Source organism: Terrabacter sp. 2TAF16 (genome assembly GCF_052115065.1).
In the GTDB taxonomy this organism is placed as follows: domain Bacteria; phylum Actinomycetota; class Actinomycetes; order Actinomycetales; family Dermatophilaceae; genus Terrabacter.
Window position 1 is genome coordinate 1 of the sequence record NZ_JBFRFZ010000017.1, and the last position, 57,134, is coordinate 57,134.

General features: G+C 72.7%; 48 protein-coding genes and 2 pseudogenes (1 of these 50 running past the window's edge). 21 read left to right on the forward strand and 29 right to left on the reverse strand.

Annotated elements, in window-relative coordinates:
• Positions 1-377: pseudogene (locus AB4Z14_RS19730) on the forward strand (hypothetical protein); the annotation flags it as partial.
• A gap of 24 nt (positions 378-401) precedes the next feature.
• Here AB4Z14_RS19730 and AB4Z14_RS19735 read toward each other — a convergent pair.
• On the reverse strand, positions 402-1,175 hold the full coding sequence (locus AB4Z14_RS19735; RefSeq protein WP_442276700.1) for a helix-turn-helix domain-containing protein: 774 nt from the start codon (positions 1,173-1,175) through the stop codon (positions 402-404).
• Between the two features lie 185 nt (positions 1,176-1,360).
• Between AB4Z14_RS19735 and AB4Z14_RS19740 the strand changes: the two genes are divergently transcribed.
• A complete protein-coding gene (locus AB4Z14_RS19740) occupies positions 1,361-2,383 on the forward strand; it encodes a DUF3800 domain-containing protein (protein WP_442276701.1) in 1,023 nt (340 codons plus the stop codon).
• Here AB4Z14_RS19740 and AB4Z14_RS19745 read toward each other — a convergent pair.
• Genes AB4Z14_RS19745 through AB4Z14_RS19755 form a run of 3 tightly spaced genes read right to left on the reverse strand, consistent with a single transcriptional unit; the run spans position 2,380 to position 6,351 of the window.
• On the reverse strand, positions 2,380-3,831 hold the full coding sequence (locus AB4Z14_RS19745; protein ID WP_442276702.1) for a carboxyl transferase domain-containing protein: 1,452 nt from the start codon (positions 3,829-3,831) through the stop codon (positions 2,380-2,382). The genes AB4Z14_RS19740 and AB4Z14_RS19745 overlap by 4 nt on opposite strands.
• Complete coding sequence (locus AB4Z14_RS19750) at positions 3,831-5,006, reverse strand: CaiB/BaiF CoA transferase family protein (RefSeq protein ID WP_056827438.1); 1,176 nt, start codon at positions 5,004-5,006, stop codon at positions 3,831-3,833. Before AB4Z14_RS19750 ends, AB4Z14_RS19745 begins: the two co-directional genes overlap by 1 nt.
• A 4-nt stretch (positions 5,007-5,010) precedes the next feature.
• Positions 5,011-6,351, reverse strand: coding sequence for an SLC13 family permease (locus AB4Z14_RS19755; protein ID WP_056775570.1), 1,341 nt, complete (start codon positions 6,349-6,351; stop codon positions 5,011-5,013).
• Positions 6,352-6,470: 119 nt separating this feature from the next.
• Between AB4Z14_RS19755 and AB4Z14_RS19760 the strand changes: the two genes are divergently transcribed.
• Together AB4Z14_RS19760 and AB4Z14_RS19765 are read left to right on the forward strand one after the other, a co-directional pair.
• Positions 6,471-7,169, forward strand: a complete 699-nt coding sequence (locus AB4Z14_RS19760) for a FadR/GntR family transcriptional regulator (RefSeq protein WP_056775573.1) — start codon at positions 6,471-6,473, stop codon at positions 7,167-7,169.
• The gene (locus AB4Z14_RS19765) at positions 7,166-7,927 is read left to right on the forward strand and encodes a sulfite exporter TauE/SafE family protein (protein WP_442276703.1); all 762 of its coding nucleotides are present in this window, start codon (positions 7,166-7,168) and stop codon (positions 7,925-7,927) included. The genes AB4Z14_RS19760 and AB4Z14_RS19765 overlap by 4 nt, the downstream gene beginning before the upstream one ends.
• 101 nt (positions 7,928-8,028) lie before the next feature.
• Here the strand turns inward: AB4Z14_RS19765 and AB4Z14_RS19770 are convergent, their stop codons facing one another.
• The 5 genes from AB4Z14_RS19770 to AB4Z14_RS19790 form a co-directional block, all read right to left on the reverse strand.
• Positions 8,029-8,544 carry a gamma carbonic anhydrase family protein gene (locus AB4Z14_RS19770; protein ID WP_442276704.1) on the reverse strand — a complete coding sequence of 172 codons (516 nt, stop codon included), beginning with the start codon at positions 8,542-8,544 and terminating at the stop codon, positions 8,029-8,031.
• Between the two features lies 1 nt (position 8,545).
• Positions 8,546-10,102, reverse strand: a complete 1,557-nt coding sequence (locus tag AB4Z14_RS19775; RefSeq protein ID WP_442276705.1) for a peptide MFS transporter — start codon at positions 10,100-10,102, stop codon at positions 8,546-8,548.
• Positions 10,103-10,180: 78 nt separating this feature from the next.
• The gene (gene bluB / locus AB4Z14_RS19780) at positions 10,181-11,851 is read right to left on the reverse strand and encodes a 5,6-dimethylbenzimidazole synthase (protein WP_442276706.1); all 1,671 of its coding nucleotides are present in this window, start codon (positions 11,849-11,851) and stop codon (positions 10,181-10,183) included.
• Positions 11,852-11,873: 22 nt separating this feature from the next.
• The gene (locus tag AB4Z14_RS19785) at positions 11,874-12,713 is read right to left on the reverse strand and encodes an SDR family NAD(P)-dependent oxidoreductase (protein ID WP_442276707.1); all 840 of its coding nucleotides are present in this window, start codon (positions 12,711-12,713) and stop codon (positions 11,874-11,876) included.
• 33 nt (positions 12,714-12,746) lie between these two features.
• Complete coding sequence (locus tag AB4Z14_RS19790; RefSeq protein ID WP_442276708.1) at positions 12,747-13,259, reverse strand: MarR family winged helix-turn-helix transcriptional regulator; 513 nt, start codon at positions 13,257-13,259, stop codon at positions 12,747-12,749.
• A 133-nt stretch (positions 13,260-13,392) separates the two neighbouring features.
• Between AB4Z14_RS19790 and AB4Z14_RS19795 the strand changes: the two genes are divergently transcribed.
• A complete protein-coding gene (locus AB4Z14_RS19795; RefSeq protein WP_442276709.1) occupies positions 13,393-14,682 on the forward strand; it encodes an MFS transporter in 1,290 nt (429 codons plus the stop codon).
• A 27-nt stretch (positions 14,683-14,709) separates the two neighbouring features.
• Here AB4Z14_RS19795 and AB4Z14_RS19800 read toward each other — a convergent pair whose 3' ends face one another.
• From AB4Z14_RS19800 to AB4Z14_RS19820, 5 genes are all read right to left on the reverse strand, one after another.
• A complete protein-coding gene (locus AB4Z14_RS19800; RefSeq protein ID WP_442276710.1) occupies positions 14,710-15,288 on the reverse strand; it encodes a hypothetical protein in 579 nt (192 codons plus the stop codon).
• A 1-nt stretch (position 15,289) separates the two neighbouring features.
• Positions 15,290-16,144: a hypothetical protein gene (locus AB4Z14_RS19805; protein ID WP_442276711.1), complete on the reverse strand. Its 855-nt coding sequence runs from the start codon at positions 16,142-16,144 to the stop codon at positions 15,290-15,292.
• A gap of 52 nt (positions 16,145-16,196) precedes the next feature.
• Positions 16,197-16,940 (reverse strand): DUF2589 domain-containing protein, encoded by a 744-nt coding sequence (locus AB4Z14_RS19810; protein WP_442276712.1) that lies wholly within the window; start codon positions 16,938-16,940, stop codon positions 16,197-16,199.
• A gap of 143 nt (positions 16,941-17,083) precedes the next feature.
• Positions 17,084-17,845 carry a DUF5995 family protein gene (locus tag AB4Z14_RS19815; protein WP_442276713.1) on the reverse strand — a complete coding sequence of 254 codons (762 nt, stop codon included), beginning with the start codon at positions 17,843-17,845 and terminating at the stop codon, positions 17,084-17,086.
• A gap of 17 nt (positions 17,846-17,862) precedes the next feature.
• On the reverse strand, positions 17,863-19,008 hold the full coding sequence (locus AB4Z14_RS19820) for an aminotransferase class I/II-fold pyridoxal phosphate-dependent enzyme (RefSeq protein WP_442276763.1): 1,146 nt from the start codon (positions 19,006-19,008) through the stop codon (positions 17,863-17,865).
• 153 nt (positions 19,009-19,161) lie between these two features.
• On the opposite strand from AB4Z14_RS19820, the gene AB4Z14_RS19825 reads away from it, so the two are divergent.
• Positions 19,162-19,695 (forward strand): phosphoribosyltransferase, encoded by a 534-nt coding sequence (locus tag AB4Z14_RS19825; protein ID WP_442276714.1) that lies wholly within the window; start codon positions 19,162-19,164, stop codon positions 19,693-19,695.
• Positions 19,696-19,744: 49 nt separating this feature from the next.
• Positions 19,745-20,617, forward strand: coding sequence for an LLM class F420-dependent oxidoreductase (locus tag AB4Z14_RS19830; protein WP_442276715.1), 873 nt, complete (start codon positions 19,745-19,747; stop codon positions 20,615-20,617).
• A gap of 15 nt (positions 20,618-20,632) precedes the next feature.
• On the opposite strand, the gene AB4Z14_RS19835 is transcribed toward AB4Z14_RS19830, so the two are convergent.
• The 5 genes from AB4Z14_RS19835 to AB4Z14_RS19855 all read right to left on the reverse strand — a co-directional run bounded on the left by AB4Z14_RS19835 (position 20,633) and on the right by AB4Z14_RS19855 (position 25,227).
• The gene (locus tag AB4Z14_RS19835; RefSeq protein WP_442276716.1) at positions 20,633-21,559 is read right to left on the reverse strand and encodes an ABC transporter permease subunit; all 927 of its coding nucleotides are present in this window, start codon (positions 21,557-21,559) and stop codon (positions 20,633-20,635) included.
• Positions 21,556-24,351, reverse strand: coding sequence for an alpha/beta fold hydrolase (locus tag AB4Z14_RS19840; protein ID WP_442276717.1), 2,796 nt, complete (start codon positions 24,349-24,351; stop codon positions 21,556-21,558). Before AB4Z14_RS19840 ends, AB4Z14_RS19835 begins: the two co-directional genes overlap by 4 nt.
• 62 nt (positions 24,352-24,413) lie before the next feature.
• Positions 24,414-24,662, reverse strand: a complete 249-nt coding sequence (locus tag AB4Z14_RS19845; protein ID WP_442276718.1) for a hypothetical protein — start codon at positions 24,660-24,662, stop codon at positions 24,414-24,416.
• Complete coding sequence (locus AB4Z14_RS19850) at positions 24,659-25,057, reverse strand: ankyrin repeat domain-containing protein (RefSeq protein ID WP_442276719.1); 399 nt, start codon at positions 25,055-25,057, stop codon at positions 24,659-24,661. The genes AB4Z14_RS19845 and AB4Z14_RS19850 overlap by 4 nt, the downstream gene beginning before the upstream one ends.
• The gene (locus AB4Z14_RS19855) at positions 25,054-25,227 is read right to left on the reverse strand and encodes a hypothetical protein (protein WP_442276720.1); all 174 of its coding nucleotides are present in this window, start codon (positions 25,225-25,227) and stop codon (positions 25,054-25,056) included. Before AB4Z14_RS19855 ends, AB4Z14_RS19850 begins: the two co-directional genes overlap by 4 nt.
• Before the next feature lie 127 nt (positions 25,228-25,354).
• Here AB4Z14_RS19855 and tpx point away from each other — a divergent pair, with 127 nt between their 5' ends.
• Complete coding sequence (tpx, locus tag AB4Z14_RS19860; RefSeq protein WP_442276721.1) at positions 25,355-25,849, forward strand: thiol peroxidase; 495 nt, start codon at positions 25,355-25,357, stop codon at positions 25,847-25,849.
• 51 nt (positions 25,850-25,900) lie between these two features.
• Here tpx and AB4Z14_RS19865 read toward each other — a convergent pair.
• Positions 25,901-27,046: pseudogene (locus tag AB4Z14_RS19865) on the reverse strand (MFS transporter); the annotation flags it as partial.
• 89 nt (positions 27,047-27,135) lie between these two features.
• Between AB4Z14_RS19865 and AB4Z14_RS19870 the strand changes: the two are divergent.
• Positions 27,136-27,642, forward strand: coding sequence for a MarR family winged helix-turn-helix transcriptional regulator (locus AB4Z14_RS19870; protein WP_442276722.1), 507 nt, complete (start codon positions 27,136-27,138; stop codon positions 27,640-27,642).
• A 4-nt stretch (positions 27,643-27,646) separates the two neighbouring features.
• On the opposite strand, the gene glpK is transcribed toward AB4Z14_RS19870, so the two are convergent.
• Positions 27,647-29,173, reverse strand: a complete 1,527-nt coding sequence (gene glpK, locus AB4Z14_RS19875; protein WP_056827467.1) for a glycerol kinase GlpK — start codon at positions 29,171-29,173, stop codon at positions 27,647-27,649.
• A gap of 23 nt (positions 29,174-29,196) precedes the next feature.
• On the reverse strand, positions 29,197-29,355 hold the full coding sequence (locus AB4Z14_RS19880; RefSeq protein ID WP_442276723.1) for a hypothetical protein: 159 nt from the start codon (positions 29,353-29,355) through the stop codon (positions 29,197-29,199).
• Between the two features lie 111 nt (positions 29,356-29,466).
• On the opposite strand from AB4Z14_RS19880, the gene AB4Z14_RS19885 reads away from it, so the two are divergent.
• From AB4Z14_RS19885 to AB4Z14_RS19895, 3 genes are read left to right on the forward strand one after another with little or no spacing between them, the layout of a single operon-like run.
• On the forward strand, positions 29,467-31,191 hold the full coding sequence (locus AB4Z14_RS19885; RefSeq protein ID WP_442276724.1) for a glycerol-3-phosphate dehydrogenase/oxidase: 1,725 nt from the start codon (positions 29,467-29,469) through the stop codon (positions 31,189-31,191).
• Between the two features lie 56 nt (positions 31,192-31,247).
• A complete protein-coding gene (locus tag AB4Z14_RS19890) occupies positions 31,248-32,480 on the forward strand; it encodes a hypothetical protein (RefSeq protein ID WP_442276725.1) in 1,233 nt (410 codons plus the stop codon).
• A gap of 27 nt (positions 32,481-32,507) precedes the next feature.
• Positions 32,508-33,428, forward strand: a complete 921-nt coding sequence (locus AB4Z14_RS19895) for a carbohydrate kinase family protein (RefSeq protein WP_442276726.1) — start codon at positions 32,508-32,510, stop codon at positions 33,426-33,428.
• 24 nt (positions 33,429-33,452) lie between these two features.
• Here AB4Z14_RS19895 and AB4Z14_RS19900 read toward each other — a convergent pair whose 3' ends face one another.
• Both AB4Z14_RS19900 and AB4Z14_RS19905 read right to left on the reverse strand, forming a co-directional pair.
• Positions 33,453-33,881 carry a VOC family protein gene (locus tag AB4Z14_RS19900; protein WP_442276727.1) on the reverse strand — a complete coding sequence of 143 codons (429 nt, stop codon included), beginning with the start codon at positions 33,879-33,881 and terminating at the stop codon, positions 33,453-33,455.
• A 69-nt stretch (positions 33,882-33,950) separates the two neighbouring features.
• Complete coding sequence (locus tag AB4Z14_RS19905) at positions 33,951-34,823, reverse strand: DNA-formamidopyrimidine glycosylase family protein (RefSeq protein ID WP_442276728.1); 873 nt, start codon at positions 34,821-34,823, stop codon at positions 33,951-33,953.
• An 82-nt stretch (positions 34,824-34,905) separates the two neighbouring features.
• Here AB4Z14_RS19905 and AB4Z14_RS19910 point away from each other — a divergent pair, with 82 nt between their 5' ends.
• Complete coding sequence (locus AB4Z14_RS19910) at positions 34,906-37,878, forward strand: glycosyltransferase (protein ID WP_442276729.1); 2,973 nt, start codon at positions 34,906-34,908, stop codon at positions 37,876-37,878.
• Here AB4Z14_RS19910 and AB4Z14_RS19915 read toward each other — a convergent pair.
• Both AB4Z14_RS19915 and AB4Z14_RS19920 read right to left on the reverse strand, forming a co-directional pair.
• Entirely contained in the window at positions 37,823-39,037 is a 1,215-nt protein-coding gene (locus AB4Z14_RS19915) for a hypothetical protein (RefSeq protein WP_442276730.1), read from the reverse strand. The two genes, AB4Z14_RS19910 and AB4Z14_RS19915, sit on opposite strands and share 56 nt — an antisense overlap.
• 9 nt (positions 39,038-39,046) lie before the next feature.
• A complete protein-coding gene (locus tag AB4Z14_RS19920) occupies positions 39,047-40,927 on the reverse strand; it encodes a glycosyltransferase family protein (protein ID WP_442276731.1) in 1,881 nt (626 codons plus the stop codon).
• Between the two features lie 79 nt (positions 40,928-41,006).
• Between AB4Z14_RS19920 and AB4Z14_RS19925 the strand changes: the two genes are divergently transcribed.
• The 7 genes from AB4Z14_RS19925 to AB4Z14_RS19955 are packed head-to-tail and all read left to right on the forward strand — an operon-like array spanning position 41,007 to position 49,552.
• Complete coding sequence (locus AB4Z14_RS19925; RefSeq protein WP_442276732.1) at positions 41,007-42,842, forward strand: glycosyltransferase family 4 protein; 1,836 nt, start codon at positions 41,007-41,009, stop codon at positions 42,840-42,842.
• Positions 42,839-43,762, forward strand: a complete 924-nt coding sequence (locus tag AB4Z14_RS19930; protein WP_442276733.1) for an ABC transporter permease — start codon at positions 42,839-42,841, stop codon at positions 43,760-43,762. Before AB4Z14_RS19925 ends, AB4Z14_RS19930 begins: the two co-directional genes overlap by 4 nt.
• 1 nt (position 43,763) lies before the next feature.
• Positions 43,764-44,543, forward strand: a complete 780-nt coding sequence (locus AB4Z14_RS19935) for an ABC transporter ATP-binding protein (RefSeq protein ID WP_442276734.1) — start codon at positions 43,764-43,766, stop codon at positions 44,541-44,543.
• Positions 44,540-45,751, forward strand: coding sequence for a glycosyltransferase (locus AB4Z14_RS19940; RefSeq protein WP_442276735.1), 1,212 nt, complete (start codon positions 44,540-44,542; stop codon positions 45,749-45,751). The genes AB4Z14_RS19935 and AB4Z14_RS19940 overlap by 4 nt, the downstream gene beginning before the upstream one ends.
• A gap of 19 nt (positions 45,752-45,770) precedes the next feature.
• Positions 45,771-47,030, forward strand: coding sequence for a UDP-N-acetyl-D-mannosamine dehydrogenase (gene wecC / locus AB4Z14_RS19945; RefSeq protein WP_442276736.1), 1,260 nt, complete (start codon positions 45,771-45,773; stop codon positions 47,028-47,030).
• A gap of 13 nt (positions 47,031-47,043) precedes the next feature.
• Positions 47,044-48,273: a non-hydrolyzing UDP-N-acetylglucosamine 2-epimerase gene (wecB, locus tag AB4Z14_RS19950; protein WP_442276737.1), complete on the forward strand. Its 1,230-nt coding sequence runs from the start codon at positions 47,044-47,046 to the stop codon at positions 48,271-48,273.
• The gene (locus tag AB4Z14_RS19955; RefSeq protein ID WP_442276738.1) at positions 48,266-49,552 is read left to right on the forward strand and encodes a nucleotide sugar dehydrogenase; all 1,287 of its coding nucleotides are present in this window, start codon (positions 48,266-48,268) and stop codon (positions 49,550-49,552) included. Before wecB ends, AB4Z14_RS19955 begins: the two co-directional genes overlap by 8 nt.
• Before the next feature lie 306 nt (positions 49,553-49,858).
• On the opposite strand, the gene AB4Z14_RS19960 is transcribed toward AB4Z14_RS19955, so the two are convergent.
• On the reverse strand, positions 49,859-50,632 hold the full coding sequence (locus tag AB4Z14_RS19960) for an isocitrate lyase/PEP mutase family protein (protein ID WP_442276739.1): 774 nt from the start codon (positions 50,630-50,632) through the stop codon (positions 49,859-49,861).
• A gap of 90 nt (positions 50,633-50,722) precedes the next feature.
• On the opposite strand from AB4Z14_RS19960, the gene AB4Z14_RS19965 reads away from it, so the two are divergent.
• A complete protein-coding gene (locus tag AB4Z14_RS19965; RefSeq protein WP_442276740.1) occupies positions 50,723-51,610 on the forward strand; it encodes a hypothetical protein in 888 nt (295 codons plus the stop codon).
• A 7-nt stretch (positions 51,611-51,617) separates the two neighbouring features.
• Here AB4Z14_RS19965 and AB4Z14_RS19970 read toward each other — a convergent pair whose 3' ends face one another.
• The gene (locus AB4Z14_RS19970; RefSeq protein WP_442276741.1) at positions 51,618-53,711 is read right to left on the reverse strand and encodes a multicopper oxidase family protein; all 2,094 of its coding nucleotides are present in this window, start codon (positions 53,709-53,711) and stop codon (positions 51,618-51,620) included.
• A 231-nt stretch (positions 53,712-53,942) separates the two neighbouring features.
• Positions 53,943-57,134, reverse strand: partial view of an ATP-dependent helicase gene (locus tag AB4Z14_RS19975; RefSeq protein WP_442276742.1) — the 3' portion only. 1,620 nt of this gene lie beyond the right edge of the window; the window shows 3,192 of its 4,812 coding nt (coding positions 1,621-4,812); its start codon lies off the right edge, out of view; it ends in the stop codon at positions 53,943-53,945.

Genomic DNA, 57,134 nt, shown 5'->3' on the forward strand with positions numbered 1-57,134 from the left:
ACCTCCTGGCCCTGTGCACCTTCCACCACGACGGACACCACCGCGGCGAGTTCACCCTCACCGGCGACCCCACCCACCCCGACGGACTCACCTTCCACACCGACACCGGCCTGCTCATCGGCCCACCCCAGAAACCACCCCCACCACCCACACCGCCCCCGCAGCCGCGGCTCACCCTGGCCCCCGACCCCAACCAACCGGACCGGTCAGACGGGTCAGACCGGTCAGACGGGGCATACGGGGCATACGGGGCATACGGGGCAGACGGGGCACACGCGCCGGACCGCCGCAGACCACCCGCCCGACTCGGTCGCCGCTACCCCGCACCCTCCGGTGGCACCCTGCACCTGCACCTCGTCGACTTCACCCCGACCTGAGGCCCTCCAGCGCGTACCGCTCGACTATGTCGCCTCCGCTCGGAGCCGGGCCGCGTCGAGTCGATGGCTCCCACCCGCGAGCAGGTGCGCCGTCTCGGCTCGGGACACCGCACCGAGCGTATGCATGAGCACCGAGACGTCGGCGGCGACGGTCCGCAGCGAGACGTCGAGATCGCGGGCGATGGCCGAGTCCTTGGCCCCGAGGACGAGCCTCCGGGCGACCTCGCACTGGCGGGCGGTGAAGGGCGGCTTCTGGCCCGCGGGCACCCCGGGGTGCGACAGCTGCCAGGTCAGGTCCCAGATGCCTCGGACGAGCGTCAGCACGTCGGTCCGGGTCGTGAGCCACGCCGTCGGGTACCCCTCCTCGCTGTGCGGACCACCCACGACGGCGACCGCCTCGTCGACGAGGATGAACTGTGAGCGGGCCGGGCCGAACTGGACGTGCGGGATCTCCGAGGTGAGCAGGGGGTAGAGGTTCAGGCTGCGTTCGGTCGTGATGCACCGCATGTCGACGCCTCGGCGTCGGGTGTGGTCGTCGAGCAGCCTCATCTCGTTCGCTGGGTCGTAGCTGAGGATCGGGTGCATCGTCCAGACGCTGCGCTGGGCGGTGGGCTCGAGGGCCGTGAGCCCCTTGTCGATCTGGTCGATGCCCACGCCGAGCCGGCGGAAGCCAGGCGTCGGTCGCCCGGCGAGCAGCCCGACGACGTGGCCGCTCACGAGCTGGGTGAGATCGGCAGCCGCCGCGTAGAGGTCGAGCCCGGCGCCTGCGGTCAGGTGCCGCTCCCTGTCGCCGCGCACCGGCACCTCCTGGTCTCTTCTGGTCTTCTCCGGGCCTCTCCCGGCTTCTCCGGTCCCGGCGGGGTGTCACACCCGCCCACGGACCCGTCGATCGGACGGGCCCTCCCACCGTAAGGGAGCCGAGCCAGGTCCCGTCCGTGGGCACCCCTTCTATTGACTGGTGCTCCCGCCCCTTCCGGACGAGCATGGGCCGCGTGGCCGGCGCATCGCGACCTCCCCTGCAGGGCGGCCTGCCGCCCGCAGGCGATCTCGCCGGTGCCGCCGTCGAGATCGCCTGCGACGAGTCGGGCTTCTCGGGCAGCAACCTGCTCGACCCCAAGACGCCGGTGTTCACGCACGCCAGCACCGACCTCAGCCTCACCGAGGCGACCGAGCTCGTGGAGGCGCTCAGGAGCGACTCACGCTGGTCGCTCGACGAGCTCAAGTCCGGACAGCTGCTCCGGGGCCGTCACGCGGACGAGGCCCTGGTGTGGCTGCTCTCGCGCCTCCAGGGCCGTGCGCACGTCGAGGTCGTCGACAAGGAGTACTTCCTCGCGACCCGCGTCGTCGACCTCTTCCTCTCGGAGCCGTCGTGGGCGGCCGGCACCCGCCTGACGGCGCACCAGCGACCCGCCGCCATCGCGCTCCACCGGTGCGGCGGGTCACGCGCACCGGAGTGGCTTGCCTTCCTCGCGGCCTTCGTCGACCTCGTCCGCACCAAGCGCCGACACCACGTCGACCGCAGGGTGCTCGAGACCTTCTTCCAGGCCAGGGACGCGCTCGCGCCCGGGGTGGACGCCGAGGCCCGAGCCGTTCTCGCGGCGTTGACCCGGACCAGGGTGCGCGGCGTCGTGACGCGGCTCGTCCACGACGACCGCACGATCCCGCCACCGCTCGAACCCCTGCTGACAGCCCTCGCCGACACCGTCCTCACGTGGAGCGACGGTCGACAGCAGGTGCTCGTGGTCCACGACGAGCAGAGCGCCCTGACCGCCGACCGGCTCCGCCGCCTCCAGCAGGCCCTGTCGGACGGCACCGACGACGGCGGCCACGACCGCAGCCACCGCGGCGTGTTACCGCTCGCCGGGCTCGTCACGGTCGACTCCCGCGACGACGCGCGCGTCCAGGTCGCCGACCTGCTGGCCGGCGTCGCCCGGCGGTGGCCCGACCTGGGCGTCGACAGCCCCCTTCGCCCGTTCCTCTCCCCGACCTCGCTCCGGGTGCCCTAGCTCGCGAGGACGTGGGCCTCGCCATGGGTCTGGCGACGCAGCGCGGCCGCGCACTCGGCGACGACCGCGAGCGCCAGCGAGGCGGGCGTGTCGTCGGCAGGCTCGGGCACGATGCGGCTGACGATCCCCCGCGCGGCGAGATCGAGGACGCCCACCTGCTGGAGCTCAGCCATCTCGGCGGCGTGCGACACGTCGCCGTGGACGATGGCGCTCGCGCCCTCGGGCGGGAGCGGCGAGAGCCAGGCGTGCTCGGCGGCGATGACCTCGCGGGCCGGTAGCAGCGCGAGCGCCCCTCCCCCGCAACCCTGCCCGAGGACGACCGACACCGTCGGCACGGTCATCGTCGTGAGGGTCGCGATGCACCGGGCGATCTCGCCCGCGATCGCGCCCTCCTCGGCGTGCGCCGACAGCTCAGCGCCGGGGGTGTCGATGACGGTGACGAGCGGCATACCCAGCTCCTCCGCGAGGCGCATGGCGCGCCGGGCCTCACGCAGCGCGCCCGGCCCCATCGGCGACGTCGGCGACTGCCGCGCCCGGTCCTGTCCGACGAGGACGCAGGGCTGTCCGTCGAGGCGCGTCAGCGCGACGAGCATCGTGGAGTCCCGCTCACCCTCGTCGGTGCCCCGCAGCCGCAGGGTGCCGGTCGCGCCGTAGCGCAGCAGCTCACGAACGCCGGCGCGGTCCGGACGGCGAGTGACCTCGATGGACTCCCAGGCGGACAGGTGCCGGCTCGGCTCGCCGGCGCGGTGGTCGAGACGCGGCAGGGTCGGGCCGTCGACGAGGACGCCCAGGGCCCGGTCGACGAGCATCGGCAGGTCCTCGGCGGCCACGACGGCGTCGAGCACCCCCTTGGCGGCGAGGTTCTCGGCGGTCTGCACGCCGGTCGGGAAGGGCACTCCGTTGAGCGCCTCGTAGACCTTCGGCCCGAGGAAGCCGACGAGCGCTCCGGGCTCGGCGACGGTCACGTGCCCGAGGGACCCCCACGACGCGTACACCCCGCCGGTCGTCGGGTGCCGCAGGTGCACGAGGTAGGGCAGCCGGGCGGCGCGGTGCGCCATGAGCGCCCGCGAGATCTCGACCATCTCGATGAACGCCGGGGTCCCCTCCTGCATGCGGGTGCCACCGGAGGCCGTCGAGGCGAGCACGGGCAGACCCTCGGCGGTCGCGCGCCGCACGGCGGCGGTGATCCGCTGGGCCGCGGCCCGACCGATCGAGCCGGCGAGGAAGCGGAACTCGTTGACGACGACGGCTACGGGCCGGCCGCGGACGAGGCCGCGCCCGGTGAGCACGGACTCGTCGGTCCCGGCCCTGGCAGCCGCCGCCTCGAGCTGGCGGCGGTAGTCCTCGGGCTGGCCGCTGATGTCGATCGGCTCGTCCCACGACTCGAAGGAGCCGGAGTCGAGCACGAGGTCGAGCAGCTCGTGCGCGGTCCACGGTCGGCGCGCCATCACTCCTCCTTCAGCCAGGCGCGGATGGCCGCGCCGTCCTCGTCGAGAGTCGGTGGTGCGTCGTGGTCGCGGCGCGTCACCTCGGTGCCGTCGCCGTCGAAGAACCGCAGTGGCGGACCCGGCAGCGTCAACGGCCCGAGGGTCGGGTGCTCGACCTCGACGAGCAGGCCTTGGCTCGCGGTCTGGTCCCACGCATACACCTCGTCGAGGCTGCGCACCTTGCCGGCGGGCACGCCGACCTCGGCGAGCCGGGCGAGCAGCGGCTCGGCGTCCCAGTCGGCGAAGGCCGCCTCGACGACCTCGATGACCCGCTCGCGCTCGGCGACGCGCTCGGCGTTCGTCGCGAGTCCCTCGGCGGCCGGGTCGAGGCCGAACGCCGCGCAGAGCCGCTGCCAGAGGCCCTCGCTGCCGACGGCGATCTGGACGAAGCCGTCGCGGCAGTGGAAGAGGCCGTACGGGCTGATCGACGGGTGGTGGTTCCCGGCCGATCGGCCGACCTCTCCGGCCACGGTCCAGCGGGTGCCCTGGAACGCGTGCACGCCGACGACCGCTGCGAGCAGGGAGGTGCGCACGACGGAGCCCGTCCCGGTGCGGTGCCGCTCGTTGAGGGCCGCGACGACGCCGTAGGCCCCGTACATCCCGGAGAGCAGGTCGGCGATCGGCACGCCGACGCGCTGCGGGTCGTCGGGCCCGGAGCCGGTCAGCGACATGACGCCGGCCTCGCCCTGGGCGATCTGGTCGTAGCCGGCGCGGCCGCCCTCGGGCCCGTCGTGGCCGAAACCGGTGATCGACAGGACGACGAGCCGCGGGTTGCGCTCCATGAGTGAGTCGATGCCGAGGCCGAGCCGCTCGAGCACACCGGTGCGGAAGTTCTCGACGAGCACGTCGGCCCGGTCGACGAGCGCGAGCAGCACGTCGCGGTCCGCCTCGTCCTTGAGGTCGAGGGTGATCGACTCCTTGTTGCGGTTGGCCGACAGGAAGTAGGTCGACTCGCGCGCGCCCTCCTCGCCGACGAAGGGCGGGCCCCAGCCGCGGGTGTCGTCCCCGCGGCCGGGGGCCTCGACCTTGATGACGCGCGCGCCCTGGTCGGCCAGCATCATCGTCGCGTGCGGTCCAGCGAGGGCACGCGAGAGGTCGACGACGACGATGTCGGAGAGGGGTCCATGAGCGGTCATTCGGTCACCATCCGGGGAGGATCAGGGCGGCCCACACGAGCAACGGGCCGGCGACGACCACGATGACGCTGTAGGTGAGGATCTGCTTGTAGTACACCGGTTCGCTGATGCTGTCGGGCCGGTTGGCCAGCATCAGGGCGCCGTTCGTCGAGAACGGGCTCACGTCGACGATCGTCGAGCTGATCGCGAGCGCGGCGACGAACGCCGCAGCGCCGATGCCGCCGTTGGCGATGAGCGGCACGGCGATCGGGATGATGACGGGCAGCAGGGCGGTCGACGACGCGAACGCCGAGACGACGCCACCGACGTAGCAGAGCACGAGCGCCCCGATGACGGCGGCGCCGAGGCCTGCAGCCCAGTTGCCGACGAACTCGGGCGCCTTCGCCTCGGTCAGCACGGCGGCATACGTGCTCACGCCCGCGACGAGGAGGACGGTCGGCCACGCGACCTGCTTGATGGCGTCCTTGTGCTGCGTCGGCGCGAACATCGCGAGGATGACGGCGGCCGTGATCGAGACGAAGCCGATGTTCTTGTCGAAGGCCAGCGCGATGAGGGCCACGAGCGTGAAGGCGACGAGCGTCAGCACCTGGTCGCGCTTGACGCCGAGCGCCTGGGTGCGGGTCGCGGTCATCGTGCCGGTACCGCGCGTGGCGACGCCGACGCCGCCGCGGTGGAGGTCCTCGGAGATCGAGTCGCCGCCCATCGGGCCGTCGACGTCGTCGAGGTCGTCGGCGCGCTGGTTCATGAGGCGCCGGCCACCGAGGACGAGGAAGAGGATGACGGCCATGAGGACGTTGACCGCCAGGCTCGCGAGGAAGACGGTCATCTCGCTCGACGGGAGGCCGTTGTCCTTCATGACGGAGTTCGTGATCGTGCCGTAGATGCTGATCGGCGAGAAGCCGCCGCCCTGGGCGCCGTGCACGACGAACATGCCCATGAGGAGCGGGTTGATCTTGTAGCGCCCGGCGAAGCCGAGGGCGATCGGGCCGATGATGGCGCAGGCCGCAGGGCTCGCAGCGCCGATGGCGGTGAGCAGCGCCGTCACGAAGAACATCACCCACGGGATGAGCGCCACGCGCCCGCCGACCGCCTTGACCGCGGATCTGACGATGAGGTCGACGGTGCCGTTGTTCTTGGCGATGGCGAAGAGGTACGTGACCCCGATCAGGGTGAGGATGAGGTCACCGCTGACGCCGCCGAGGATCTCCTTCTCGCTGAGGCCGAGTGAGTAGACCCCGACGAGCCAGGCCGCCACGTAGGCGAGGGCTCCCATGTTGATCGGCAGCAGCGTGCCGATCACGAAGAGTGCGACGAGCGCGATGATCGAGACCCATTCCGGTCCCATGCGTGTCCTCCGTCGGTCGCGGCCAGCGCGCCTGGTTCCACGCCCTTGTGACGAGGCTCATGGCTGGCTCAGTGGCCTAGCCAATAGGTCAATGGGCCGACTGTCAATAGAGTGACCCCATGTCGACATCGGGCATGTCCCGCCTCACGCGCACCCGGCTCTACGAGCAGGTGGCCGAGCAGATCACCGCGTGGATCGAGTCGAACGGTCTCACGACGGGCGACCGGCTGCCTCCCGAGCGCGAGCTCGCCCAGCGCCTCGGGGTCAGCCGCGCCACACTCAGCCAGGCCCTCGTCGCGCTCGAGGTCATCGGTGTCGTCACGGTCCGGCACGGCGACGGCACGGTCCTGTCGGACGCCCCCGGACCGCGGCGGATCGTCGAGGCCATCCGCGCGCACGCCCACCGACTGCCCGAGATCATCGACACGCGTGACGCCCTCGAGACGAAGATCGCCGCCCTCGCCGCAGCCAGACGCACGGCCGACGACCTCGCCCGCATCGACGAGGCCATCGAGGAGATGGCCCGCGACGTCGAGGCCGGCGGGCGCGGGGTCGAGGGCGACGAGCGCTTCCACGGCGCCGTCACCGCCGCCGCCCACTCGCTGCTGCTCGCCCGGCTCATGGACGAGATCCGCGACCTCGTGCGCGAGACCCGCATCGAGTCGCTGAGCCAGCCCGGCCGCCCTGCCGACTCGCTCGTCGGGCACCGCGCCATCGCCGACGCCATCCGCTCCGGCGACCCGGAGGCGGCCGCCGCGGCGATGCACGCCCACGTCGTCATGGTCAGTGACGTGGCGGTGCTGCGAGACGGGTCGTGACGCCCCTCGAGATGCTCGCCGTCCTCGGCGCAGGTCTCGGCGCCGGCATCCTCACCACGACCGTCGGGGTGGCCTCGCTGCTCAGCTTCCCCGTCCTGCTCGCCGTCGGGCTGCCACCCGTCGTGGCCAACGCCTCCAACACCGTCGGCCTCGTGCCCGCGGGCGTCAGCGGGTCGTTCGGCTACCGGGCCGAGCTGCGCGAGCACCCGCGCATCACGTGGACCGTCGTCGTCACGTGCGCGCTGGGTGCCGTCGGCGGCGCGGTGCTGCTGCTGGCCCTGCCGTCCAGCGTCTTCGAGGCCGTCGCGCCGTGGCTCATCCTCTTCACCTGCCTGCTCGTCGGCGTGCAGCCGTGGGTCGCCCGGTGGCTCCGGTCGCGCAGCGGCAAGGACGTCGGACCACGCACCCGGATGGGACCGGTGACGACCTTCTTCGCCCTGCTGACCGGTGTCTATGGCGGCTACTTCGGGGCGGGCTCCGGCGTCATGATGGTCGCCGTCCTCGGGCTCGGGCTCGACATCGACCTGCGGGTCGTCAACGCCCTCAAGACCCTCGCGATCTTCGCCGGCAACGTCGTCGCCGGGCTCATCTTCATCGCCGTCGCCGACCTCGACTGGCAGGCGATCGGGCTCCTCGCGGCCGGGTCGGTCGTCGGCGGCTACGTGGGTGCCCGCGTCGGACGCCGCCTGCCCCCGACCCTCTTCCGGGTGCTCGTCGTCGTCGCCGGCGTCGTCGCCGCGGTCCTGCTCCTCCGCTGAACCGCCGTTCGAGGTGATGCCGGCACGGACATGTGCCTCGCGACATCACCTCGAACCAGCGGAGGGTATGCCGGGTGGGCCGCCGCCGCGCGTGCGCGCCCTCAGGCGCTGGTGGCTGCGCGGTGGCGGCGGGCGAGCTCTACGTAGACCTCGGCGTTGGCGCGGATGCGCGCAAGCCCCGGCTCGTCGATCTCGCGGCGGATCTTCCCCGGCACGCCGGCGACGAGCGACCGGGGCGGGATGACGGCACCCTCGGGCACGACGGCGCCGGCGGCGATGAGGCTGCCCGCGCCGATGCGGGCCCCGTTGAGCACGATGGCCCCCATCCCGACGAGGCAGTCGTCCTCGACGGTGCAGCCGTGGAGGACGGCACGGTGGCCGACCGACACGCCCGCGCCGATGCTCGTCGGGTGTCCGGCATCGGTGTGCACGACGACGCCGTCCTGCAGGTTGCTGCCCTCGCCGAGCACGATCGGGTCGACGTCGGCGCGGAGCACGGCGGTGTACCAGACGCTCGAGCCCGCCCGGAGGTCGACGGCCCCGACGAGGTCGGCGCTCGGCGCCACCCAGGCGGTCTCGTGGACCACCGGGGTGACGCCGTCGAGCCTGACGATCACGTCAGTGCGCCGAGACGCTGTCGGTGCGGCCGGTGCTGGCGACGCGGTCGGTGGCGTGCAGCTCGGCCGTCGACATCTTGCGACGGATCCACGGGACGAGCGCGAGGAGCACGCCGGCGACGACGAGGGTGATGACGCCGTTGACGAGGTAGTAGACCGCGTCGCTGAGGCCGCCCATCGCCTGGATGAGCTGCGCGGCGATGGCCTGGCCCGCGGCGCTGCCGAGGAACCAGAGCGCCATGGCCTGGCTCGCGAAGGCGCGCGGCGCGAGACGGGTCGTGGCCGAGAGCCCCACCGGCGAGAGGCAGAGCTCGGCGACGGTCTGCATGACGAAGATGCCACCGAGGATGTAGACGGGCGCCGTGTTGCCCTGGAACGTCGCGAAGGCCCACGACATGGCGAGGGCCGACAGGCCGATGATCGTGACACCGAGGACGAACTTCATCGGGGTCGACGGGAAGCGTCCGGCGCGCTTGGTCCAGATCCAGCCGAAGACCGGCGCGAGCAGGACGATGGCGAGCGGGTTGATCGACTGGAACCACTCGGGGTTGATGGTGATGCCCGCCGTCTCCTTGACGGTGTTGTCGGCGGCGAAGATCGCCATCTTGCCGGCGGCCTGCTCGAAGATCATCCAGAAGAGCATCGCGCCGATCCACAGCGGGAGGTAGGCGGCGAGGTGCGACTTCTCCTCGCGCTCGACCTTGGGGCTGCGGAACATCATCGTGAAGTACCCGATGGGCGTCAGCACGGCGACGATCGAGATCGCGTCGATGACCTGGTCGAGGACGGTGTCGCGCCACAGGCCGGCGAGCACGACGATGACCGCGAAGGCGACGACGGCGCCGACGGCGAGGGCCGACACGCGGCCGCGCTCCTCGGGCGAGAGCGGGTTGGGCACGTCGTCGACGGCGGGGCCGAGGGCCTTGCGACCGAGGACGAACCACGCGATGGCGATGGCCATGCCGACCGCTGCGGCCGAGAAGCCGACGTGGTAGCCGTAGTGCTCACGCAGCCACCCGACGACGAGCGGCGAGAAGAACGAGCCGATGTTGATCGACATGTAGAAGATCGAGAAGCCGCCGTCGCGACGTGCGTCCTCGGGCTTGTAGAGCGTGCCCACCATGGCGGAGACGTTGGGCTTGAGCAGACCGGTGCCGAGGGCCACGAGCGCGATGCCGAGCCAGGCGGTCGCCGCGGCCGGGATGGCCAGGCACACGTGGCCGGCCATGATGACGACCGCGCCGTAGAGCGTCGAGCGGCGGGCACCGAAGAGCCGGTCGGCGGTGAAGCCGCCGATGATCGACAGGAGGTAGACGGACGCGCCGTAGATCGCGACGACGGCGGTGCCGGTGGTCTCGTCGATGCCGAGGCCGCCGTTGGCCACGGTGTCGATGAGGAAGTAGAGCAGGATGGCGCGCATCCCGTAGTAGGAGAAGCGCTCCCACAGCTCGACGAAGAAGAGGGTCGACAGTCCCTTGGGGTGCCCGAGGAAGGCCCGGTCGTCGGCGCTGGCGCCCGAGTCGGGAGTCGGTGGTCGGTCCTGGGTCTGTGTGGTCATGCGAGTCTCCCAGCCCCTCGTGGGGGCAGTTCGATGGTTGGACAACCACACAAAACTAGAGGGGTCCCGCCGTCGGACTCAAACCGTGGAGGTGCGCGCGACGCCCGTCCGCAGCGCCAGCGCGGCCTTGACGAGCCCGGTCGCGAGGGCCGCACCGACGCCCTCGCCCGCACGGATCCGCAGGTCGAGGAGGGGCTCGAGACCCAGCTCGCGGAGCACGAGGGCGTGGGCCTTCTCACGTGACCGCTGGCCGGCGACGAGGTGCGCCGCGACCGCCGGCTCGTGGCGCACGGCGGCGAGCGCACACACCGAGGTGGCGAGGCCGTCGAGCACCACGACCCCTCCGGACTCGGCCACCCCGAGCACGATCCCGGTGAGGACGGCAAGCTCTCCCCCGCCGAGGCGACGGACGGCCTCGTCCGGGCCGACGCGCCCGACCCGGGCGAGCGCCTGCGTCACGACGTCGCGCTTGCGGTCGAGCATCGCCGCGTCGGCGGAGGACCCACGGCCGACGACGTCGTCGGCCGGCACGTCGAGCAGGGCGGCGGCGAGGGCGGCCGCCACGGTCGTGTTGCCGACACCGACCTCGCCGAGCGCCACGGGTCCGGCGCCCGCCAGCGCGCGACCGCGCTCGCGACCGAGAGCGAGCAGTGCGGCATACGCCCTCTCGTCTAGCGCGTCGGAGGTGACGAGATCGCCTCTGCTGCAACCGATCCCGGCGTCGATGAGCTCGACGTCGAGGCCCGCAGCGCGAGCGGCCACGGCCCCCATCGACGTGCCCTCACGGGTCGCGCGGGCGACGTCGGCAGTGACCGTCGGGTCGAAGGCGGAGATGCCGTATGCCGTCACGGCATGGTCGGCGGCCGCGACGACGAGGGTGCCCCGACCGTCCACGGCCGCGAGCGCGGTGACGCGGTCGAGGACGGTGTCGAGGACCCCGAGCGAGCCCGGCACCGTGAGGAGGTCGTCGGATCGGTCGCGGGCGGCGACGACGTCGGCCGGCTCGGGCGCACGCAGGTGGGAGGGCGGGGCGTCGCGCTCGGTCCAGCGTTCGCGCATGACGACCTGCTCGAGCGGGAGGCGCCTGCTCCAGCCGGCCCGCTCGAGGCCGGGCTCGGGCGGCCGCTCGTCGGGCCAGCCGAGGCAGAGCCAGCCGAGGGTCTCGACGCCGTCGGGCAGGCCGAGCAGGTCGGCGAGCTCGGCCGGCTCGAAGAGGGTGACCCAGCCGAGACCGAGGCCGTGGGCCCGGGCCGTCAGCCAGATGTTCTCGATGGCCGCCGCGCACGACCAGAGGTCGGCGTCGGGGAAGGTGGCCCGACCGAGCACCCCGGCGGCCGGGGTGCGGCGGTCGCACGCGACGACGACGCCGACGGGCGCCTCCCGGATGCCCTCGAGACGCAGGTCGAGCAGGCCGCGCGCCGACTCCTCCGTCATCCCGGCGGCCTGGCGCAGGCGGCTCCGGTCGGCCATGAGGGCGGCGGTGTCGCGGGTCGCAGCCTCCGTGACGACGACGAAGCGCCACGGCTGGCTGTGCCCGACCGACGGACCCCGGTGACCGGCCGTGAGCACCGCGGTGAGCACGTCGTCGGGCACGGGGTCGGGTCGGAAGCGGCGGATGTCGCGGCGAGCGCCGACGACCCGCTCGAGCGAGGCGAGGTCGTCGCGCAGCGCCCACGCGTCGGGCGCCTGGGCCCGCTCGGCGGCCGACGACGGGTCGCCGATCGTCGGGACGGGCCTGCGGTAGCTCACGGGGCCGACTCTAACGAGGAGCTCACTCGATCCAGGACCGGGTCACGCCGAGCACGCGACTGCCGTCCGTGTCGGCGAGCGACATGCCGACGAAGGCGGTCGCGCCCTCCGAGGTCTGCCAGCGGAAGCGGTGCTCGGCCGACGTCGCGGCGTCGGCGATGGCGACCGCGGCGTCCCGGGAGGACTGCGCGTTGGCGAAGGCGCCCGCGGACCGCGCGAGGTACGCGTCGAGCTGGGCGGCATACGGGTCGGCGGGATCGCCCTCGGGACGGGCCACGTTGCCGACGAAGTCGCTCGCGACGGCCGCGGGCTCGATGACCGAGACGTGCACGCCGTGGCCGAGCATGACGACGGCGAGCGACTGCATGAAGCCCTCGACGGCGAACTTCGCGCCGCAGTAGGCGTCCGCGAACGGCTGCCCGACAGCGCCACCGACGCTCGTCACGGTGAGCACGGTGCCGGACCCGGCCGAGCGCATGTGGGGCAGGACGAGCTTGGTCAGGGCGACGGGCCCGAGGTAGTTGACCTCGAGCTGGTCGCGGATCTCGTCGAGGCTCAGCTGCTCGGCGGTGGCGACGGCGCCGCGGCCGGCGTTGTTGACGAGGACGTCGAGGCGGCCGTGGTCGGCGAGCACCCCGTCGACGCAGGCCCGGGCGGCCTCGTGGTCGGTGACGTCGAGGGCCCGCACGTCGAGCTCGACGCCCGCCTCGGTCGCGGCAGCGGTCAGCGCCCCGGACCGGCTCGTGTCCCGCATCGTCGCGACGACGGCGAGGCCGCGACGGGCCAGCTCGACGGCGGTGTGCAGGCCCATGCCCGAGGAGGTTCCGGTGACGAGGGCGACCGGCTGCCCGTTGGCGTTCATGCGGGCGACGCTACGCCCGCGACGCAGGCCCGGCTACGCGTCGATGTCGTCGAGGCCCGCGATGACGATCTCGAGGAGCCGGGCCAGCTCGTGCCGCTCCGTGTCGGACAGTCCGCGCAGGGTGTCGCTCTCGACGACGTTGGACTCGCGGACCGCGGCGCTGAACAGGGCCCACCCGTCCTTCGTCAGGGAGACGAGGGTGCGGGTGCGGTTGGACTCGTCGGGGCGGCGCTGGAGCAGGCCACGGCCGGCCATCTTGTCGAGGCGGTGCGTCATCGACGAGGGGGCCACGTTGGAGAGGTCGGCGAGCTGGCTCGGGGTGAGGCACGTGTCGCCCGCGCGGGCCAGGGAGGCCAGCACCGACCACTCGCCCTGGGTCAGGTCGAGGTCGGCGAACTGCCGGACGTACCACTGGTCGAGCTTCTTCGTCACGGAGAACACCGCGGTGATGACCCGCTGCACGGACTCCTCGCCGCCGGCGGCCACGTAGGTCGCGACGTCCGCGGCGTGCTCCTGCTGGGCGGTCTGTCGTCGCTTCGCTGCCATGGAAAGGCATTGTCGCACCCGGGTGGGCTGGTGCTACTGTTTCGAAGTCGAACTTCGATGACGAAATATTCGATACCGAAGCTGCGTTGACTCCCGAAGTCCGCCTCCCCGTCCCGGAAAGGGTGTGAAACCCATGCGCACCAAGCTGCTCATCCTCGCGTCGTCCATCGGCATGCTCGGATGGGGCACCGTGCTGCCCTACCAGTACGCGTATGCGGCCAACACCCGCGGCTGGGGCGCCCTCGCTGCCGCCCTGGCCAGCACCCTCTTCTCGGTCGGCGCGCTCGTCGCCGCACCCTTCGCCGGGCGCCTCAGCGACCGCTACAACCCGGTCACCGTCGCCGTCGTGGCCAAGCTGCTCGCCGCCGTCGGCGTCGGCAGCCTCGTCTGGGCCGGGTCGGCGCCGGCCTTCCTCGTCGGCATGTTCGTCTTCGGCTTCGGCCTGACCGCAGCCGGCCCCGCCGCGTCGGTGCTCGTGCTGCGCTGGGCCGGGAGCGACGACCGCCGCAAGGTCTTCGCCTACAAGTTCACGGCCGAGGCCATCGGCATGGCCCTCGGCGCCTTCGTCGCCGGCCAGTTCGTCGACCTCTCGCGCGCCGACGGCATGACGTTCGCGTTCATCGCCGCGGGTGCGGGCTTCGCGATCTCGGCCGTCCTCATCCACGTCGCCGGCATCGGCGCCCCGAGCGAGGTCGCCCCCGACCTCGCCGCCGGCGAGGCGGAGACGCAGCTCGGCACGATGGAGGCCCTGCGCCGCATCTTCGCCGTGCCGGCCCTGCGCTGGACCGCGGTCGTCGCGGTGGCCCTGGCCCTCGGTTTCTACGCGCAGTTCGAGTCCGGCCTGCCGGCCTACGCCCTCACGGTCCTCGACGTCGACGAGTCCGCCATCGGTCTCGCGGCCGCCGTCAACTGCGTCGTCATCGTGGTCCTGCAGGTCGTCGTCGTGCGGGTCACCGCGCGTCGCAACGCGGCCAGCCTGCTCATGGTCGTCGGCGCCATCTGGACCCTGTCGTGGGTCGTCCTCTCGGTGGCGCAGCTCACGCCGGAGGTCGCCTCGGCCCTCTTCGTCACGACGTTCGGCATCTTCGCCGTCGGCGAGACGATGTACGCACCCGTGCTCAACCCGCTCACCGCGAGCCTCGCTCCCCGCGGGCTCGTCGGCACGACGCTGGGCACCTTCACGGCGATCCAGACGACCTTCTCGGCCGTCGGGCCGCTCGTGGCCGGTGCCCTGCTCGGGATGGGGCTCGCCAACGGCTTCCTCGGCCTGCACCTCGTCATCAGCGTCGGCGCCGTCTACGGCGCGTGGCGACTGCGGGGCGCCCTCCGGGACCGCCGGGTCGAGGAGCGTCGCACGGCCGCTGCGGGCGTCACGTCGGCCGCCTCGGAGAGCGCGCCGGCCCGCGCCGTGGTCGCTGCCTGAGCCCGCGGTCCGGGGCAGGCGGGCCGGTCACTGCCGCACGCCGGCTGCCACGAGCAGGTCGGCCAGCAGGAGCAGGATGTCGGGCTGCGACAGCCGCATCGCGAGCACCTGAGCCGTGCCCCGGCTCTCGGGACGTAGCAGGATCGCGCGCCAGAGCTTCTCCAGCTCCTCCTGGGTCGGGGCGCCGAAGCCGGCCGGCATGAGGCCGTGGTCGAGCGCGAACACGACCACGGGGCCGAGCTGCTCACGAGCGTCGTCGAGCGTGGACCTCGCGTTCCCATGGTCGTCACGGAGCCGCTCCGCGGTCGCGAGCAGGACTCGGAGCGCGGCCGAGCGCTCGAACTCGCGCCGCCGGGTCTCCACACGGACCCCCGTCCCGACGTCGACACCGCGACGGGCCGCCTCCAGCTCGGCGCGGCACGCGCGAACCGCGTTCTCGGCATCGCTCGAGCCCATCGACTCGTAGGCGGCGGCCGTGGCGGCGAGGTGGTCGGCGACCGCCACGGCGTATCCCGCGTCGTTCGCGGCATACGCCGTCATCGCCGCGGAGGACGACTCCAGCAGGACGGCATACCTCGTCAGTCGGTCATGGAGGAAGGGCAGCATGTCACTCGAACTCCACGACCGTCGACGTCGCACCCGACTCGTCGGTCACGGATCGGAGGAAGAACGCCTCCTCCAGCAGCTCGGCCGAGACGGTGAAGACGCTCGAGTCCGTGCTGCCGTTCTTGACGACGTTGGTCTCAGGGTTGATGAGCAGGTTGTCGATCGTCGTCCGGTCGATGACGGTGCGGGACCGCACGAGCTCGAGCACGTCCTGGCTCGTCTCCGCGAGAAGAGCCTGTCGCGGGTCGGTCGGCAGCGCGGACTCCGGCGGGGCCGTCGGGCTGGACGTCGGATCACCCACGGCGGACCAGAAGATCCGGCTCCACATCACCGCGACGATCGTCTCGGGTCGTAGCGGGTCGGGATTGGCGACGAGCTGCGCGTGGAAGTCCAGGGCGAGGGAGCGCAGGTCGGGCGTGGCCGTCGGGTCCCCGGTGTCCGTCACGGCCGCGCCGACGGTGGCGTCACGATCGACGGGCACCGGCCGCGGGGGCAGCAGGATCGGGATGTCTGGCCGACCCGGCATGACCGGCCCGATCTTGCCCGGGAAGCCCGGGAGGGGCGGGCTGGCCAGCCGCTCCCGGGCCTCTGCCGCACGCTGCCCCATGGTGGCGACGAAGTCGTCGGCGGCCATGTCGAAACGCAGCACCTGGCTGAACCGCGCCCCGGAGATGAGCACCGGGATGGTCAGCTCCATCTTCGGCACCTTGAAGCGCGGCACCGCGAAGTGGCGCATCACCTCGTCGGCGGCATACCGCTCGGCCACGGTCCGGGAGTAGTGGTCGGCCATCTCCCGGGCCCTGATCATCTCGAGCAGGATGTAGCCGGTGTAGTCGCCCAGGGTCACCTCGGCCATGCCCGTTCTCCTTCGTCGTGTCGGCGTGTCTGCGTGTCGGCGCGTCGGTCCGTCAGGCCGACAACATCCCGAGGACCTTCTCGAGGCCCGGGGGCATCTCGTCCTGGACCGCCTTGACGTTGACGTTGAGCGCGTACTCCTTCTTCACCTCGACGTTCGTGGCTGTCTTGCGCTGGTAGGACGCGGACACCTTGAAGCTGACCGGTCCCCATCCCGCCTTGACCTCCGCATCGACGCCGAGCGCGTCGCTCGTGCTGGAGCTCTCGACCGAGTTGAGCTTGACGTTGAAGTCGATGACGACCTGCTCGATGCGCAGCGACGGGATGGGCAGCATGGCGAGCAGCGGCACGCGGAGCGCGACGTCCTTCGTCACCTCGGCTCCGGTGGAGTCGACGTCCTTGCGCTTGTGCGAGAAGTCGACCATGACGAGCTCGCGACTGTCGCCCTCCCCCGAGAAGCCGACCTTGTTGATGAAGTCGATCGTCGCCAGCGACGAGGCCACCTGCGCGTCCACCGCTGCCTGCAGCGGACCGCCGATCATCTTGCGGAAGTCGATGTTGTTGAGCTCCGACGTGAAGTTCGTCGTCGGTGTGGCTGCCCGCGGGTCCGCGAGGGCACGGTCGGCGATCGCGCCGGCCGTCTGCATCGCGAGCTCCGCGGCGTCCTGAGCCACGTCGGCTACGTCCTGTGCCTCGGCCGTCGCACCGTTGCGACCCGTGGCGACCGCGCGCCCCACACTGCCGGCGGTGGTGCGGCGCTTGGCGGCCTGGCCGGCCGTGCTCTTGGTCTCTGCCATCTCAGTTCCTTTCGTGGACTCCCCCTGGGAGACATCAGCGCGACCGCTGTACGGGTCACGGCCGTTCAGAGCCACACCGGGGGTCGTTGATACACCCAAACCGTTCGAAAACGGCACGAGTCGCCTGGCGGGCGAGGCCGAGGTCAGGAAGCGAGGTCGGCGACCGGCGTCAGCAGGTAGCGCCCGGCCATCCCCACGGTGCGCGACAGCGTCGCGAGGAAGTCGGTGCGCAACGGCTCGACGCCCTCGAGGGACCACAGCACGCGGGCGTTCGTCCACGCGGCGTCGCGGGCGCGCACGATGCTCCAGCCGCTGACGAGGTTGGCGACCGGGCCGGCGTACTGCTCGTCGACGGTGAGCGCGATGCCGTCGAGGAACGATCGGCGCACGTCCTCCTGGACGGCGGCGAGCAGGTCGTTGACCCGGTGGTAGTCGTCCTCGACCCCGGGGCTGTCCGGCGTCAGGCCGAGCTGGCGGCACGTCGTGACGACGGCCAGCGGCAGGTCGTGGTTGATGTGGGCGTTCATCCCGGCGAGCGCGAACTGGATCGGCACCCGGCCCGGCTCGAGCCGGCACGTGAAGAGCGGCTGCCAGGACGGGTCGGGCGAGCCCGCACCGACCGCGTCGAGGTAGAGCCCGGCGAAGACGAGGTCGAGCCGCGTCACGAAGGCCGGGTTGCCGAACCACCCCTCGACGAGCCGGTCACGGACGAGCTCGGTGACGCGGAGGTACATCCGGTTGAAGGCCGCGACACCGTCGCTCCCGGGCAGCGCGCGGTCGATCTCGTGCATCCGCTCGACGAGCGCGTCGACCGTCGCCGGTTGGCCGGGCGCCGGCGGCTCGGGCCGCGGCTGGCTCCCGATCCGCGAGCGGACCCACGCCACCGCGCCGGAGAACCACCCCATGGGCCGACGCTAGCGGCTCACCGGGCGTTGAATGCCTCGATCCGCTCGATCGCCTCGCTGACCGCGGTCGCTCCGGCGGCGAAGCTGAGCCGCACCGAGTGGCCGCCCGCCCGGTCGTCGAAGTCGCCGCCCGGCGTGATCGCGACGCCGACCTCCTCGAGGAGGGCGCTGGCGTATGCCGCCGAGCCGCCCCACCGGCCCCGCTGCGGCCCGAGGTCTGCCCAGTAGTAGAACGCGCCGTCCGGCGGCGCGGACTCACCCCAGCCGAGGCGGGATGCATTGTCCAGCAAGAGCTTTCGGGTCCGCGCGAACTCGGCGACCGCGTCGTCGCACTCGTGGTAGGACTCCTCCGCGAAGGCCGACACGGCGGCATACTGCGCCGGTGCGGGTGGGCACAGCGCGACGTTGCCGGCCAGCGCGTCGACGGGGCGCACGAGGTCGTCGGGGAGCAGCATCCAGCCCAGGCGCCAGCCCGTCATCCCCCAGTACTTGCTGAAGGAGGAGATGACGAGAGACGTGTCGTCCGTCTCCCAGGCGCAGACACCGCGGGGGTCGGCGGCGCCGGGGTCCGGATAGGTGACGCCGTGGTAGATCTCGTCGCTGACGAGACGTACGCCGTGGGCGGCGCACCAGTCGGTGATCGCCGCGAGCTCGGCGCGGTCGACCATCGTGCCGGTCGGGTTGGCGGGCGAGGCGACGATGAGCCCCGCGAGCTCGCCGTCGGCCTGCGCGGCGTCGAGCAGCTCGGGCGTCGGCTGGTACCGGGTCTCGGGGCCGCAGTCGATCTCGACGACCTCGCACCCGAGCGAGGTGAGGATGTTGCGGTAGGCCGGGTAGCCGGGCCGCGCGAGCGCGACACGGTCCCCCGGCTCGAAGGCGGCGAGGAAGGCGAGCACGAAGCCGCCCGACGAGCCCGTCGTGATCGCGACGCGGGCCGGGTCGACGTCGAGGCCGTACCACCGGCCGTAGTGCGCGGCGATCTCGGACCGCAGCTCACGGATGCCGAGCGCCGAGGTGTAGGTCAGGGCACGGCCCGAGCCGTGGATGCGCGCCGCGGCCTCCGAGACGAGGCTCGGCGCACCTCCCGACGGCTCACCGGCACAGAGGGACACGACGTCGCGCCCCTGAGCCCGGAGCACGGCCACCCGGTCGAGCACGTCCATGACCTCGAACGGGGGCACCTGCGAGCGCCGGGAGGGCCGGAGCGGTCGGGTCGGGCAGCTGGCGCGGCTCGGGTCGGGGGTCACCCGGCCAGTCTGCCCGAACCCTCGGCACCCGAAACACGCCGTTCACGGGACGTGACTAGCCTTCCTCGCATGACGATCGCCTACCACGCAGACGCCTCCACGCTCGTCGACAAGGAGGTGCTGACGTGGGAGCGCTTCGGCGTCGCGATCCGCGAGCTCGCGACCCTCGTCGCCGACTCGAGCTTCCGCCCGGAGGTGCTCGTCGCCGTGGCGCGTGGCGGGCTCATCCCCGGCGGCGGGCTCTCGTACGCGCTCGGCGTCAAGCTCACCGATGCCATCAACGTCGAGTTCTACACCGACGTCGAGGAGACGCTGCCCGACCCGGTGCTCCTGGCCCCGCACCTCGACACCGGCAGCCTCAAGGGCCGCCGGATCCTCGTCGTCGACGACGTCGCCGACTCGGGCCGCACTCTCGCGCTCGTGCTCGACCTGCTCCAGGAGCACGGCGCCGAGGCACGCAGCGCGGTGCTCTACGGCAAGCCCGGATCAGCCGTGACGCCCGACTACGTCTGGCGCCAGACCGACCAGTGGATCGTCTTCCCGTGGTCGGCCGAGCCGCCCGTCTCCGGCTCCCAGCTCACCGCGGCGCCGGACGCCCCCTGAAGGCTCGCTCAGGGGTTCCACTTCCAGCGAGCGGACGTAGTGTCGGAGGATGCATCTCGGACTGCACCTCGCCAACTTCACGTGGAGCGGCGGCTCCTCCACCTTCGTCGACGACCTCGTCCGCACGGCGCGGACGGCCGAGGACGTCGGCTTCACCAAGCTCTCGGTCATGGACCACGTCTGGCAGATCGGCATGGTCGGGCCCAAGGAGCACGAGATGCTCGAGGCCTACACGGCCCTCGGCTTCCTCGCGGCCGTCACCGAGAAGGTGCAGCTGCTCGCCTGGGTCACGGCCGCCGTCTACCGCGAGCCCGGGCTGCTCGCCAAGGAGGTCACGACCCTCGACGTGCTGTCGAAGGGCCGCGCCATGCTCGGCATCGGCGCGGCGTGGAACGAGGAGGAGTGCGTCGGTCTCGGCCTGCTCTTCCCCGCCACCGCCGAGCGCTTCGAGCGCCTCGAGGAGACGCTGCAGATCTGCCTCCAGATGTGGGGCGACAGCGTCGAGCCGTATGCCGGCAAGCACTACCGGCTCGGCAGCACCCTCAACTCCCCGCAGTCGGTGCAGCGTCCGCACCCGCCCATCCTCATCGGTGGCGGCGGCGAGAAGAAGACGCTCCGGATGGTCGCGCAGTACGCCCAGGCCTGCAACCTCTTCGACAGCCCCGACCTCGCCCACAAGCTGGAGGTCCTCCGCGGCCACTGCGAGGCTCTCGGCCGCGACTACGACGAGATCGAGAAGACCGTCATGGGACCGGTCGACCCGGGCGCCGACGGCGAGAACGTCGACGCCACGCTCGAGCACCTGCGTGACCTCGCCGGGCTCGGTGTGACGCACGTGCAGCTGGGCATCGGTGACGGCTCGAAGACCGACGTGCTCGAGCTCATCGGCGAGCGCATCATCCCCGAGGCCACGACGTTCTGAGCAGGAGGCGCGGCGTCAGCTGAGGATGTCGCTGCGCCGGAAGCGGCGGTAGGCGAGCATCGTGAAGGCGACGGCCCACACGAGCGCCCACAAGGCGCCGTGCACCATGTCGGTGTAGTCCGGTGACACGGCGAGGGCGTCCTGCCAGGCCCGCGAGTAGTGGCCCGGGAAGGCGTTGCGGTAGGGGTCGAGCGCGTCGAGCTGGTCGAGGATGTTGAGCAGGATGCTGACGAGCACGGCGCCGCCGACCGCCGCGAGCGGCGCGTCGGAGCGCGTCCCGATCCAGAAGGCGATGGCGGCGATCGGCAGCAGTGTCACGAAGATGTAGGCCATCGCGAGCGCCAGGCGCGGCAGGAACTGGCCCCACGAGAGGTTCTCGCCGAGCGGGTTGGTCAGCGGGTCCCAGCCGTAGGCGACGCCGCCGACGAGCAGGCCCCACGCCGGCAGCAGGACCGTCGCGACGAGGGTCGAGGCGATCCCGATCGCGAGCTTGCTCGTGAGCAGGCGGGCCCGCTGCACCGGCGCGATGAGCAGGTAGCGCAGCGACGACCACGACGCCTCGGAGGGCACGGCGTCGCCGCAGAAGAGGGCGGCGAGCAGCACGAGGAGCAGCTCCGAGGCGAGGAAGACGAGCACGAGGCTGAAGTTCGCGGCCCCGCTCTGGGCGAGGTCGAAGATCCGGGTCGAGGCACCGCCACGGCTGTTGCTCGACCGCTGGCCGAAGGCGAACGACCCGACGAGGACGAGCGGCAGCGCCAGGAGCAGGCCGAAGGCCCAGATCGTGCGTCGCCGGCCCCACTGCCGGCGCAGCTCGGACCGCCACGACAGCGGATCGCGCACCTGGTGGATCTCGCCGCTCCCCGCTGCCGGAGCCGGCTCGATGACGTCGAGCAGAGCGTCCCCGGGGCTCACGTCCGGGCCCCCCGCGTGGGTCTCGCTCATCGCGCCCTCACCTGCCTCAGTCGCTCGACGAGGGACGCACCCTCGTCTCCGGGCTCGCCGGCCGCACCCGGTGCGGACGCCGACGAGATGACGCCGAGGAAGACCTCCTCGAGGTGGCGGCGGCTGCTGACGCCGACGACGGGCAGCCCCGCCGACACGGCAGCCGCGACGACCTCGGCCCGGCCGCGGTCGGCGACGACGACGATCCGGGTCGGGGTGTCGACGCGCACCTCGGTGACGCCAGCTGCGGCCTCGAGCGCGTGCACGCCGGCGCTGACGACGTCGTGGTCGACGTGCTCGGGCAGGTCGAGGATCGTCGTGTCGTCGCTGTCGACGAGCTCGGCGACGGGGCCCTGCGTGATGACCCGGCCGGCGTGCATGACGACGACGTGGGTGCACGTCATCTCGACCTCGGCGAGCAGGTGGCTCGAGACGACGACGGTGCGCCCGGTCTCGGCGTAGCGGCGCAGGATCGGGCGCATCGCCGCGATCTGGGGCGGGTCGAGGCCGTTGGTCGGCTCGTCGAGGATGAGCAGCTCGGGCAGCCCGAGCATCGCCTGGGCGATGCCCAGTCGCTGCTTCATGCCATGGCTGTAGGACTTGACCGGCCGGTCGACGGCGCCGCCGAGGGCCGCGACGTCGAGGGCCTCGGCGATGTGGGCGTCCTCGGGGTCCCGGCCCGTGGCGGACCAGTAGGCCTCGAGGTTCTGGCGCCCGGTGAGGTGCGGCAGGAAGCCGGGGCCCTCGATGAGCGCGCCGACCCGGCCGAGCACCCGCGAGCCGGCGGAGACGGGCTCACCGAGCACGTGGACGCTGCCGGCGTCGGAGGAGATGAGTCCCATGACCATCCGCATGGTCGTCGTCTTGCCGGCGCCGTTGGGGCCGAGCAGCCCGACGACCTGACCCTTCTCGGCCCGCCACGACACGTCGTCCACGGCGCGGTGGCCGTCGGCGTACGTCTTGACGAGTCCCTCGATGACGAGCGGGACGTCGGCGAGGTCAGGCCGCGCGGGCAGGTGCATCCGGCGGCGACGGCGCACGAGCCAACCGGCGAGCGCCGCGAGGAGCAGCACCGCGAGGGCGCCGGAGGCGAGGAGGGTCTCGGTGTCGACGCCGCCGGCCACGGCCCCGTCGACCGCGGCACCGGTCGCGACCGGGAGGGTGAGCGCCGAGGCCCCCGAGATGCGGATGCCGCTCGGGGTCCGCGAGTTGGAGTACGTCGACTCGGTGCTCGTCAGCAGGACGCGCCACCGGGTGCCGGCCGGCAGGTCGTAGGTCGCTGCCGGGAGCGAGATCGTCACGGGGGTGGGCCGGCCCGGCGTCACGGTGAGGCGCACCGGCGCGACGAGCGGGTTGGTCAGCGTCACCGAGCCACCGGTGACGCGCCACACCGACGCGAAGAGCGTGACGTCCGGCGCGTCGGACGTGACGGTGAGTCGCATCGTCGGCGACCCGACCACCGTCTCGGCCTCGGCGACGGGCTGCGTGTCGAGGGCCGTCGACTGACCGGGCAGCGCCGCGATCTGGTACGTCGAGAGGCTGACGCCCAGGGCGGCGAGGCCGGGCACGGCGATGAGCGAGGCCGGCTGTCCGCCGGGCGGGTGCAGCAGCGCCCCGGAGGTCGTCGTCAGGGGCAGCTCGCGCGTCCGGAGCGCCGCGCCGGACAGCCCCGGGTATGCCGTGAGGGTGTGGAGCGTCGTCGGCTGACCCGCCCGACCGGCGGGGGTGCCGTAGGTGAAGGCCGCTGTGGGCAGGGCGGATCCGCGTGCACCCTTGTCGCGCACGTAGTGGTCGAGCCACGTGTAGGAGGCCTCGACCTCCTCCGCCTCGTGGGTGCTCGGGGCGTCGTGGCCGCCGTCGCTCCACCGGACGGCATACGGCGTGCCGGAGGCGGCGAGCGCCGACGCGTTGGCGTCAGCCTGGTCGAGCCCGAAGAGCGAGTCGCCGACCCCCTGGACGAGGAAGGTCGGCGCGGTGACGGCGTTCATCGTCGGCTTCGGGCTGTGCGCGCGCAGCAGCGTCGTCAGCTGGGGTGAGGCGGTGCCGGTCTCGGAGGCCTGGACGAAGAGGCGGCAGATCGTCGGGTCGAAGCGGCCGCAGTCGGCGGCTCCGGTGCCCGCCCCCTGGCCGCCACGGAGCGCCGAGAGGAAGAAGTTTGTCGCCCAGACCTGCTTGAAGGGTCCGGCGACGTCGATCGGCGAGCGCCCGGCAGCGGTGGTCGCCGGCTTCGTCACGGCGGCCTGCGGGAAGAAGGCGTCGGCGAGGTCGTTCCACGTGATGGCCGAGACGACGCCGTCGACCCGCCGGTCGGAGCCGGCCAGCATGAGGGCGAGGGCGCCGCCGTAGGAGGCACCCATGACCCCGGCGCGCGGGTCTCCCGGACCGTCGAGCTCGACGTCGGAGCGCTTGGCCGCGAGGTCGAGCAGCGTTCTCGCGTCAGCGATCTCGTAGGCCGGGTCGTTGAGGTGGATGCGACCGCCGGACGCGCCGTGCCCACGGGCGCTCCACGCGATGACGACGTAGCCGCGGTCGTGCAGGTCGTTCGCCTGGCTCGTCACCGAGTCCTTGGTGCCGCCGAAGCCGTGGGCGAGCAGGACGACCGGGTGCTTGCCGCTCGACTGCGGCCACACGGAGACGTCGAGGCGCACGGCCGTGCCGTCGGGCTCGGCACCGACGGGCACCGTCGTGACCTCGGGCGAGACCGGGTCGGCGGCGAGAGCGGCCGGGGCGGGCGCCATCGCCAGGCTCGACCCGAGGACGAGCGCGGCGAGGAGGGAGGCCCGGACCGACATGCCCACATCACATCACGGGCTCGTCGTTGAACGGTCACCGACCGTCGAGGGTTGGACCGGGGTCAGTCGCGGGAGAGCCGCTGCTCGAGGACGTAGGCCACGACGATGCACGCGACGAGGACCATCCCGGGCGGGAGGAACCGCGCGGCCCCCTCGAGCTGGAGCCACTCGTAGGGCGCGACGGTGAACTCGAAGAGCGACAGGTCGAGCAGGTAGCGCAGGATCGGGAGCACCCCGAACACGATGCCAATGACGCCGACGAGGTTGATGACGAAGCGCGAGCGTGCTCCGGTGTCGTGCGGGTCGGTCACGGTCGGTCCTCTCCGTCGATGAGGTGCTGCTGCCCGAACAGCTGGGCCGTGGCGCGCGCGGTCGGCGACCCGGCGTCGAGGTCGGCGCCCGCCGCGACGAGGACCCGGACGACCTCGTCCTCGCCCTTGAACATCGCCCCGGCCACGGGGGACTGGTCGCGGTCGTTGCGGCGGTCGACGTCGGCGCCGCGGTCCACGAGGCTCGTGACCGTGTCGAGGTGGCCGTGGTAGGCCGCGAGCATGACGAGCGTGTTGCCGGCGGGGTCCTGCTGGTCGAGCGGGAAGCCGTGGTCGAGGAACTCGACGAGGTCGGCCGTGCGCCCGTCGCGCGCCATGTCCATCGCGACCGCCACGATCTGCTCCAGCTGCTCCGGCGTGAGCGGCGACTCCGTCATGACACCAACCTACGGGTCGCCCAGTGCCGGGCGAGGCACCACCCGGCGACGGCGCCGAGGACGATGCCGGGCAGCAGGACCGCGGCGAAGAGCACCCGTCGGGACTCGGGCCAGACCCAGACCAGGAAGCCGAGGGCCACGAGGAGGGAGACCCCGCCGAGGACGACCACGCGCCGGCCGGCTGGGCGATGCCGTCGGGGCGAGCGAGCTCGCAGAAGCAGCGGGTCGCGAGGCACGTCGCGCCGTCAGCGGGCATGCCGCGACGGTAGCCCCAGGCGACCCGTGTTAGATACGTCCATGGCCACCACCTCCCTCGGAGACACCACCGTCCACACCGTCGGCGACCTGCCGGCCGTGGGCACCCCCGCTCCCGCGTACACGCTGACCGGCACGAACCTGCGCGACGACGTGACGCTGCCGTCGGGCCGGCGCGTCGTGCTCAACATCTTCCCGAGCGTCGACACCGGCGTCTGCGCGGCGAGCGTGCGCCGCTTCAACGAGATCGCCGCCGGGCTCGACAACGCGGCGGTCGTCTGCGTGTCGGCCGACCTACCGTTCGCGCTGAACCGCTTCTGCGGCGCCGAGGGCATCGAGAACGTCGTCGTGGCGTCGTCGTTCCGCTCCGGCTTCGGCTACGACTACGGCGTACGGATGGAGAACGGCGGCTTCGCCGGCCTCCTCGCCCGTGCGGTCGTCGTCATCGACGCGGACGGCACCGTCGCGCACACGGAGCTCGTCCCCGCCATCGGCCAGGAGCCCGACTACGACGCCGCCATCGCCGCCCTGGGCTGACGCGCGGGTGAAGCCGCGGACGCTGCGCACCAGCAGCGGCCAGCAGCCGGCGACGAGCATCCAGACGGCGATGCCGACCATGAGGTCGGGCGTCTCGACGGAGGCGCTGAGCGGGCCGGCGATGACGTTGCCGAGAGGCAGCGCGACGAACGAGATGAGCACGTCCCACGAGACGACGCGGGCCAGCCGGTCGTGGGGCACGCCCTGCTGGACGGCGGTCTGCCACCCGACGTCGAAGTAGAGCAGTCCGGCCTGGCCGACGAGGGCGAGCGCCATGATCGCGACGAGCCCGCCGGGCCAGGCGAACGCGAGCGGGAAGAGCGGGAAGAGGCCGAGGGCCGCGAAGGCCCAGAGGAGCATCCGGCGAGGCTGGAGCCGCATCGCGACGAGCCCTCCGACGAGCCCGCCCGCGCCGAGCGCCGCCGTGACGAGGCCGAGGGCGTGGGCGCCGCCGAGGTCGCGCACGGCCGTCACCTCGACGAGGACGATGAAGACCCCACTCGCGACGTGGAACATCGCCGCCGCGAGGAGGCTCGACCACAGCCAGTCCCGACTCCGGATCTCGGCGAGGCCCTCGCGGATCTCGGTCAGCATGCCGGTGCGCTCCGCGACGTGGTCGGCTCGAGCTCGGAGCCGCGCGACGCAGACCGCCGACCAGGCGAAGGTCAGCGCGTTGACCGTGAAACCGGCGACCGGGCCGAACCGGGCGACGACGAGGCCGGCGAGGACCGGGCCGCCCACCTGGGCGCTCGACTGGAGGAAGCTGATCGCGCCGTTGGCGGTCTGGAGTGCCGCGGCCGGGACGATGAGGGGCCTCAGCGAGACGAAGGCCGGGTGGAAGAAGGCGCCCGCACCCGCTGTGACCGCGGCCAGACCGGCGAGCACGGCGACCGGCGGGTCGCCGAGCGCGAAGGCGACGGCCATGGCGGCGACGGAGCCGGCTCGGGTGAGGTCGGCGCCGACCATGATCCGGTGCGGCGTGACGCGGTCGGCCCAGACGCCGCCGACGAGCGTGCACAGGAGGCGGGCCACCACGGCGCTCGCGAGGACGACACCGAGCTCGCCTGCTCCCCCGCCACCCAGGACGACGGCCACGGACAGGGCGATGGGGTTGAAGGCGTCACCGACCCACGAGAGCCCCTGGCCGGCCAGCAGGAGTCGGACGTCGCGGAGGTGGAGCAGGTCGCGCATGGGCATGGTGTGACATTAGTTAGACGTCTGATTATCTGTCAACGAATAGTCAGGGATCTGCGCTCCGCGTGCTGCACCTCTGCGAGACTGACGCCATGGCGAGAGCACGGCAGGACTCGGTCGACCGGCACGTCGCACGCTGGAGCGGCCTCCTCGAGGACATGGACCCCGAGGTCGAGGGCGCCGTCACGCGCATGCAGGCGATCACCAAGCGGCTCAAGGCAGCCGACCACGCGAGCTACGCCGGCACGGACGACACGATCGAGGACTACCACACGCTCCACGCGCTGATGATCCAGCCGTTCCCCGAGGAGGCGACACCCGCACAGCTCGCCGATGCGTGCGGCGTGACCCGCGCCGCGATGACGTCACGCGTCGACCGGCTCGTCCAGCGGGGCCACGCGACCCGCGAGATCGACCCCATCGACCGGCGCCGCATCCTCATCCGGCCGACGCCGTCGGGACGGGCCATGTGGGAGAAGGGGATCGAGGCCGGCATGGCTCGTGAGCAGGAGGCCTTCTCGGGCCTGACCGCCAAGGAGCTCGTCGCCCTCAACGGCCTGCTGCGCAAGGTCGTCCTCCACCTCGAGGGCGAGGACTGAGCCGTCAGGGAGTGTCGTCGTCGACCCAGTCGAGGGTGCGCTCGACGGCCTTCTTCCACGTGCGGAAGAGGCGCTCCCTCTCGGACTCGTCCATCGCGGGGGTCCACCGGCGGTCCTCGCCCCAGTTCTCACGGATCTCGTCGGTGCTCTGCCAGTAGCCGACGGCCAGCCCGGCGGCATACGCGGCGCCGAGCGCGGTGGTCTCGGCCACGACGGGTCGCACGACGTCGACCCCGAGCAGGTCGGCCTGGAACTGCATGAGCGTCTCGTTGACGACCATGCCGCCGTCGACCCGCAGCTCGGTGAGCGGCACTCCCGAGTCGGCGTTCATCGCCTCGAGCACCTCGCGCGTCTGGAAGGCCGTGGCCTCCAACGCTGCTCGGGCGATGTGGGCCTTGTTGACGAAGCGGGTCAGACCGACGAGCGCACCGCGGGCGTCGGGACGCCAGTGCGGCGCGAAGAGGCCCGAGAAGGCCGGGACGAAGTAGGCGCCGCCGTTGTCGTCGACGCTCGCCGCGAGCGTCTCGACCTCCTTGGCGTCCTTGATGAGGCCGAGGTTGTCGCGCAGCCACTGCACGAGCGACCCGGTGACGGCGATGGAGCCCTCGAGGGCGTAGACGGGCCGGCCGTCACCGAGCTGGTAGCAGACGGTCGTCAGCAGCCCGTTCTTCGACGCGACGATCTCCTCACCCGTGTTGAGGAGCATGAAGTTGCCCGTGCCGTAGGTGTTCTTGGCCGTGCCGACGTCGAGGCAGGCCTGGCCGAACGTCGCCGCCTGCTGGTCGCCGAGGATGCCGGCGACCGGCACGTCGATGAGGATGCCCGGCTTGCACGAGCCGTAGACCTCGGACGACGAGCGGATCTCGGGGAGCATCGCGAGCGGGACACCGATCGCCTCGGCGGCCGACGCGTCCCAGTCGAGGGTGCGCAGGTCCATCAGGAGGGTGCGCGAGGCGTTCGTGACGTCGGTGACGTGCACGCCACCGTCGTCCGCGCCTCCCGTGAGGTTCCAGAGCAGCCACGTGTCGATGGTGCCGAAGAGCAGCTCCCCCGCCTCGGCCCGTTCGCGGGCGCCGTCGACGTGGTCGAGGATCCAGCGCGCCTTGGGCCCGGCGAAGTACGTCGCGAGCGGCAGACCGGTGACGTCCTTGAAGCGCTCGATGCCGCCGTCGCGGGCCAGCTCGTCGCAGATCGCCTGGGTGCGGGTGTCCTGCCAGACGATGGCGTTGTGGATCGGCCGGCCGGTCGCACGCTCCCAGACGACGGTCGTCTCGCGCTGGTTCGTGATGCCGACCGCGGCGACGTGGGTGGCGTTGAGGTTGGCCTTGCCGAGCACCCCGCCGACGACGACGCGGGTGTTCTGCCAGATCTCCATCGGGTCGTGCTCGACCCACCCGGCGCGCGGGAAGATCTGCCGGTGCTCCATCTGGTCGACGGCCACGACGCGGCCCCTCCGGTCGAAGACCATGGCCCGGGTGCTCGTCGTCCCCTGGTCGATCGACACGACATGGCTGCGCTGCTCCGTCGGCATGACCAGACCGTACCGTCGCGCGCCTACATCTCGCCGCGTCCGAGCTCGCGGTGCCGCTCGCGCGCTTCTGCAACGCGGCTGACCGCGTCGCACCGTCCGCACACGATGATCGTCTCCTCGTCGCGGCTCTCACGGCGCCACCGGTGACCGGCGAACAGGCAGATGATCCACATGAGTCTCACCCGCCCAGTGTCGTCCACCAGAGCCGTCCGTGAGACGGGTTGGACAGCTCGAGGTGCTGCCGGGCCCGGTCGTTAGAGTGTCGTTCTCGGCACCGACGTGAAGGGGAACCGATGACGAGCCCAGTGCGGCTGGACACGGACTACCGGGCGCGGGCGTGGAAGCGCCTCGCCACGAAGCAGTTCGACGTGCTCGTCGTCGGTGGCGGCGTGACCGGCGGCGGCGTGGCCCTCGACGCGGCCACCCGCGGTCTCTCGACGGCACTCGTCGAGCAGCGCGACTTCGCCTCCGGCACGTCGTCGCGGTCGTCCAAGCTCTTCCACGGCGGCCTGCGCTACCTCGAGCAGATGAACTTCGACCTCGTCCGCGAGGCGCTCAAGGAGCGCGAGCTCATGCTGAGCCGCATCGCACCGCACCTCGTCAAGCCGGTCTCCTTCCTCTACCCGCTGACCAGCCGCGGCTGGGAGCGCCCCTACGTCACCGCGGGCCTGACCCTCTACGACTCGATGGGCGGCGCGCGCTCGGTGCCGCGCCACAAGCAGCTCACCCGCACCGGAGCGCTCAAGCTGGCCCCGGCCCTCAAGCGCGACGCCCTCACCGGTGGGCTGCTCTACTACGACGCCCAGGCCGACGACGCCCGCCACACGCTGACGACCGTCCGCACCGCGGCCGCCTACGGCGCCACCGTCGTCGCCTCGGCCCGCGTCGTCGAGCTGCTGCGTGCGGGCGAGCGGGTCGTCGGCGCCCTCGTCGAGGACGTCGAGACGGGCGAGCGCACCGAGGTCCGGGCCTCCGTGGTCATCAACTGCACCGGCGTCTGGACCGACGACATCCAGACCATGGCGGGTGGCCGCGGCCGCTTCCACGTCCGCGCGAGCAAGGGGGTGCACATCGTCGTCGCCCGCGACCGGATCAACTCCGAGACGGGCCTCATCCTGCGCACCGAGAAGTCGGTCCTCTTCGTCATCCCGTGGGGCACGCACTGGATCATCGGCACGACCGACACCGACTGGGAGCTCGACCTCGCCCACCCGGCAGCGACGCGCGCCGACATCGACTACATCCTCGAGCACATCAACACCGTGCTCAAGGTGCCGTTGACCCACGAGGACATCCAGGGCGTCTACGCCGGCCTGCGCCCCCTTCTCTCCGGTGAGAGCGAGGACACGAGCCAGCTCTCCCGCGAGCACGCCGTGGCCCGCCCGCAGCCCGGGCTCATCTCCATCGCCGGCGGCAAGTACACGACCTACCGCGTCATGGCGGCAGACGCCGTCGACGCCGCACGCGAGGACATCGGCGGCGACGTCTCCGACAGCGTCACCGAGTTCATCCCGCTGTCGGGCGCCGAGGGCTACGTCGCTCTCGTCAACCAGATCGACCGCCTCGCGCGCCACCAGGACCTCCCGGTCTGGCGCATCACGCACCTGCTCGAGCGCTACGGATCGCTCGTCCACGAGCTCTTCGCCCTCGCCGAGGACGACCGCTCGCTCTACGAGCCGCTCCCCGGGGCGGAGGAGTACCTCCGGGTCGAGGCGCTGTATGCCGCCACGCACGAGGGCGCGCTGCACCTCGACGACGTGCTGGCCCGGCGCACCCGCATCTCCATCGAGACCTCGAGCCGCGGCGCCGACAGCGCCCGCGCCGTGGCCGAGACCGTCGCGCCGGTGCTCGGATGGGATCCCGAGCGGGTCGAGGCCGAAGTGTCCGGTTACATCGCCAGGGTCGAGGCCGAGCTCGAGTCGCAGAAGGAGCTCGCCGACTCCGAGGCCAACGCCGAGCGCCTCAGCGCCCCGGACGTCCGCCGCATCCCGGTGAGCCGCGCGCCGGAGCAGTCCTGAGGGACCGAACGCTCGACAACCGCTCCGCAGGACGGCCTCGTTCCTAGACTGACAGGATGAGGACTCGACGCGGCCGGACCGCGGTAGGGGCTACCGTCGCGGCGGCCGTCGCGGCCGTCGTCCTGCTCGTCGCGGGCTGCGGCACGCCCAACCCGACCGCCCAGGCCCGGCTCGAGGGGCACGCGACCGGGCACACGGCGGGCGCCACCGACCACCCGGCGACGGCTGCCACGGGTCACGCGGCGAAGCCCGTCGCTCCCGCCAAGCCGGCCGCGCTGCGGGCCGGTGAGTCGATGCGGACGGTGACGTCGCCGGTCTCCTACACGCCGAAGGCGCCGACGACCGGCACGGACGACTATCGGTGCTTCGTCCTCGACCCCGGGGTGACCCGCGACGCGTTCGTCACCGGCTTCGACATCGCCCCGGGCCAGCCGCAGGAGGTGCACCACGTCATCCTCTTCCGCGTGCCACCGTCGGCGGCCGCTGCGGCCCGCGCCCGCGACGCCGAGTCCGGCGGCAGGGGCTGGACCTGCTTCGGCGGCACCGGGCTCGGGTCGCGCGGCGCGAGCCTCGACGACGCCCCGTGGGTCGGAGCCTGGGCACCGGGTGGTCGCGAGAACGTCCTACCGGCCGACGTCGGCATCCCCCTGCAGCGCGGCTCCCTGCTCGTCATGCAGGTGCACTACAACCTCCGGCACGGCGTGACGCCCGACCGCACCTCCGTGAAGCTGCGTCTCTCGTCCTCGTCGAAGCTCAAGCCACTCGAGACGATGCTCTACCCCGCGCCCGTCGAGCTGCCTTGTCGCGCAGGCAAGTCGGGACCGCTGTGCGATCGCAACGCGGCAGTCGCCGACGTGACCGAACGCTTCGGCGCCATGTCGTCGCGCATCGTCAACGGCCTGCTGCTCGTCTGCAACGGCACGCTCATCCCGACCCCCGGCGCCACCCAGTCCTGCACGCGCAGCGTCGAGCAGGCCGCGACGATCCGCGCCGTTGCCGGCCACATGCACCTGCTCGGCTCGTCCCTGCGCATCGACCTCAACCCCGGCACCGCCCACGCGAAGACGCTGCTCGACATCTTGGCCTGGGACTTCGACAACCAGGGCTCGGTCCCGATCCCGGCGACGGCGATCCGGCCCGGTGACTCGATCCGGGTCAGCTGCACCCACGACCAGGCCTGGCGCGACAAGCTGCCCGACCTCCAGGGGCTGCCCGAGCGCTACGTCGTCTGGGGCGAGGGCACGACCGACGAGATGTGCCTCGGTCTGCTCAGCGTCACGCGTCCCTGACCGCGTCCGGCCGTGCACAATGAGGCCGTGAAGACTGACGTCCTCGTCGTCGGCGGTGCCGGCGTCGACACCATCGTGCGCGTCGAGGCCCTGCCCGTTCCCTTCTCCGACTCCCACGTCGTCCCGCCCATCGACACCGTCGTCGGGCACACGGGCTGCGGCGTCGCGCTCGGCTGCCACCGCCTCGGCCTCGCCACGCGATTCGTCGACGTCATCGGCGACGACCACGAGGGCCGGATGCTCCTCGACCGGTTCGCGGCCGAGGGGCTCGCCTTCGATCATGTCGTCGACGCGAGCGGCACCCGTCGGGCCGTCAACCTCGTCGACGCCACGGGCCGCCGGATGTCCTTCTACGACCCGCGCCACCCCTACGACCTCGCCCCCGACCCGGCGCTCTGGCGCAGTCCGCTCGAGCAGTCACGGCACGTGCACGCCTCGATCATGCCGTGGGCCGTCGGCGCCCTCGAGGACGCCACGGCCGCCGGGGCCACGACGTCGACCGACCTGCACGACTGGGACGGGCGCAACCCCCACCACCGCCCGTTCGCGTATGCCGCCGACCTCGTCTTCGTGTCGGGCTCGCGTCTGGACGGGGTCGAGGACGACGTCGTCGCCGACGTGCTCGACCGCGGCCGCGCCCGGCTCGTCGTGGTCATGGACGGCGCCCGGGGCAGCCGGGTGACGGTGCGCGAGGGTGGCTCGTTCGCGGTGGCCGCCGTCGACATCGAGGGTCGCTTGGCGGTGGACTCGAACGGCGCCGGCGACGCCTACGTCTCGGCCTTCCTGCACGCGTGGCTCGCCGGCGGTGACGCTCGCGCGGCGGCCCGGGCCGGGACCGTGGCGGGGTCGTGGGCGTGCGGGACCGCGGGCACGCACTCGAGCCTCATCGGCCCGGACGAGCTCATCCGTCAGCTGGCGCGCCACTACGGCGGTGCCGGTCGGGACTGAGGCCCGACCGGAACGCCTCGGCGCTCACCCCGTCGGCGCGTCGTCCGACATGCCGCTGCCGATGTTGACCATCCAGCCGATGCCGAACCGGTCGGTCACCATGCCGAACTCGTCGCCCCACGCCTGCTTCTCGAGGGGCATCATGACGGAGCCACCGTCGGCGAGCTTGTCCCAGTAGCCGTGCAGCTCGTCGGTGTCGTCGCCGCTCAGGCTGACGGAGATGTTGGTGCCCGGCTGGTAGGGTATCTGCTCGGGGGTGTCGGACGCCATGATCGTGTAGCCGCTCGGCGTCTCGAGCTGGGCGTGCATGACGTTGTCGGCGCTGGGACCGTTGTCACCGAACTCGCCGAACGTCGAGACGACGAGCTCGCCGCCGAAGACGGACCGGTAGAACTCCATCGCCGCTCGGGCGTCGTCCTTGAAACTGATGTAGGGGTTGAGGCGGGATGCCATGGCCGTGCTCCTCTCTGGGTGAAGCGGATCCTTCACGGTAGGACCGCGGACCGACATCCGCGGTTGCTTTCAGTACGAGCGTCGCGACCGGGCCGCTCCCCGGTTCGAGCCAAGGGGTGCCTGGGGCCGGCCGTCGTCGGTCGGTCCCAGGCCGCCCTGGCAGCCGGGGCAGTAGAACATCGTGCGTTCACGGGTGGGCTCGCCGATCATCGCGACCCGTACGGTTGCACCGCAGCGCCGGCAGGGCCGGCCGCTGCGCGCGTGGACGTAGTGCGCCTCGTCGAGGCGCTGGCTGCCCGTGCTCGACTGCACCGCATGGCGCCGGCCGTTGTCGATGAGGCGGTGGGCGCGGGCCACGACCCGCTCGACCGTCTCGCGCCCGAGCTCGTCGGCGCGGCTCCACGGCGGCACCCGCTCGAGGAAGAGCGTCTCGGCGCACCACATGGTGCCGACGCCCGCGAGGTTGCGCTGGTCGAGCAGGGCCTGCCCGACGGGCACCCGCGCGCCCGCGACGTTGTCGACGGCACGGGCGAGGTCCCAGTCCGGGCCGAGCACGTCGGGCCCGAGGTGGCCGACGAGGTCGCCCTCGTGCGCCGTCGGCACGAGGTCGAGCATGCCGAGCCGCAGCCCGAGGGCGGTCCAGTCGGGCGCCGCGACGAGGGCCCGCAGCTGCGGGTTGCGCCGCCACCGGGCAGGAAGCCCCGGCGTCGCCTCGACGCGCCACTGGCCCTCCATCCGCAGGTGCGAGTGGAGGGTGAGACCGCCCTCGACGCGGTGCAGCACGTGCTTGCCCCGGCTGACGACCTCGAGGGTCGTGCGGCCGGTGAGGTCAGCCGTGGCGATCTCCCCCGGCCAGCGCAGGTCGGACTCGACGATCTCGCGGCCGGCGAGGGCCTGGTCGAGGCGGGTGGCGGTGCGCCACACGGTGTCTCCCTCGGGCACGCCACCTCCTGATCACCGGTCGTTCACCTGCGCGGTCGCGCGCCCGTCCAGCCTATTCACATCTCCCGACTACCTTCGCCGGGTGCGTGACCTCTCCGTCGTCGTGTCCGCCCACGGCTCCTGCGACCGGGTGGCCGCGTGCCTCGGTGCGCTGGCGGCCCAGACCCTCCCGGCCGACCGGTTCGAGGTCGTCGTCGTGCTCCACGGCCCGGGGTCGAGCGCCCGGGACACCGTTGAGCGCGTGTCGCGGGGACCGTTGGCGGGCCACGAGGTCGAGCTCGTCGACGCCGTCGCAGGCTCCCCGGGGGCCGCCCGCAACGTCGGCGTCGGGCTCGCGCGCGCCCCGTGGACGACGTTCGTCGACGGGACCGACGCCGTCGCGCCGACGCACCTCGAGACGTTGTATGCGGTCCGCCACCCCGAGCGCATCGTCGTCAGCACGACGCCGGCGGGCGACGACGCCCCGCGCCACGTCCCGCCGCACCTCGCGGCTGAGAGCCTGCGCGGGCGGCGCGGCAGGCTCTACCCGACCCGGTGGCTCGTCGACACCCCGTTCGTCGAGGGTCTGTGCGGCAGCGAGGACACGGTGCTCCACGGGCAGCTGCTCAGCCGGTTCGACCGTCAGTTCGCCGAGCTCGACCTGACGCCTGGTCCCGCCGAGAGGCCCGGGGACGGGCCCGACGCTGCCGACGCCGTAGACCCCGACGCAGCCGTCCGGGCGCACCTGTCGGTCCTCACGGCCCTGACGGCCGGGACGCAGGCCGACCCGGTTGACCGCACCGCGGTCACCAACGCCCTCGCGGCCGCCGAGGTCGCCGACCTGCGGCAGGTCGCCGAGACCCACCCCGGCGGCCACGCCCACGTCGAGGCCGCTCTCCGCGACGCCGGCATCCGCGGCATCACCTCCCTCGCTCCCGCCCACGTCGACGGGACCGCCGACGGCTTCGGCCTCTTCCACACTCCTCCGTCCGGCGCCCGGTCGCTCGTCGTCGTCGCGGGCAGCGCCGGGTCCGTCAACGAGCACGCGCGGATGCTCGGCTTCCTCGCCCGCAGCGGGCACGGCATCCGCGTCCTGCACTACCGCGGGCGGCTCGAGCACAGTCTGAGCAAGCTCCCCGAGACGCATCGGGTCGAGGTGCTTCCCGCCTCCCTCGGCTGGATCGAGGCCCGGGTCACCGCCGGTGCGCCCCGCCGCCGCCGGATCGCGCTGCGGGCCTCGCAGGAGGGCCTGCGCCTCGGTCGGCGCGCGCTCCCCGAGCTCGTGCCCGCCCGGCTGGCCGCACCCGCCTTCGGCCGGGTCGACACCCGCGCCGCCACGCTGCTCGCCGAGCCGGGGACGCGGCTCGTCCTCGACCGCGCCGGCTCGACCCTGCTGCGCGCGTGGCGCGACGACAGCCCCACCGTAGGCGCGCCCGAGCTCGCCGACCTCGTGCTGCGCACGGCCGCCAGCCAGCTGCGCGGGTCGCTCGCCGACGCGCACGCCGTCCGCGCGGCCTCGCGGCTGCTGCGCGGCGAGGCCGCACGCACCCGCGGCGAGCTCGACCCGGAGCTGTGGACGATGGTGGCCTACCGGCTGCTCCGCGCCGGCCGGCTCGAGGCCGCCACCGCTCTGCTCGACGACCGGGAGGCCCTCTTCGGCGCGCTCGCCCACCCCGCTCTCCAGGCACTTCACGCCGTCCTCACCGGCGTCGACCCGTCGACCGTCGACGTCGTCGACGCCGCCCGTGTGACGCTGCGTCACACCGACGACGCGCTGGCCGACGGCGACCTCGACCGCGCCGCCTTCCTCACGACGGTCGCTCTCGACCTGCTCTTCACACGGCGCCTGCACACGGCCGAGACGCGCTCGGCCATCGTGTCCGAGCCCGACGCCTTCCTCGCTCCCCTGAGGGAGACCGAGGTCGGCCGCCTGCTCGGCCGGCGCACGGCCAGCCCGACGCCGCGGGTGTCGCGGCTGTCGCGGCAGCAGCCGAGGGAGACCGACCGCCCTTGCGTCACCGTGCTGCCCGGCGCCTACCCGAAGTTCGCGGCGGCCGTCGTCGCCGGCCTCGACGACCGCGCCGACGTCGAGGTGCTCGACCTCTCGGCCCGGCAGAAGCGTTTCGCCAACACCGGGGTCGACCCGGTGACGGTGCGCGAGCGGCTGCTCGCCGCGACCGGCCACCCCCCGACGCTCGACCTCGCCACCGCGGAGGCGCTCTCGGCCGACGTCGTCTTCGTCGACTGGGCCGACAAGGGCCTGACCTGGCTGACGCAGGTCGTGCCGGAGGGGACGCGCGTCGTCGTACGCCTGCACGGCGTCGACACCTTGAGCGCCTGGCTGCACACCGCCGAGTGGGACAAGGTCGACGACGTGATCTTCCCGAGCGACCACCTACGGCGTGCGGCGGCGGCGGCGCTGGGAGGACGTCTGGACGGCATACGCCAGCACGTCGTCGCCAACCCCGTCGACGTCGAGCGCTACGTCCTGCCCAAGACCGAGTCCGCTCGCACGACGCTCGGGATGGTCGGCTGGGCGCAGCAGGTCAAGGACCCGCTGTGGACCCTCGACGTCCTCGCCGCGTTGCGCCGGCACGACCCCCGCTGGCGGCTGCGGCTCATCGGCGCCGACTTCGCCGTCGACGACCCCAACCCCGTCGAGCGGGAGGCCGCTCGCGCCTTCCACGCCCGGATGGGCGACCCGCTCGTCGCCGACGGCGTCGACTTCGTCGGCTACACGGCGCGGCTGCCCGAGCACCTCCGTGAGGTCGGCTGGGCCGTGAGCTCGAGCCGCCGCGAGGGCTTCCACATCGGCCTCGTCGAGATGGCCGCGAGCGGCGCCGTCCCCGTCGTGCGCGACTGGCCGGTGTATGCCGGCATCGGCGGTGCCACGAGCCTCTTCCCTGCCGACTGGGTGTCGACCACCCCGGCCGAGGCCGCTGAGCGGATCCTCAGGGTCAGCGGCTCCGGGACGTGGGACGACGCGAGCGGGCGCACCGTCGACACGGTGCGCGAGCGCTTCAGCGGGACGGACTCGGCAGAGCGGCTGCGCCGGATCGTGCTGGGAGAGCGCTGATCCGGCGGAGCACCTGCACCGCCGCGCTGACGTGCTCGATCGGCGAGCGGTGGTCCAGGGGCTGCTCGTCGAGGGCGCTGCCCTCCTCGACGACGCCCCACACCTGGGTGCCGCTGCCCCGGTAGTCGCTCCACTTCGACGGCAGGAAGGGGTTCGGCGCCCCCGGTGGGCTCACCGCGTCGTTGACGAGCAGACAGTCCATCCGGCGCGACAGCGCGAGGAACTCGAGGTAGCCGACGAAGGGCCCGACGCGGACGCAGTCGGTGAGCCCGCGTGCGACGACGACGTCGTGCAGCTCCTCGGGCTTCGACGTGTAGACGTGGAGCATGACGCGCTCGCGGGACTCGCGAGGGAGCAGGGCCAGGGCGTCGAGCACCCCGGAGACGCCGCGGTTGGCGTAGAAGTTGCCGAAGTAGCCGATGTGCCGCCGGCCCGGGTCCAGCTGGTGCGTCGACGGTTTCGCGTCGTAGAGCGCCACCGGCGGCGTGGGGTGCGGTGACACGACGGCGACCTGCTCGACGCGGGCCGCGAGCTCGCGGTCGTGGCAGCTCTCGAGCATGAAGTCGCGCTGGCGCGTGTTGGTGAACATCACCGAGTCCGCGAGGGCGAACGCCGCGACCTCGCACCACTCGAAGGCGTTGAGGCCGGCGGGTGGCCGGAACCCGACCGCCTCGACCGCCGACCGCAGTCGCGCGAGGGTGCGGTCGTCGTGGGCCGGTGCCACACGGACCTGCCCGAGGACGTCGTGCGACAGCGGGTCGGAGAACTCGGCGTCCCAGTGCAGCCCGGGCCGCGCCGACTTGAGCGCGACCGCGAGGAAGTGGGATGCCGCGAACTGTGCTCTGCTGTAGACGGACTCGTACTCACCCTGCAGCGACTCCCAGCGGAGGAAGGTCTCGAGACCGAGCTGCTGGTAGTCGACGATGGAGCCCCATGAGCTGAAGGCCGTGCGTGAAGGCACGGCGGCGAAGCGCCGGACGAGGCCGCCGCAGAGCTGCACGAGGTCAGGGTCCTGGTGGCGGATCGAGTCCATCGCGTTGCAGATGACGTCGACGGGCTCGCCGCGGTCGTGGACGCGCTTGGCCGCGACGACCGCAGCGGTGTCGCTGTAGGGCGGGAAGCAGTACGACGCGACGAGGCGACGGGCGAGTGCGTTCATGGTGGGTCCTCAGACGGTGACGTGGACGGTGGGGTCGCCGTGGAAGGCGAGCACCCCACGGCGGGAGAGCAGCTCGACGTCCGAGATCGGCCACGTGTGACCGTCCGGCGTCGACGCGCGCACCGACACGAAGTTGAAGCGGTCCGTCGAGTAGACGCGGCCGCCCTCGGCGCGCACCTTGTCGAGGAACGTCGTGTCGACCCGCCGCGGGAGGTCCTCGAACCGCAGCCGCGCGGCGAGGTCGCGCTCGAGGAGCAGGGTGCCGCCCTGGACGAGGTCGACGTAGCGGTGCTCGGCGTCGGGGAAGCGCAGCAGGGTCGCGCCCGTCGCGGTGAGGTGCGCGTAGTGCGCCCACTTCCCGACGACGGCCGCGTCGGTGTAGTCGAAGGCGCGGACGAGGTCGCGGAGGTAGTGCGCGGCGTAGACGTTGTCGTCGTCCATCTTGGCGACGTAGCGCCCGGACGCGGCGTCGACGCCGGCGTTCATGCACGCGCCGAGGGTGTCGGTGGAGGGACGCGCGACGACGACGACGCGGGTCGGGTCGAGGCCGGCGGCCTCGGCGCGACGACGCAGCTCCTCGCCACCCATCTCGAACCCGTGCGTGACGAGGACGAGCTCGGTCTCAGCATGGGCCTGGGCCGCGACGAAGCCCAGCACGTGGTCCACCTGGCCGGGACGCATCGTCGGGACGACCGCCGAGACGCCGAGGTCGCGGGTCGGCGTCTCGAGACCGACGGCGGCCAGCACGGTGTCGATGCGGTGACCGTAGGTGTGGGCGTCGAGCACCCGGCGGTGGGCGCGCAGCCCGAGCCGGTCGCGGTAGTCCTCGTGCTGGAGGAGGGCCCGCAGCTCGCGCGTCGTCTCCTCGGCGCTGCGGGTGACGCGGACCGTGTCGCCGAAGAAGGGCTCGACCGAGGCGGCCGGACCGGACAGCACCGGCGTCTGCGCGGCGGACAGCTCGAAGAGCCGCCGGGCGCACATCGTCGGCGACTCGGTGACGGAGTTGACGTTGAGGAAGACCTTGTAGGCCGTGTAGGCACCGAGCATGCGACGGTACGGCAGGCTCCCGACGAGCGCTCCGGCATACGTCCTCGGGAACTGGTAGCGCGGGTCGCGACCGGCGAGCCGGGAGAAGACCTCGAGCCCGAGCGGCAGGGCGGGCTCGAGGACGTAGGCCATCTGTGCCCGGCGCTCGTCGTGCTTGTCGGTGAAGTAGCTCCCGGCGAAGGCGACCTCGCGGGTGCGGCCGGCGCCGTGCCGCACCGGCGTGTGGATGCGTGGTTGGGCACCGAAGGGCAGCAGGCCGATCCGGGTGTGGCCGAGGTCGCGCTCGTAGTCCGGGATGCGGCCCGCGTCGACGGTGAAGACGTGGTCGAAGAGGCGGGCCGTCTCGACGAAGAGGTCGTAGTTGGGCGGGTCCTCCTTGTTCCAGAAGACCGTCGGGACGCCCGTCGAGCGGCAGTGCTCGACGAGCGCGCGCAGCTCCGGTGACGGTCCGGCCTCGCTCGTCATGGCGAGGCGCCACGTGCCCCCGTTGCCCGCCCACGCCGACTCGACGAAGAGGACGTCGACCGGCCGGGCCGCGAGCTGGTCGCGCCAGTCCTGCGGCGTGACGCAGACCTGGGTCCACTCGTAGCCGAGCGCGAGCTGCGAGAAGTCGTCGAGGACCACCGCCGCGACGACCTCCGGACGCGCCACGGGACCGCTGGGCATCTCCGGGCGCGGCACGTCGACACGCAGCCGGGCCGACCTCACGCGGGGCAGGCGGCGCTCGACCTCCTTGCGCACCTTGCGCGGAAAAGCTTGTCGCGCTTGAGGATCCCGCGCCGCCCGCACTGCTGCACTGCGGGCCCGGTCGAGGTCGGACAGCACTCGCTGCCGCGTGTTCACCACAAACTTCTCTCTCTGTTCGACTGACGTTCCGCCTGGGCCGGTCCGCCGTTGGGGGTGGGACTGCAACGTTCGGTGCGTGACCTCCAGACTCGGCGCCAGTGTGGCATCCGCGCTCGGCGCCCCCGGTCCACGCGATGCAACGGGGAGTCGAACAGTTGGTGACGTCCCGACCACGACGGCACTGCTCGTCGCCAACCTCCCCGTCGCCGCGTGCGTGGCCCGCTCCCACCTCGCCCGCAACCCGTGGCAGGCGGTGTGGGTCGGCGCCCGGGTGCTCCCCGCCGGCGCGCAGCGGGAGCTGAGCCGGCGCAGCCGCGGACCGCTGTCGGTCATCGCCGCCGCGGCCTCCGGACAACGCGAGCTCGCTCGCCGCCGTCTCGCGGACGAGCTGCGTGGCGCGGGTCCCCGGCGGGCACAGCACCTCCTCGCGGCCGCGGCGGCGACGGGCCAGCTGGCCGGGATCGACGGCGCCACAGGCGGTTTCACGCAGGCCACGACGGGCTCCTCCGCCGCCTACCTCGCCCACGCCGCCGGCGACGTCACCGGTGCGCAGCGCGCCCTCGACGGCCTGCGCAACCCTGCCGCCCGAGCGCACCGACGCTGGCTGGCCGGCGAGCGCTCCGTCCTGACGGGCGCGGCCCTCGACGGACTACCCACGACGACCGACGGCCCGCACCGCGCTCCGGCCACGGCGACCCGCACCTCCGTCGTCCACGTCGTCACGAACTCGCTGCCCGAGGTGCAGGCCGGCTACACGGTGCGCACGCAGGGCCTCGTCGCCGCCCAGCGCGCCGCCGGGATCGACGCGCACGTGTGCACCCCGCCGGGCTTCCCCGTCGCCCAGGGACACCTCGGCGCGGCGCCGTTCACGACGCTCGCAGGCGTGCCCTACCACCGTGACCTCGCGGCCGGGCGCCGTCTCGACCTCCCGGATCGGCACCTGGAGGCGTATGCCGTCACGGTCGCCGCGCTCGCCCGCGCCGTCGGTGCCGACGTCGTCCACGCGCACTCGAAGCACGTCAACGCGCAAGCCGCCCTGCTCGCCGGCCGACGCCTCGGGGTGCCCGTCGTCTACGAGGCCCGGGGGTTCCTCGAGGACACGTGGCGTACCCGCGGCGGCGACGCCGACAGCGACTTCTACCGGTGGACCCGCTGGACGGAGACGCGCTGCCTCTCGCTCGCCGACGCCGTCGTCACGCTGTCGCAGAGCATGCGCGAGGACGTCGTCGCGCGCGGCGTGGACCCGACGAGGGTCCACGTCGTCGGCAACTGCGTCCCCGATGCCCTGCTCGCCGACGTCGTCGACGGCGGACCCGTGCGTGAGGCCCTCGACATCCGCCCCACCGACGTCGTCATCGGCACGGTGTCGACGCTCAACGCGTACGAGGGCATCGACGTGCTCCTCGACGCGGGTGGCCTGCTCGACGACGCCCGGCTCGTCGTGCTCGTCGTCGGGGACGGTCCGGCCCACGAACGCCTCACCCGTCGCGCTGCCGAGCTGCGCCGGTCGGGCACGCGGACGCGCTTCGTCCTCACCGGACGGGTGCCGCACAGCCGCACCCACGAGCACCACGCGGCCATCGACGTCTTCTGCGTCCCCCGCCGGGCCACCCCGGTCACGACCCTCGTGCCGCCCCTCAAGCCCGTCGAGGCGATGGCGCTCGGACGTCCCGTCGTCGTCACCGACCTCCCGCCGCTGCGCGAGCTCGTCGGCCCCGACCGCGGACTCGTCGTCGAGGGCGCGGACCCGCAGCTGCTCGCGCAGGCGCTGGGCGAGCTCGTCGCCGACCCCGACCGGCGGCACCGGCTCGGGGCGAGCGGACGCGACCACGTCGCGAAGGAGCGGACGTGGTCGGTGACCGCGGCGGCATACGGACAGGTCTACGAGCAGGTGCAGGCGGTGGCGGCATGACGATCGGGAGCGGCAGCGTGGTGGAGAGCGTCGAGGCGCCGGAGGCACGGACCGAGCCGGTCCGGCTCACCGCCGAGGAGGCGGCCGCGCTGGCGCGCAGTGCCGGCCTGGAGGAGCTCGGCGTCCGACCCGGTCTCGTCGGCTACGCCCGCGAGGTCTGGAGCTACCGCCACCTCGTCTGGCACCTGTCGTCGGCGCAGGCCTGGGCGACGAACCAGAACAACTACCTCGGCCAGCTCTGGGCGGTGCTCAACCCGCTGCTCCTCGTCGGGTCGTACTACCTGATCTTCGGCCTGCTGCTCAAGACGCGCGGCGGGACGTCGAACTACATCGCGTTCCTCACCATCGGCATCTTCGTCTTCGGCTATTCCGCGAGCGCCATCATCGCCGGCTCGCGGGCCGTCGTCGGGCAGATCGGGCTCGTGCGCGCATTGCGCTTCCCCCGGGCCGTGCTGCCCATCTCGGTGACGCTGACGCAGTTCCTCGTCAACGTCCCGGCGTTCGCCGTGCTCATGGTCATGATCCCGCTGACGGGAGAGCCGTTCTCGCCGCATTGGCTGCTGTTCCCCGTCGCGCTCGTCTTCCAGAGCCTCATCAACCTCGGCCTCGCGTTCTACCTCGCCCGCGTCGTCAACACGGCCCGCGACTCGGCCAACCTCGTGCCCGTCGGCGTGCGGCTCGCCCGCTACGTCTCGGGCGTCTTCTTCTCGATCCCGCACTACGCCGGCTACGGGCTCGTCAGCGCCCTGCTGCTCTACCAGCCGCTCGCCGTCAGCATGACGACCGCGCGCGAGGCCCTGATGGACCAGTACCCGCTGACGTGGGGCAGCTGGGTCGCTGCCGCGGCCTGGGGCGTCGCGCTCAGCGTGACGGGGATCGTCTTCTTCTGGCGCGGGGAGGGTCGCTATGGGAGCAACTGACGTGGCTGACACGACGAAACCGAGCGTCGTCTGCTCGGGGCTCGACATCGTCTACACGGTCTTCGGCGCCAAGCAGAAGGGCACCGACACGGGCGGCGAGCTGCCTTTCGTCGAGCGGCTGCTGACGAAGCGAAACCCGGTCAGCTCGGTCCGCAAGGTGCACGCCGTCAAGGACGTCTCGTTCGTCGTCAACCACGGCGAGGCCGTCGGCATCATCGGTCGCAACGGGTCGGGCAAGAGCACGCTGCTGCGCGCCATCGCCGGGCTCATGCCCCCGACGAACGGACGCGTCTGGGCCTCCGGGCGACCGTCGCTCCTCGGCGTCAACGCCGTGCTGCTCACGGGCCTGACCGGCGCGAAGAACGTCATGATCGGCGGTCTCGCACTCGGCCTGACACCGCGCCAGGTCCGCGAGCGCTACGACGACATCGTCGACTTCAGCGGCATCGGGGACTTCGTCAACCTGCCGATGAGCGCCTACTCGTCGGGCATGGGGGCGCGGCTGCGCTTCGCCATCTCGACGGCGGCCGCCCCCGACATCCTCATGATCGACGAGGCCCTCGCGACCGGGGACGCGGAGTTCCAGGCGCGCAGCCGCGACCGCATCGCCGAGATCCGCCGCGACGCGAGCACCGTCTTCCTCGTCAGCCACAGCAACGCCGCGATCCGCGAGTCCTGCGACCGCGTGCTGTGGATGGAGCAGGGACGGCTCGTCATGGACGGCCCCACGGACGAGGTCGTCCGGGCCTACGAGCAGTCCCACCGGAAGGCCCCGGCGTGAGCCCTCACCCCGCACCGCGACGCGACGGGGTCCTGCGCGCGCTCGTCGTCACGGTCGTGCACCACCCCGAGGACGCCCGCATCCGGCACCGCGAGATCGGCGCCCTCCTCGACGCCGGGGTGCAGGTCACGTATGCCGCCCCCTTCGTCGCGCACGGACTCGACCTCCCCGACGTGGCCGGCCTGCGCCCGGTCGACCTCCCGCACGCCACCGGGCGCTCGCGCGGCGAGGCCTTCCGGGCCGCCCGGCGGCTGCTGGCCCACGAGGCTCGCGACCACGACGTCGTGCTCGTCCACGACCCCGAGATCGTCGCTGCCGCAGCGGGTCTGCGTCTGGACAACCTCGTCTGGGACGTCCACGAGGACACCGCCGCCGCCATCGAGGCGAAGTCCTGGGTGCCGGCACGTGCCCGCTCCCCTCTCGCCAGCGCGGCCCGCGCCATCGAGCGGCACGCGGAGCGTCGGCACGAGTTGATCCTCGCCGAGTACGCCTACGCCGACCGCTTCGAGCGGGAGCACGTCGTCGTGCCCAACACGGTGCGCGTCCCGGCCACGGCGACGGCGCCCGGCGCCTCGCGCGCCGTCTACCTCGGCTCGCTGACGATGGCCCGCGGCGCGGCGACCCTGCTCCAGACCGGGCGGCTGCTCACGGTCGCGACCCGGGGCGAGGTCAAGGTCGAGATCATCGGCGGCGCCCGCGACACCCGCACGGCCGACACCCTCGACTGGGGCGTCAAGTGCGGCCACGTCGTGCACCACGGCTTCGTGCCGAGCGCGCGGGCCCTCCCGATGCTCGACGGCGCGCTCGCCGGACTGTCGCTGCTCGAGGACCGCCCGAACTACCGCCACTCGATGCCGACCAAGGTCATCGAGTACATGGCCCACGGCCTGCCGGTCATCACGACGCCGCTGCCGCTCGCGGCCGACCTCGTCGAGCGATCCGGCTGCGGCGTCGTCGTGCCCTTCGACGACGCCGAGGCCACGGCCGCCGCCCTCATCGAGCTGGCGCGCGACCCCGAGCGGCGCGCGGCCCTGGGACGGGCCGGACACGCGTACGCCCGGGAGCACCACGACTGGAACGTCATCGGCCGCGACTTCGTGCGCCACGTCACCGACCTCGCCCAGCGCCACCGCGGCGCGGGCGAGCCCCGTGACATCGCCGAGCGACCCAGCACCTACGCCCACCCCGCCACCCACCAGCAGCACTGACAGCACAGGGAGATCCACCATGTTCGAGGACGGAATCGCCGTCATCGGCCTCGGCTACATCGGCCTGCCCACCTGCGCCGCCCTCACCCGCCACGGACTGCGGGTCACGGGCGTCGACGTCAACGAACGCACCGTCTCGGAGATCAACGCCGGACGCGTGCCCATCGTCGAGCCGAACCTCGACGTCGCGATCGCCTCGGCCGTCGCGGACGGCCTGCTCACGGCGACGACGACGATGCCGCACGCGTCCGTCTACCTCATCGCGGTGCCGACCCCGTTCATGGGCGACCACGAGCCCGACCTGCGGCACGTGCGCTCGGCGACCGAGGCGATCGCGCCGATGCTCCGTGGCGGGGAGGTCGTCATCCTCGAGTCGACGTCGCCTCCCGGGACGACCGAGCTGATCTCCGAGTGGATCTCGGACCTGCGCCCCGACCTCAAGCTGCCGCACCTGGGCGGCATCTCGGACGTGCACCTCGCACACTGCCCGGAGCGGGTCCTTCCCGGCCGGATCATGGTCGAGATCTTCTCCAACGACCGCATCGTCGGCGGTCTCTCGCCCGAGTGCGCGCTGCGCGCCGCGGAGGTCTACCGGCTCTTCGTCACCGGCGAGATCATCCTCACCGACGCGAAGTCCGCGGAGATGTCCAAGCTGACCGAGAACGCGTTCCGCGACGTCAACATCGCCTTCGCCAACGAGCTCGCCGAGATCTGCGAGCACATCGGCCTCGACGTCTGGGAGGTCATCTCGATGGCCAACCACCACCCCCGGGTCAACATCCTCCAGCCCGGCCCCGGCGTCGGCGGGCACTGCATCGCCGTCGACCCGTGGTTCATCGTGTCGGCGGCCCCCGAGCAGGCGCGGATCATCCGAGCCGCCCGGGAGACCAACGACGCCCGCCCGGGCACCGTCATCCGGAAGGTGTCCGACGCGCTCGTGGCCGCCGGCCGCGGGGACGGGCAGGGCGCGACGGTGGCCTGCCTCGGTCTCGCGTTCAAGGCCGACATCGACGACCTGCGCGAGTCGCCGGCCCTGCTCATCACCGAGACCCTCGCCGCCGAGCTCCCCGGCACCCGGGTCCTCGCCGTCGAGCCGCACGTCGGCGCATTGCCCCCGGCCCTGGCCGCCCTGCCGAACGTCGAGCTCGCCGCGACCGGACAGGCCATCGACGAGGCGGACGTCGTCGTCCTCCTCGTCGACCACGCCGCCTTCCGGTCCATCAGCCTCGGCGACCTCCGCGGTCGCGAGCTCGTCGACACCCGCGGCCTCTGGCGCTGAAGGAGATCAGGACATGAGCACTGCACTGCCCACGGCCCGACACCGCGTCATGACCGTCTACGGGACCCGACCCGAGGCGATCAAGATGGCCCCGCTCGTGGCGGCCCTCGAGGCCGACGAACGCATCGAGCCGGTCGTGGCCGTGACCGGCCAGCACCGCGAGATGCTCGACCAGGTCAACGCGCTCTTCGGGATCCGTCCGGCCCACGACCTCGACCTCATGGCCCCGGGGGCGACGCTCGCCGAGATCACGGCCCGCACGGTCCTCGCCACCTCGGCCCTGCTGCGGGAGACCCGCCCCGACGTCGTCGTCGTCCAGGGCGACACGACGGCGGTGCTCGCGACGGGGCTGGCCGCCTTCTACGAGCACATCCCCGTCGTGCACCTCGAGGCGGGCCTACGCACGGGTGACGTGCGCTCGCCCTTCCCCGAGGAGGCCAACCGGCGCCTCACCGCGCCGCTCGCCGACCTGCACCTCGCCCCGACGGCGACGTCCAGGGCGAACCTCGTGCGCGAGTCGATCGACGCGAGCCGCGTGCCCGTCACCGGCAACACCGTCATCGACGCGCTCCAGTGGACGACCGCCCAGCCCGTCGAGTTCGTGGACCCTCGGGTGGCCGAGGCCGTCGAGGACGCGGCGGGTGGGCGCGACCTGCTCCTCGTCACCTCCCACCGCCGTGAGTCGTGGGGTCCCCGGATGGTCGAGACGATGACGGCGATCCGCGACCTCGCGCTCGACCGGCCCGACCTGCAGGTCCTCCTGCCGATGCACCGCAACCCGATCGTCCGCGACGTCATCGAGCCGCTTCTCGGGTCGCTCGACAACGTGCTGCTCACCGAGCCGCTCGACTACCACCAGTTCGCGCACGCCCTCGCCGGCACGACCGTCGTCCTCACCGACTCGGGCGGCGTGCAGGAGGAGGCCCCGAGCCTCGGCAAGCCGGTGCTCGTCATGCGCGACACGACCGAGCGGCCCGAGGCCGTCGAGGCCGGGACGGTCCGCCTCGTCGGCACCGACGGCGCGACGATCCGCGCCGCCGTCGAGGAGCTGCTCGACGACGCCGGCGCCTACGCCGCGATGGCGAACGCCGTGAACCCCTACGGCGACGGTCGGGCCGCCGAGCGGTCGGTCGCCGCCATCGCCGAGCTGCTCGGCCTCGGCCACCGGGCCCCGGACTTCGACCCGATCGAGTCCGCGCGGGAGGCTGTGACCGACAGCGACTCCCGACTGGTCCGTGTCTGACCGCCGACGCCACGACGTCGTCGTCGTGGGGCTCGGCTACGTCGGCCTCCCGCTCGCGCAGGCAGCGGTCGGCGCGGGCCTGTCCGTCGTCGGTCTCGACGCCAGCGCCGTCGTCGTGGCCTCCCTCGCGAACGGCCGCTCGCACGTCGACGACCTGACCGACGAGGACGTGACGAAGATGCTGGGCGCCGGCTTCGAGCCGACGACCGACCCGACCTGCCTCGCCGAGACCAGCGCGGTCGTCGTCTGCGTGCCGACGCCGTTGGGCGACGAGGGCGGCCCCGACCTCGCCGCCGTCCGGGCGGCCACGACCGACCTCTCCCGACACCTGACCCGCGACACGCTCGTCGTCCTCGAGTCGACGACCTACCCGGGCACGACCGACGAGGTGGTGCGCCCGATCCTCGAGACGTCGGGGCTGCGCGCCGGGGTGGACTTCGCCCTCGCCTTCTCGCCGGAGCGCGTCGACCCGGGCAACACGGCATACGGCATCGGCAACACCCCGAAGGTCGTCGGCGGGCACACGCCCGCGTGCACTGAGGCGGCCTGCGCCTTCTACTCACGCTTCGTCGACACCGTCGTGCCGACACGGGGCACCCGCGAGGCCGAGACGGCCAAGCTGCTCGAGAACACCTACCGCCACATCAACATCGCGCTCGTCAACGAGATGGCGCGCTTCTGCCACGACCTCGACATCGACCTGTGGGAGGTCATCGCGGCAGCGCGGACGAAACCCTTCGGCTTCCAGGCGTTCTACCCGGGCCCGGGCGTCGGCGGCCACTGCATCCCGATCGACCCGAACTACCTCTCGCACAACGTGCGCACGCGGCTCGGCTACCCCTTCCGCTTCGTCGAGCTCGCCCAGGAGATCAACGCCTCGATGCCGGCCTACGTGGCGCGCCGGGTGCAGGACGCACTCAACGAGGACGGCAAGGCGCTGCGCGGGGCGCAGGTGCTGCTGCTCGGCGTGACGTACAAGGCCGACATCGCCGACCAGCGCGAGTCGCCCGCCGTCCCCGTCGCCCGACGCCTCCTCGAGCAGGGGGCACGCCTGTCGTTCCACGACCCCCTCATCGAACACTGGGACGAGCTGGAGCCCGAGCTCGGGGGTGCCGCCGTCTCGGTGCCGCACCTCGAGGCCGCCGTCGCCGACGCCGACCTCGTCGTGCTGCTGCAGCGCCACCGGGACTACGACGTGGACGCGCTCGCGCGGGCGTCGCGCCGCTTCCTCGACACCCGCGGCGTCGTCACACCCAGCGAGCACGTTGAGCGTCTCTGACGCCTCCTCCGTTGCGGCGCAATGGTCCCGGGCCCCACGACGGTCCGGCGTCCTTGGCTCGGGCGACGTATCGACACGACGGCGACCTCCACGCCCCCGACGACGACCGCCTCGCCCACCTCGACGCTGCCGCCGACCTGCATCACCTCGAGCAACTACGACCACGTCGTGGCCGGGCGGGCCTACCAGTCGGCTGGTTACGCGTACGCCCTCGGCTCGAACCAGAACCTCGGACTCGACAACACCTTCTACACGGCCACGCTCAAGCAGTCCTCCCCCGGCTACTGGGAGAGGTGCCGAGCGGGCTCAGTTGAGCTTGCGGGTGCCCTCGGGCAGCACGCCACCGGCGTAGACGTCCTCGGCGAGCCGGGCCAGAGCGGTCAGGGCGACGTTCTGGCTCCACGGCCCGTAGGACACGCGGGCGACGCCGAGGCGCTGCAGGGTCGCGAGGTCGAGGGAGCCCGGGACGGCGATGACGGTGAGCTTCTGCGGCCCCAGCTCCTCGACGAGCCGGCTCACGGTCGGTTCGTCGAGCTTGCCGGGGACGAAGAACGTCGAGGCGCCGGCGTCGAGATAGGCGCGGCCCCGCTCCACGGCGTCGGTGAGCACGTCGGCCGGGTCGCGGTCGCCGGCCTTGACGTAGGCGTCGGTGCGGGCGTTGAGGACGAAGGGGATGCCGGCCCGCTCACCGGCGGCGACGGCAGCCTCGACGGCCCGGACGGCGTCCGGCAGCGCCTTCATCTGGTCCTCGAGGTTGGCGCCGACGATGCCGACGTCGATGGCGCGGGCCACCGTCTCGCCCGCGTCGCCGTAGCCGGCCTCGAGGTCGGCCGTGACCGGCAGGTCGACGGCGGCGGCGATGCGGCCGACGGCCTCGATCATGAGATCGCGCGGGATCTGCTCGCCGTCGGGGTAGCCGTACGACGCTGCGATCGAGTGGCTCGCCGTGGCGAGCGCCTTCGTGCCGGGGGTGTCGGCGACGACGCGGGCCGTGATGACGTCCCAGACGTTGACGACGAGCAGCAGCTCGGGGTCGCGGTGTAGGCGCTGGAGCTCCTGGGCCTTGGCAGCGGTGTCCATCTCGGGTCCTCTCGGTCGTGGTGCTCGACGAGTTGGACGTACCCGGACGCGACGGGGCACCGACGGCCCGTTCGCGGCTAGCATCGCGACGTGATCGGGTCGTACGCGTCCGCCGGAGCCTGGGGTGCCCGCTACGGTCCCGTGCTCATCCGGCGGATGCTCGACCGCGAGCGTTCCGGCACCTACGTGGTGCTCGTGCTCGCCGAGCTCGCCCTCGTCGCCGCTTTCGCGGGCGTGCTCGTGGCACTGCTCATCGTGACCCGGGACGAGCCGCTCTGGCTGCGCGCACTCGGCGTCGGCACCGTCGCGATGGCCACGTGCGGCGCGGTCGTGTGGGTCGTCGAGGCGGCCGCGCGTTGGTCGTGGAGCGTGCGTCGCCCGGAACGGCTCGTCCTCGCGGCAGCGCCGTCCGGTGCCGCTTCGACCGCCGTCCTCCGCTCACGCGGGTCGTTTGCGACGCCGCTCACCAACGCGATCCTCGTGACGGCGTGGTGCGCCTTCATGGTCGTGCTCACCGCGCCCGTGCCCTGGGCAGCCGTGGTCTTCGGCCTCGCCACGCTCGCCTCCTGTGCCCGGCTGGCGCCCTTCGCCCTGGGTCGCGCCTCGGCGGGCGGGGTCTACCTGACGCCGACCGCGGTCGAGCTGCGCTGGGGCGTGCGGTCGGCGAGCGTGCCCTGGGAGACGGTGCGTGGCGCCCCCGACGACCTCGCACACGGCCTGGCCGGGGCGACCGACGCGACAGGTGACCGGGCCTTCCCGGTCGACGTGCCCCTCGACGTCACCGACCAGCCGTTCGCCGGTCGCGTCGCCGTCCCGGTCGCCTACCTGTGGCTGCGGGCGGACGAGCTCTCCGAGCTCATCGGGTGGTATGCCACCCAGCCGGCTCTGCGCGCACGTCTCGGCACGCAGGAGTCCCTGACCTGGCGGCCCACGGCGCCGAGCGCCGTGACGATGGCCGACGGCGACACCTTCTCCTGACCCGAGGTCAGCCGCGCGGTTGGCGGTGCTGCCTGGGTCCGATCCGGTAGGGCCGCATCATCTCGTTGTCCTCGTGCTCGACGATGTGGCAGTGCCAGACGAACTGGCCCGGGTTGCTGAACCTGGCCCGGATGCGCGTCACCTCGCCCGGGTAGGCGATGACGGTGTCCTTGACGCCGCTCTCCCACGCCTCGGGTGGGCGGGGATCGCCTGCCGGCCGGGACGGTGGTTCGGTCTCACCGGCCTCGTTGGTCACCAAGGCCTGCCGGTCGATCACCTCGAACGTCGTCTCGTGGACGTGCATGGGGTGGGCGTCAGCCGTGAAGTTGTGGAACTCCCAGATCTCGGTGTCTCCGACGCGAGGACTCTCGGTGACCGGGTCCGCCCACATGAGGTGCTCCGGGTGTCCCCCGCGGTCCACGGTGCCCAGCATCGCCTCGGCGGGTCCGTCCCAGGCGCTCGACATCATCTCGAGCAGGCCGAGTCGTCGGGTGCGTGTCTCGGCCGGCAGCGGCGCGAGGGCCGGCAGGCGCAGGAACCGGGGCGGTGTCGTCGGGTCGGGCCCAGTGGCGGGCACGACCCGGAACTGCAGGACCTGCCCGGTCGTGTCGGGGTCTGCCGCGTCGAAGTCGTCGTCCGGCTTGCCACCGCCGAAGGGCTCGTCGGGGCCGACGTTGGCCAGGACGTGCTTCCCGAGAGGCACCTGCGTGAAGTCGACGACGATGTCGGCGCGCTCGGCGAGGCCCATCAGGAGCCGGTTGTCGTGGTGCGCAGTGAGGTTCACCGGCGCAGCGAGGAAGCCGCCCTCGTTGCCGATGGCCCAGACCTCCACGCCGGGGATGTGGGCGAAGTCGAGGATGAGAAAGCGGGCCTGGCAACCGTTGAGGAAGCGGAACCGGTAGCGGCGCTGCTCGACGACCTGGAAGGGCCAGGTGTTGCCGTTGACCATGATCGTGTTGCCGAAGAACTCGGGGTTCCAGATGGGCGAGAGGTCCGTGTCCGGAACGAAGCCCGGGTCCGCCGCCGTGGCGCCGTCGAAGAACTCGCGGCTGTCGGGATAGAACAAGGAGCCGTCCTCCTCGAACGCCCGGTCCTGGATCGCGCGGGGGATCTCGTGGTACGTCCTGTTCGACGGGAACCGGTCCCCCTCCGCCGGAGCCGGACCGGGCAGCACGGCAGTCGTGCCGGAGCGGGCGTCGACGACAGCGTGGTCGCCGTGCGGTCCACCCCTGATGAGGAAGAACCCGGCAGGTCCCGCGTACACGTTGAGGCGCGTCATGCCCAGGGTGTGGTCGTGGTACCAGAGGGTGGACGCGCGTTGGTCGTTCGGGTACTCGAAGACGGCGTAGCCCGGGCCCCACCCAGTGCCGAACTTTCGGGCTGCCTTGTCCCTGAAGAAGGCGTACCAGGTGCCCTCGGTCGCGTGCCCGGTCGGTAGGTTGTCAGCATCCGGCAGGAACCACGCTTCCGGGTAGCCGTCGCTCTCGTCACCGACCCCGACCGCTCCGTGGAGGTGGGTCACCATGGGCACGGGGCCGGTGTAGCGCCCCGGCGTCTGCTGGAAGTCCGGGCGGGTGTCGCGTCCGACAACGCCACCGGGCGGGTTGGCCCAGTGCAACGTCGGGTCGACCGGCAGCAGGTGGGGCAGGTAGTTCCCAGCGGTGTCCACGAGACCGTTGACCCACTTGACCCGCACCGGACGGTCCCAGCGCGCCTCGATGGTCAGCGACGGGGCGTGATGCAGCAACAGCCCCTTCTTGCTGGCAGAGGTCACGGCGCCGTAGCCCCACACCGTCGTCGCGGGCAGGCCGGCGGGAAGGACTTGCTGGGAGAACTGCGTCACGGAGATCTCGTAGTAGTCGGCCGGTTTACCACCCCTGCGCTTGATGGTGCCTGCGCGCGGCATCACCGGCGGTATGAGCAGCGGTGTCACGAACTTCGGCACGGTCGCGGGATCCAGCCTGCCGCCTGACACGGCGGCAACAGCCCGTCTCGTGCCATCGGGTGCGTAGGCGTAGAGGACGAATCCCGCACCCGCGACGCCCGCGGCCCTGATGAAGCTGCGCCGGCTCAGCTGCCGTCTGTCACGTGCGTCCTGCATCGTTCTCACCGTCCAGCTCGGCGACAACCCGCGGACGGAGTGGACCCCGCCTGCGCTCGGTGACCGCCTGGGGCGCCGTGCCCCCTTCCGTCCACCGTCGCACCGCGTCAGTCCCGAAACCGGCGAATCAGGGAAGTTGCTGTGAGATCCATGAGACACGCTCATGGCGGATTCCCTGTCTTACCAGCAGGATCCCGACATTTCGCGGTCAGCAACCGACGCTGCGGCGCGTCAACGGCGGAGGCGCAGTCCCCGCGGTGTCATGTGGAAGCCGGCCTGCGACAGCGCCTGCACGAGCGGGTGGTCGGAGCCGAGCACCGAGGCCCCGTCGGCCTTCTCGACGGTGAGGCGTCCGAGCGCTCCCTCGCGCACCGCGAGGGCCAGCGCGTCGGCCGCCGCCTGGAGGTGCTCTGGGTCGTCGGACCAGCAGAGCATCGTCTTGCCGCCGCGCTCGACGTAGAGGACGAGCTCGCCGTCGACGAGGACGACGAGCGCCCCGGCCTTGCGGCCGGGCTGGTGGCCCTTGCGGCGAGACGCCTGCGGGGACTCCGCTGGCTCATCAGCGGCGTCGGTGAGCCCGCGCTCGGGCCAGCCGATGGCGGCACCGTAGGGGTTGGCGGGGTCGCTCGCGGCGAGGACGAGGGCCGGCGGCCCGGTGCGCTCACGCCCGGCCGCAGAGTCCTGGGCCCCCGCACCGGGCAGACGTGACATCGACCTGAGCCGGTCGACGGCCCCCGTCGAGGCGAACTGCGAAGCGCCCAGGCCCTCCACGAAGTAGCCGCGCCGGACCTTGCCCGCCTCCTCGGCCGCGGCGAGCACGCGGTAGACCGCCGCGAAGCCGCCCGGGACGTCCTCCGTGACGACCGACCCGCGGGTCAGCACGCCGTAGCGGTCGAGGAGCAGCTCGGCGTTGGTGACGGCCCGGACCGTCGGGTCGGACTCGGCGGGCGGCAGCGACGTCCAGCGACCGACGCCGGTCGACGGCCCGGACCCGACCGCGCGACCTGCGGCCAGCGCCTTGCCCGTCGCAGCCTCCTCGGCGGCCTCGACCTGGGACGGGCTCGTGCCGGTGAGGGGACCGCGCAGGGAGCCGAAGCGGCCGAGTGAGCCGCGCCGGGCGGCATACCTGCTCGACCGGGGTCCGGAGGTCGTGCGCTTGTGGGCGGTGCGGCCACCGGCGAGGAGGGCACGCAGCGGCGCGATGGTGTCGTTGGTGACGCGCCCCGACCACAGCAGCGACCACAGCGCGTCGTTGAGCTCGGTGTCGCCGAGTCCGACCCGCGTCGAAAGGGCCCGGAAGAAGTACGCGCCACCGCCCTCGAGCGCCTCGAGGACGGCCTGCTCCTCGTCGGTGAGGTCGACGACCTCGGGCGGGGTCAGCGTCAGGTGCGCGGCGTCGGCGAGGTGGAGGCTGACCCAACCGTCGTCACCGGGCAGCGAGCCGTGGCCGCGCCAGACGACCTCGCCCGAGCTCATCACCTCGTCGAGCAGCGCCGGGCGGTAGTCGGCGACGCGCGCAGGAAGCACGAGCGACTCGACGGCGCTCGCCGGGACGACCGCACCGGTCAGCTGCTCGACGGCACGGAGCAGGCCCTCTCGGCCGCGCAGGCCGCCACCGACGCCCTGCCACTGCGGGAGGAAGCGGGCGAGATCGGGCTGGGCGACCGGCTCGACCTCGTGGCGCAGCGCGGCGAGCGAGCGGCGCCGGAGCAGCCGGAGCACCTCGGCGTCGCAGAACTCGGGGCCGTGGCCGCCGCCGTTCTCGGTGGGGAGCAGCTCGCCCTCGACGACCCGACCGGCCGAGACGAGACGGCGCAGCGCGTCGTGGACGACCGCGGGACCCACGCCCCACCACGCGGCGACGGTCTGGACCGCGAAGGGCCCGTGGGTGCGGGCGAAGCGCGCGACGAGGTCGGCGAGCGGGTCGGGCACCGGGTCGAGGAAGGCCTGCGGAACGCCGACCGGCAACGCGGTGCCGAGGGCGTCGCGCAGCCGCGCGGCGTCCTCGATGGCGGCCCAGCGCTCGTCGCCGCCGACGCGCACGGCGATGACGCGACGGGCCGCCTCGAGCTCGGCGAGGGCCGCCTCGACGGTCGACGGCTCGAAGCCCTCGGCCGCACGGGCGACGATGTCGCGCACCGACAACGGGCCGAGCACCCGGAGCAGGTCAGCGACGTCCTCGCCGTCACGGGCACCCCGCTCGGGCGTCAGCCGCTGGAGCTCGGCCTCGGTGCGTGCGACGGCCTCGGGGTCGAGCAGGTCACGCAGCGCGAGCGCCTCACCCTGACCGAGCAGCTCGGAGAGCAGCGACGGGTCGAGCGCGAGGGCGGCGGCCCGGCGCTCGGCCAGCGGCGAGTCGCCCTCGTAGAGGTACTGCGCGACGTAGCCGAAGACGAGCGACTTGGCGAACGGGCTGGGCTGGCTCGACTCGACGTCGACGACCTTGACCGCGCGCGAGCGGATGTCGCCCATGAGCTCGACGAGACCCGGCACGTCGAAGACGTCTTGGACGCACTCGCGCACGGCCTCGAGGACGATGGGGAAGCTGGGGTACTGGCTCGCCACCTCGAGCAGCTGGGCGGCACGCTGCCGCTGCTGCCAGAGCGGCTGGCGCTTGTCGGGTCGGCGGCGGGGCAGCAGGAGCGCCCGCGCCGCGCACTCCCTGAACCGCGCTGCGAACAGGGCCGATCCGCCGATCTCCTGCGTCACGAGCTCGCTCACCTCCTCGGGCTCGAGGGTGACGAGCTCGACGAGCTGCTGACCGACGGCAGCGCCGTCCTCGAACTCCAGGTCGGGCAGGCGGAAGACGATGCCGTCGTCGCCGTGCATGGCCTGGACGTCGATGCCGAAGCGCTCGCGCATGCGTGCGGCGACGCAGAGCGCCCACGGTGCGTGGACCTGGCCGCCGAAGGGCGAGAGCACCGCGACACGCCAGTCGCCGATCTCGTCACGGAAGCGCTCGACGACGATGGTGCGGTCGTCGGGGACGTGCCGCGTCGCCTCCTTCTGCTCCGTGAGGTAGCCGATGAGGTTGTCGGCGGCCCACTCGTCGAGCCCGGCGGCGGTGACCCGCGCGCGGGCCCGCTCGGGCGTCAGGCCCACGATCTCGCGGACGAACCCGCCGAGGGCGCGCCCCAGCTCGGCCGGCCGGCCCTGCTGGTCGCCCTTCCAGAAGGGCAGCTTGCCCGCCTGTCCCGGCGCGGGCGTGACGAGGACGCGGTCGTGGGTGATGTCCTCGATGCGCCACGTCGACGTGCCGAGGGTGAAGACGTCGCCGACCCGCGACTCGTAGACCATCTCCTCGTCGAGCTCGCCGACCCGGCGACCGGGCCCCTCACCGGACGCGAGGAACACGGCATACAACCCCCGGTCTGGGATGGTGCCGCCGCTCGTGACGGCGAGGCGCTGGGCGCCCCGGCGGCC

What these genes read in the sequence shown, in the direction of transcription:
- AB4Z14_RS19930 (WP_442276733.1), top strand. Translation starts at nt 42,839, where the DNA reads ATGACGATCGGGAGCGGCAGCGTGGTGGAGAGCGTCGAGGCGCCGGAG.
- AB4Z14_RS19790 (WP_442276708.1), bottom strand. Translation starts at nt 13,259, where the DNA reads ATGGCAGCGAAGCGACGACAGACCGCCCAGCAGGAGCACGCCGCGGAC.
- AB4Z14_RS19815 (WP_442276713.1), bottom strand. Translation starts at nt 17,845, where the DNA reads ATGGGGTGGTTCTCCGGCGCGGTGGCGTGGGTCCGCTCGCGGATCGGG.
- AB4Z14_RS19775 (WP_442276705.1), bottom strand. Translation starts at nt 10,102, where the DNA reads ATGACCACACAGACCCAGGACCGACCACCGACTCCCGACTCGGGCGCC.
- AB4Z14_RS19795 (WP_442276709.1), top strand. Translation starts at nt 13,393, where the DNA reads ATGCGCACCAAGCTGCTCATCCTCGCGTCGTCCATCGGCATGCTCGGA.
- AB4Z14_RS19890 (WP_442276725.1), top strand. Translation starts at nt 31,248, where the DNA reads ATGAGGACTCGACGCGGCCGGACCGCGGTAGGGGCTACCGTCGCGGCG.
- glpK (WP_056827467.1), bottom strand. Translation starts at nt 29,173, where the DNA reads ATGCCGACGGAGCAGCGCAGCCATGTCGTGTCGATCGACCAGGGGACG.
- AB4Z14_RS19760 (WP_056775573.1), top strand. Translation starts at nt 6,471, where the DNA reads ATGTCGACATCGGGCATGTCCCGCCTCACGCGCACCCGGCTCTACGAG.
- AB4Z14_RS19805 (WP_442276711.1), bottom strand. Translation starts at nt 16,144, where the DNA reads ATGGCCGAGGTGACCCTGGGCGACTACACCGGCTACATCCTGCTCGAG.
- tpx (WP_442276721.1), top strand. Translation starts at nt 25,355, where the DNA reads ATGGCCACCACCTCCCTCGGAGACACCACCGTCCACACCGTCGGCGAC.
- AB4Z14_RS19755 (WP_056775570.1), bottom strand. Translation starts at nt 6,351, where the DNA reads ATGGGACCGGAATGGGTCTCGATCATCGCGCTCGTCGCACTCTTCGTG.
- AB4Z14_RS19960 (WP_442276739.1), bottom strand. Translation starts at nt 50,632, where the DNA reads ATGGACACCGCTGCCAAGGCCCAGGAGCTCCAGCGCCTACACCGCGAC.
- AB4Z14_RS19830 (WP_442276715.1), top strand. Translation starts at nt 19,745, where the DNA reads ATGCATCTCGGACTGCACCTCGCCAACTTCACGTGGAGCGGCGGCTCC.
- AB4Z14_RS19800 (WP_442276710.1), bottom strand. Translation starts at nt 15,288, where the DNA reads ATGCTGCCCTTCCTCCATGACCGACTGACGAGGTATGCCGTCCTGCTG.
- AB4Z14_RS19820 (WP_442276763.1), bottom strand. Translation starts at nt 19,008, where the DNA reads ATGGACGTGCTCGACCGGGTGGCCGTGCTCCGGGCTCAGGGGCGCGAC.
- AB4Z14_RS19835 (WP_442276716.1), bottom strand. Translation starts at nt 21,559, where the DNA reads ATGAGCGAGACCCACGCGGGGGGCCCGGACGTGAGCCCCGGGGACGCT.
- AB4Z14_RS19915 (WP_442276730.1), bottom strand. Translation starts at nt 39,037, where the DNA reads ATGAACGCACTCGCCCGTCGCCTCGTCGCGTCGTACTGCTTCCCGCCC.
- wecC (WP_442276736.1), top strand. Translation starts at nt 45,771, where the DNA reads ATGTTCGAGGACGGAATCGCCGTCATCGGCCTCGGCTACATCGGCCTG.
- wecB (WP_442276737.1), top strand. Translation starts at nt 47,044, where the DNA reads ATGAGCACTGCACTGCCCACGGCCCGACACCGCGTCATGACCGTCTAC.
- AB4Z14_RS19870 (WP_442276722.1), top strand. Translation starts at nt 27,136, where the DNA reads ATGGCGAGAGCACGGCAGGACTCGGTCGACCGGCACGTCGCACGCTGG.
- AB4Z14_RS19825 (WP_442276714.1), top strand. Translation starts at nt 19,162, where the DNA reads ATGACGATCGCCTACCACGCAGACGCCTCCACGCTCGTCGACAAGGAG.
- AB4Z14_RS19850 (WP_442276719.1), bottom strand. Translation starts at nt 25,057, where the DNA reads ATGACGGAGTCGCCGCTCACGCCGGAGCAGCTGGAGCAGATCGTGGCG.
- AB4Z14_RS19900 (WP_442276727.1), bottom strand. Translation starts at nt 33,881, where the DNA reads ATGGCATCCCGCCTCAACCCCTACATCAGTTTCAAGGACGACGCCCGA.
- AB4Z14_RS19885 (WP_442276724.1), top strand. Translation starts at nt 29,467, where the DNA reads ATGACGAGCCCAGTGCGGCTGGACACGGACTACCGGGCGCGGGCGTGG.
- AB4Z14_RS19750 (WP_056827438.1), bottom strand. Translation starts at nt 5,006, where the DNA reads ATGACCGCTCATGGACCCCTCTCCGACATCGTCGTCGTCGACCTCTCG.
- AB4Z14_RS19970 (WP_442276741.1), bottom strand. Translation starts at nt 53,711, where the DNA reads ATGCAGGACGCACGTGACAGACGGCAGCTGAGCCGGCGCAGCTTCATC.
- AB4Z14_RS19810 (WP_442276712.1), bottom strand. Translation starts at nt 16,940, where the DNA reads ATGGCAGAGACCAAGAGCACGGCCGGCCAGGCCGCCAAGCGCCGCACC.
- AB4Z14_RS19785 (WP_442276707.1), bottom strand. Translation starts at nt 12,713, where the DNA reads ATGAACGCCAACGGGCAGCCGGTCGCCCTCGTCACCGGAACCTCCTCG.
- AB4Z14_RS19740 (WP_442276701.1), top strand. Translation starts at nt 1,361, where the DNA reads ATGGGCCGCGTGGCCGGCGCATCGCGACCTCCCCTGCAGGGCGGCCTG.
- AB4Z14_RS19840 (WP_442276717.1), bottom strand. Translation starts at nt 24,351, where the DNA reads ATGTCGGTCCGGGCCTCCCTCCTCGCCGCGCTCGTCCTCGGGTCGAGC.
- AB4Z14_RS19745 (WP_442276702.1), bottom strand. Translation starts at nt 3,831, where the DNA reads ATGGCGCGCCGACCGTGGACCGCGCACGAGCTGCTCGACCTCGTGCTC.